The organism is Extibacter sp. GGCC_0201 (assembly GCF_017566055.1).
In the GTDB taxonomy this organism is placed as follows: domain Bacteria; phylum Bacillota; class Clostridia; order Lachnospirales; family Lachnospiraceae; genus Extibacter.
In genome coordinates, this window is the sequence record NZ_JABFCH010000003.1 from 115,343 (window position 1) to 173,013 (window position 57,671).

General features: G+C 48.6%; 50 protein-coding genes and 1 pseudogene (2 of these 51 running past the window's edge). 14 read left to right on the forward strand and 37 right to left on the reverse strand.

Annotation, left to right across the window (positions count from 1 at the left end; genetic code table 11):
• The 16 genes from HJV72_RS03080 to HJV72_RS03155 form a co-directional block, all read right to left on the reverse strand.
• Positions 1-1,687 carry the 5' portion of a 2-isopropylmalate synthase gene (locus HJV72_RS03080; protein ID WP_208068563.1) on the reverse strand. The gene continues 302 nt to the left of window position 1, outside the view, so the window shows 1,687 of its 1,989 coding nt (coding positions 1-1,687); its start codon is at positions 1,685-1,687; its stop codon lies beyond the left edge, outside the window.
• 189 nt (positions 1,688-1,876) lie between these two features.
• Positions 1,877-3,406, reverse strand: a complete 1,530-nt coding sequence (locus tag HJV72_RS03085; RefSeq protein ID WP_208068565.1) for a sodium:solute symporter family transporter — start codon at positions 3,404-3,406, stop codon at positions 1,877-1,879.
• A 220-nt stretch (positions 3,407-3,626) separates the two neighbouring features.
• Positions 3,627-4,103: a methylglyoxal synthase gene (locus tag HJV72_RS03090; protein WP_208068567.1), complete on the reverse strand. Its 477-nt coding sequence runs from the start codon at positions 4,101-4,103 to the stop codon at positions 3,627-3,629.
• 25 nt (positions 4,104-4,128) lie between these two features.
• Positions 4,129-5,697: a putative ABC exporter domain-containing protein gene (locus tag HJV72_RS03095; protein ID WP_208068568.1), complete on the reverse strand. Its 1,569-nt coding sequence runs from the start codon at positions 5,695-5,697 to the stop codon at positions 4,129-4,131.
• Positions 5,697-6,392, reverse strand: coding sequence for an ABC transporter ATP-binding protein (locus HJV72_RS03100; protein ID WP_208068569.1), 696 nt, complete (start codon positions 6,390-6,392; stop codon positions 5,697-5,699). The genes HJV72_RS03095 and HJV72_RS03100 overlap by 1 nt, the downstream gene beginning before the upstream one ends.
• Before the next feature lie 128 nt (positions 6,393-6,520).
• Entirely contained in the window at positions 6,521-7,321 is an 801-nt protein-coding gene (locus HJV72_RS03105) for an MBL fold metallo-hydrolase (RefSeq protein WP_208068571.1), read from the reverse strand.
• Positions 7,322-8,200, reverse strand: a complete 879-nt coding sequence (locus tag HJV72_RS03110; RefSeq protein WP_208068573.1) for an NAD(P)-dependent oxidoreductase — start codon at positions 8,198-8,200, stop codon at positions 7,322-7,324.
• Between the two features lie 52 nt (positions 8,201-8,252).
• A complete protein-coding gene (locus HJV72_RS03115; RefSeq protein ID WP_208068575.1) occupies positions 8,253-8,924 on the reverse strand; it encodes a UDP-N-acetylglucosamine pyrophosphorylase in 672 nt (223 codons plus the stop codon).
• A gap of 49 nt (positions 8,925-8,973) precedes the next feature.
• Positions 8,974-11,013 (reverse strand): DNA topoisomerase, encoded by a 2,040-nt coding sequence (locus HJV72_RS03120; protein WP_208068577.1) that lies wholly within the window; start codon positions 11,011-11,013, stop codon positions 8,974-8,976.
• A gap of 26 nt (positions 11,014-11,039) precedes the next feature.
• Positions 11,040-13,145 (reverse strand): polyphosphate kinase 1, encoded by a 2,106-nt coding sequence (ppk1, locus tag HJV72_RS03125; protein WP_208068579.1) that lies wholly within the window; start codon positions 13,143-13,145, stop codon positions 11,040-11,042.
• 708 nt (positions 13,146-13,853) lie between these two features.
• On the reverse strand, positions 13,854-14,939 hold the full coding sequence (gene asd / locus HJV72_RS03130) for an aspartate-semialdehyde dehydrogenase (RefSeq protein ID WP_208068581.1): 1,086 nt from the start codon (positions 14,937-14,939) through the stop codon (positions 13,854-13,856).
• Positions 14,940-15,026: 87 nt separating this feature from the next.
• The gene (gene argH / locus HJV72_RS03135; RefSeq protein WP_208068583.1) at positions 15,027-16,409 is read right to left on the reverse strand and encodes an argininosuccinate lyase; all 1,383 of its coding nucleotides are present in this window, start codon (positions 16,407-16,409) and stop codon (positions 15,027-15,029) included.
• 76 nt (positions 16,410-16,485) lie between these two features.
• Positions 16,486-17,094 carry an epoxyqueuosine reductase QueH gene (locus tag HJV72_RS03140; protein WP_208068585.1) on the reverse strand — a complete coding sequence of 203 codons (609 nt, stop codon included), beginning with the start codon at positions 17,092-17,094 and terminating at the stop codon, positions 16,486-16,488.
• A gap of 62 nt (positions 17,095-17,156) precedes the next feature.
• Positions 17,157-18,278 carry a sensor histidine kinase gene (locus tag HJV72_RS03145; RefSeq protein ID WP_208068587.1) on the reverse strand — a complete coding sequence of 374 codons (1,122 nt, stop codon included), beginning with the start codon at positions 18,276-18,278 and terminating at the stop codon, positions 17,157-17,159.
• A gap of 2 nt (positions 18,279-18,280) precedes the next feature.
• A complete protein-coding gene (locus HJV72_RS03150; RefSeq protein WP_208068589.1) occupies positions 18,281-18,928 on the reverse strand; it encodes a response regulator transcription factor in 648 nt (215 codons plus the stop codon).
• A 22-nt stretch (positions 18,929-18,950) separates the two neighbouring features.
• A complete protein-coding gene (locus HJV72_RS03155) occupies positions 18,951-19,562 on the reverse strand; it encodes a hypothetical protein (RefSeq protein ID WP_208068590.1) in 612 nt (203 codons plus the stop codon).
• A 149-nt stretch (positions 19,563-19,711) separates the two neighbouring features.
• Between HJV72_RS03155 and HJV72_RS03160 the strand changes: the two genes are divergently transcribed.
• Positions 19,712-20,479, forward strand: a complete 768-nt coding sequence (locus HJV72_RS03160) for an ABC transporter ATP-binding protein (protein ID WP_049727871.1) — start codon at positions 19,712-19,714, stop codon at positions 20,477-20,479.
• Entirely contained in the window at positions 20,472-21,191 is a 720-nt protein-coding gene (locus HJV72_RS03165) for an ABC transporter permease (RefSeq protein WP_208068591.1), read from the forward strand. Before HJV72_RS03160 ends, HJV72_RS03165 begins: the two co-directional genes overlap by 8 nt.
• A gap of 152 nt (positions 21,192-21,343) precedes the next feature.
• Here HJV72_RS03165 and HJV72_RS03170 read toward each other — a convergent pair whose 3' ends face one another.
• The 6 genes from HJV72_RS03170 to HJV72_RS03195 form a co-directional block, all read right to left on the reverse strand.
• Positions 21,344-22,411, reverse strand: a complete 1,068-nt coding sequence (locus HJV72_RS03170) for a hypothetical protein (protein WP_208068592.1) — start codon at positions 22,409-22,411, stop codon at positions 21,344-21,346.
• A 109-nt stretch (positions 22,412-22,520) separates the two neighbouring features.
• A complete protein-coding gene (locus tag HJV72_RS03175) occupies positions 22,521-22,778 on the reverse strand; it encodes a hypothetical protein (RefSeq protein WP_208068593.1) in 258 nt (85 codons plus the stop codon).
• A gap of 23 nt (positions 22,779-22,801) precedes the next feature.
• The gene (locus HJV72_RS03180; protein ID WP_208068594.1) at positions 22,802-23,074 is read right to left on the reverse strand and encodes an HPr family phosphocarrier protein; all 273 of its coding nucleotides are present in this window, start codon (positions 23,072-23,074) and stop codon (positions 22,802-22,804) included.
• Between the two features lie 24 nt (positions 23,075-23,098).
• Positions 23,099-24,820, reverse strand: coding sequence for a phosphoenolpyruvate--protein phosphotransferase (gene ptsP / locus HJV72_RS03185; RefSeq protein ID WP_208068595.1), 1,722 nt, complete (start codon positions 24,818-24,820; stop codon positions 23,099-23,101).
• Between the two features lie 25 nt (positions 24,821-24,845).
• Entirely contained in the window at positions 24,846-26,000 is a 1,155-nt protein-coding gene (locus tag HJV72_RS03190; protein ID WP_208068596.1) for an iron-containing alcohol dehydrogenase, read from the reverse strand.
• A gap of 15 nt (positions 26,001-26,015) precedes the next feature.
• Positions 26,016-28,019, reverse strand: coding sequence for a BglG family transcription antiterminator (locus tag HJV72_RS03195; RefSeq protein ID WP_208068597.1), 2,004 nt, complete (start codon positions 28,017-28,019; stop codon positions 26,016-26,018).
• A gap of 229 nt (positions 28,020-28,248) precedes the next feature.
• On the opposite strand from HJV72_RS03195, the gene HJV72_RS03200 reads away from it, so the two are divergent.
• From HJV72_RS03200 to HJV72_RS03230, 7 genes are all read left to right on the forward strand, one after another.
• Positions 28,249-28,701 carry a PTS sugar transporter subunit IIA gene (locus tag HJV72_RS03200; protein ID WP_208068599.1) on the forward strand — a complete coding sequence of 151 codons (453 nt, stop codon included), beginning with the start codon at positions 28,249-28,251 and terminating at the stop codon, positions 28,699-28,701.
• A gap of 66 nt (positions 28,702-28,767) precedes the next feature.
• Complete coding sequence (locus HJV72_RS03205; RefSeq protein WP_117771782.1) at positions 28,768-29,133, forward strand: PTS fructose transporter subunit IIB; 366 nt, start codon at positions 28,768-28,770, stop codon at positions 29,131-29,133.
• 20 nt (positions 29,134-29,153) lie between these two features.
• The gene (locus tag HJV72_RS03210) at positions 29,154-30,551 is read left to right on the forward strand and encodes a PTS galactitol transporter subunit IIC (RefSeq protein ID WP_208068600.1); all 1,398 of its coding nucleotides are present in this window, start codon (positions 29,154-29,156) and stop codon (positions 30,549-30,551) included.
• Between the two features lie 2 nt (positions 30,552-30,553).
• Positions 30,554-31,612, forward strand: coding sequence for a 2-hydroxyacid dehydrogenase (locus HJV72_RS03215; RefSeq protein WP_208068603.1), 1,059 nt, complete (start codon positions 30,554-30,556; stop codon positions 31,610-31,612).
• Positions 31,613-31,644: 32 nt separating this feature from the next.
• Positions 31,645-32,298 carry an L-fuculose-phosphate aldolase gene (locus tag HJV72_RS03220; RefSeq protein ID WP_208068605.1) on the forward strand — a complete coding sequence of 218 codons (654 nt, stop codon included), beginning with the start codon at positions 31,645-31,647 and terminating at the stop codon, positions 32,296-32,298.
• On the forward strand, positions 32,299-33,324 hold the full coding sequence (locus tag HJV72_RS03225) for a zinc-binding dehydrogenase (RefSeq protein WP_208068607.1): 1,026 nt from the start codon (positions 32,299-32,301) through the stop codon (positions 33,322-33,324).
• 28 nt (positions 33,325-33,352) lie between these two features.
• Positions 33,353-33,646 (forward strand): hypothetical protein, encoded by a 294-nt coding sequence (locus HJV72_RS03230; RefSeq protein WP_208068609.1) that lies wholly within the window; start codon positions 33,353-33,355, stop codon positions 33,644-33,646.
• Positions 33,647-33,712: 66 nt separating this feature from the next.
• On the opposite strand, the gene HJV72_RS03235 is transcribed toward HJV72_RS03230, so the two are convergent.
• From HJV72_RS03235 to HJV72_RS03250, 4 genes are all read right to left on the reverse strand, one after another.
• Positions 33,713-35,515 (reverse strand): recombinase family protein, encoded by a 1,803-nt coding sequence (locus HJV72_RS03235; protein WP_208068611.1) that lies wholly within the window; start codon positions 35,513-35,515, stop codon positions 33,713-33,715.
• On the reverse strand, positions 35,512-35,679 hold the full coding sequence (locus tag HJV72_RS03240) for a hypothetical protein (RefSeq protein WP_208068612.1): 168 nt from the start codon (positions 35,677-35,679) through the stop codon (positions 35,512-35,514). The genes HJV72_RS03235 and HJV72_RS03240 overlap by 4 nt, the downstream gene beginning before the upstream one ends.
• Before the next feature lie 68 nt (positions 35,680-35,747).
• Positions 35,748-36,743 (reverse strand): DUF4003 family protein, encoded by a 996-nt coding sequence (locus HJV72_RS03245; protein WP_208068614.1) that lies wholly within the window; start codon positions 36,741-36,743, stop codon positions 35,748-35,750.
• Positions 36,744-36,805: 62 nt separating this feature from the next.
• Positions 36,806-38,089: a sensor histidine kinase gene (locus HJV72_RS03250; RefSeq protein WP_208068616.1), complete on the reverse strand. Its 1,284-nt coding sequence runs from the start codon at positions 38,087-38,089 to the stop codon at positions 36,806-36,808.
• A gap of 127 nt (positions 38,090-38,216) precedes the next feature.
• Here HJV72_RS03250 and HJV72_RS20285 point away from each other — a divergent pair.
• The 3 genes and pseudogenes from HJV72_RS20285 to HJV72_RS03260 form a co-directional block, all read left to right on the forward strand.
• Positions 38,217-38,330, forward strand: a pseudogene (locus HJV72_RS20285) (ABC transporter permease); the annotation flags it as partial.
• 173 nt (positions 38,331-38,503) lie between these two features.
• A complete protein-coding gene (locus HJV72_RS03255; protein ID WP_208068618.1) occupies positions 38,504-39,439 on the forward strand; it encodes a hypothetical protein in 936 nt (311 codons plus the stop codon).
• A 105-nt stretch (positions 39,440-39,544) separates the two neighbouring features.
• Entirely contained in the window at positions 39,545-39,916 is a 372-nt protein-coding gene (locus tag HJV72_RS03260; RefSeq protein ID WP_208068620.1) for a metal-dependent transcriptional regulator, read from the forward strand.
• A gap of 90 nt (positions 39,917-40,006) precedes the next feature.
• On the opposite strand, the gene HJV72_RS03265 is transcribed toward HJV72_RS03260, so the two are convergent.
• The 5 genes from HJV72_RS03265 to HJV72_RS03285 all read right to left on the reverse strand — a co-directional run bounded on the left by HJV72_RS03265 (position 40,007) and on the right by HJV72_RS03285 (position 47,476).
• Positions 40,007-41,638, reverse strand: a complete 1,632-nt coding sequence (locus tag HJV72_RS03265; RefSeq protein WP_208068621.1) for a Na/Pi cotransporter family protein — start codon at positions 41,636-41,638, stop codon at positions 40,007-40,009.
• On the reverse strand, positions 41,635-43,806 hold the full coding sequence (gene secD, locus HJV72_RS03270; protein ID WP_208068622.1) for a protein translocase subunit SecD: 2,172 nt from the start codon (positions 43,804-43,806) through the stop codon (positions 41,635-41,637). Before secD ends, HJV72_RS03265 begins: the two co-directional genes overlap by 4 nt.
• 50 nt (positions 43,807-43,856) lie before the next feature.
• Positions 43,857-44,285, reverse strand: coding sequence for a hypothetical protein (locus tag HJV72_RS03275; protein WP_208068623.1), 429 nt, complete (start codon positions 44,283-44,285; stop codon positions 43,857-43,859).
• Between the two features lie 139 nt (positions 44,286-44,424).
• Positions 44,425-46,155: an adenine deaminase C-terminal domain-containing protein gene (locus HJV72_RS03280; protein WP_208068624.1), complete on the reverse strand. Its 1,731-nt coding sequence runs from the start codon at positions 46,153-46,155 to the stop codon at positions 44,425-44,427.
• A gap of 16 nt (positions 46,156-46,171) precedes the next feature.
• A complete protein-coding gene (locus HJV72_RS03285; RefSeq protein ID WP_208068625.1) occupies positions 46,172-47,476 on the reverse strand; it encodes an NCS2 family permease in 1,305 nt (434 codons plus the stop codon).
• 137 nt (positions 47,477-47,613) lie between these two features.
• On the opposite strand from HJV72_RS03285, the gene HJV72_RS03290 reads away from it, so the two are divergent.
• Complete coding sequence (locus tag HJV72_RS03290; protein ID WP_208068626.1) at positions 47,614-48,594, forward strand: LysR family transcriptional regulator; 981 nt, start codon at positions 47,614-47,616, stop codon at positions 48,592-48,594.
• A 22-nt stretch (positions 48,595-48,616) separates the two neighbouring features.
• On the forward strand, positions 48,617-49,327 hold the full coding sequence (locus HJV72_RS03295; protein WP_208068627.1) for a FadR/GntR family transcriptional regulator: 711 nt from the start codon (positions 48,617-48,619) through the stop codon (positions 49,325-49,327).
• Positions 49,328-49,526: 199 nt separating this feature from the next.
• Here the strand turns inward: HJV72_RS03295 and HJV72_RS03300 are convergent, their stop codons facing one another.
• The 6 genes from HJV72_RS03300 to HJV72_RS03325 form a co-directional block, all read right to left on the reverse strand.
• Positions 49,527-50,567, reverse strand: a complete 1,041-nt coding sequence (locus tag HJV72_RS03300) for a DUF5692 family protein (protein ID WP_208068629.1) — start codon at positions 50,565-50,567, stop codon at positions 49,527-49,529.
• Between the two features lie 18 nt (positions 50,568-50,585).
• Complete coding sequence (locus HJV72_RS03305; protein WP_208068630.1) at positions 50,586-50,930, reverse strand: hydrogenase maturation nickel metallochaperone HypA; 345 nt, start codon at positions 50,928-50,930, stop codon at positions 50,586-50,588.
• Between the two features lie 6 nt (positions 50,931-50,936).
• Complete coding sequence (locus HJV72_RS03310; protein WP_208068631.1) at positions 50,937-53,639, reverse strand: FAD-dependent oxidoreductase; 2,703 nt, start codon at positions 53,637-53,639, stop codon at positions 50,937-50,939.
• 30 nt (positions 53,640-53,669) lie between these two features.
• Entirely contained in the window at positions 53,670-54,338 is a 669-nt protein-coding gene (gene hypB / locus HJV72_RS03315; RefSeq protein WP_208068632.1) for a hydrogenase nickel incorporation protein HypB, read from the reverse strand.
• Positions 54,339-54,636: 298 nt separating this feature from the next.
• Positions 54,637-56,202: an FGGY-family carbohydrate kinase gene (locus tag HJV72_RS03320; protein WP_208068633.1), complete on the reverse strand. Its 1,566-nt coding sequence runs from the start codon at positions 56,200-56,202 to the stop codon at positions 54,637-54,639.
• Positions 56,203-56,221: 19 nt separating this feature from the next.
• Positions 56,222-57,671, reverse strand: the 3' portion of a protein-coding gene (locus HJV72_RS03325; protein WP_208068634.1) for an FAD-binding oxidoreductase. It continues 290 nt past the right edge of the window; only the last 1,450 of its 1,740 coding nucleotides appear in the window; the start codon falls outside the window, past its right edge; its stop codon occupies positions 56,222-56,224.

The window sequence follows — 57,671 nt, forward strand, 5'->3', positions numbered from 1 at the left end:
TCCTGGCATCTTTGCACGTGTCAGAACTTCCTATAGCCTCTATCTTGTTGACAGCTACCGTCAGCGCTTCTATAGACGCACTGATGATATCCGCGTCGATGCCAACACCCCACAGGACCTTTCCGTTGCAGATAATGCCTACATATGCCACCGCCTTGGAGGATGACCCTTTCGTGAGAGAATGTTCCTCATAGAAAGTGAGTTCGTAGCTGATGTTAAAGTACTGTTTGATTGCATTGCTCACCGCATCCAGACGGCCATTTCCCATCGCAGTAATGACATGGGCCTCGCCGCCGTGGTTGATTGTCGTCTCTGCCGTGATTCCGTCTACCTGTTTAAAGTGGCACTCGTCTATGTGGAACACTGGTTTCGTATTCACATAGTTGTCGGAGAATATCTGGTATACCCAGTCCGGCGTCAGCTCTTTGTGCGCTTTGTCGGAGACATCTTTTACAAGATAACCGACCTCCTCCCTCATCTTCTCCGGGAGATTGATTCCGTAGCTCTGCTTCAATATATAGTTGACGCCGCCTTTTCCGGACTGGCTGTTGATCCTGATGACATCTGAATCATACCTTCTGCCAACATCCTGAGGATCGATTGGGAGATACGGTACGGTCCATTTGACGCTCTTTCCGTCATCCTTCCATGACATTCCTTTCGCGATTGCATCCTGATGGGATCCGGAAAATGCAGTAAATACAAGATCGCCTGCATAAGGCTGTCTCTCATACACATGCATTCTCGTAAGCTGTTCGTATTTCTCACGTATTTCTCCCATATTTGAAAAGTCAAGCCCAGGATCTACGCCATGGGAATACATGTTCATAGCCAGGGTAATGATATCCACGTTACCGGTACGTTCTCCATTGCCGAACAGTGTCCCTTCTATCCTGTCGGCTCCCGCCAGCATTCCCATTTCTGCTGTGGCCACTCCGCTGCCGCGGTCATTGTGGGGATGGAGGCACAGGATTACATTGTCCCGATAGTTCAGATGCTTATGCACGTATTCTAACTGGCAGGCGAATATATGCGGCATCGCGTTCTCTACCGTGGTTGGGATATTGATGATGGCTTTATTGTCTGCAGACGGCTTCCACACGTCCAGTACAGCATTACATACATCCACTGCATAATCCACTTCCGTCCCCGGGAAGCTCTCCGGGCTGTACTGGAAGGTAAAGTTCCCCTCGGTCTCATCGGCAAGTTCTTTCAGCAGCTTTGCCCCGTCTACGGCAATCTTCATAATCTGTTCTTTTGTCTTCTTGAAGACCTGCTCTCTCTGGGCCACGGATGTGGAGTTATACAGATGTATCACCGCATGTGGCGCACCTTTTACCGCTTCAAAGGTCTTTTTGATAATGTGTTCTCTCGCCTGGGTCAGTACCTGTACCGTTACATCTTCCGGTATCATGTCTTTCTCAATCAATGTCCGCATAAACTGATATTCCGTCTCCGAAGCGGCAGGGAATCCAACTTCTATCTCTTTAAAGCCTATATCCACCAGCATCTGAAAGAAATCCAGCTTTTCCTCAAGGCTCATAGGCTCGATAAGCGCCTGATTACCGTCTCTCAAATCTACACTGCACCAGATGGGAGGATGGTCGACATATTCCTTCTTCACCCAGTCGTATGTAACCTCCGGCGGCATAAAATACTGTCTTTCATACTTTTCAAAATTCTTCATTACACGCTCTCCTTCTACTTGTTCTATACATTGATAATTATCTGAAATATCATCTAATACCACATTCTTATCAGATAAATATAAATCAACTTTATTGTTCTTTTTTATACTTCTATATCCTAACATATGCATACGAAAAAGGAAAGTGACAAATATAATCACTTTCCTTGATTAATATTAATATGCTATCTAGTTTGCTTCGAGCGAACGTTTCTTGGTAATCGTGACTTTCTCTTCATAGCAGGTAAAGATATCGTCGACATGCTCCTTCTTAAGCTTAGGTGTCAATATGCTGACTACCGGAACTACTACAAGACCTGCAATCATGGCTACAGCCCCAGCATTGATCGGGGATGCTATATAGTGCAGGAACATGTTGGATACCGTGATACCTACTCCTGCCGCGAAGCTCGCCCATACAGCCGCTTTCGTGACGCCTCTCCAGTACAGGCCATACAGGAACGGAGCCAGGAACGCTCCTGCCAGCGCACCCCATGAGATTCCCATGAGCTGGGCGATAAAGGTCGGCGGATCAAGCGCAATCACAACCGAGACCGCGATAAAGAATACGATAAGAACCTGCATCGTCCTTACTTGCTTCCTTTCACTCATGTTCTTCATGACATTATCCTTCAGGAAGTCCAGCGTCAACGTAGAGCTTGATGTGAGCACGAGCGATGCCAATGTCGACATAGAAGCGGACAGCACGAGGACTACGACCACGCCTATGAGAATGTCCGGCAAAGTTGAAAGCATATAGGGAACGATACTGTCAAATACTACATTTCCAGCCTCATCATATATAGCACTGCCATCAAACAGCCTCCCGAACCCTCCGAGGAAATAACTTCCTCCGGCGACAACGCAGGCAAATAAGGTCGATATGACGGTCCCTGTATTGATGGCCTTCTCATCCTTGATTGCGTAAAACTTTCCGATCATCTGAGGAAGCCCCCATGTTCCAAGTGAAGTCAATATCACTACTCCCAGAAGATTTAACGGATCCGGTCCGAAAAATGATGTGAATGCACCTGGCTGTCCTAAGGTAACCGGTACGTCGCTCGGAATCTCCGCCATCTTGCGTATGGCCTCCAGGAATCCTCCCTGTCCGCTCAGGACTGCCGCAATGACCGCCACGATGCCAATCAGCATGATGATACCCTGGATAAAGTCATTGATTGCCGTCGCCATATATCCGCCAAGTATGACGTAGATACCGGTAAATACGGCCATGGCTATGACACAATATGTATATGGAATATTAAATGCCATGCCAAACAGCCGAGACAAGCCGTTATATATTGATGCCGTATATGGAACGAGGAAGATGAATACAATCGCGGACGCCGCTATCTTGAGCACTTTGCTGCTATACCTTTCACCGAAGAAATCCGGCATCGTCTTAGACTTCAGATGCTGGCTCATGACCTTCGTACGCCGCCCGAGTACGACCCACGCAAGCAGGCTGCCTATCAGCGCATTGCCGATTCCGATCCACGTAGAAGACAGCCCATATTTCCAGCCAAACTGCCCCGCATAACCTACAAATACAACTGCGGAAAAATATGAAGTACCATAAGCAAAGGCCGTGAGCCAGGGCCCCACCGAACGTCCTCCCAGTACAAACCCATCTACACTTGTCGCATGCTTCCTAGAATAAAGCCCTACAGCCACCATCACCGCAAAAAATACAATAAGCAGCGTCAACTTGATACCCATAATATTCTCCTCTTCTCTCATTTAGTCTTTCTTTCGCTTTAATCCGTTACGCTTTAAAGCATTAAAGCACTTAAGTCCTATGTAGGATATCATATAGCCCCGCCTTTGTCAATAGGGGACAGGTTAAAATGAATTGGGGACGGGGTTTTTCTAGAAAAACCCCGTCCCCAATTCATTTTAACCTGTCCCCTAGGAGTTCCCAAAAAAAGATGAAGTATTTCTACTTCATCTTTTCTACTCTGTCTTGTATTGTCTTGTTGAAATTTTCGACCTTCCGGCTGTATATTTCTGTCATATATTTTGAGTTCAGCATGAAGTCTGCGGTCGCAAGGTTGTTTGCTATCGGTATGTCGTACACTACCGCAATACGCAGCAGCGCTTTGACATCCGGATCATGAGGCTGTGCTTCCAGCGGATCCCATAAGAATATCATAAAGTCAATCTGGCCTTCTACAATCTTGGCGCCTATCTGCTGGTCTCCTCCGAGCGGACCGCTGTTATAGCCCTTCACGGGAAGCCCTGTGCGCTCCGATATCAATCTGGCCGTCGTCCCTGTACCGCACAGGAAATGGCTCTTAAGTACGTCTTTATTCTTATCGCACCAGTCCACCAGTTCTTTCTTCTTACCGTCATGTGCGACTAATGCTATGTGCTTCGCTTTACCAATCTCAAATGTCACGTAATTATCCTCTAACATATATTCTCCTTTCCGTCTGTTACGACTAGTCCCACTGCTCCATCGTCTCAAACCTTCCCACTGTAAGCAGTGCAATAAGGACTGTTACTATCATACTATAAATCAGCATAATAGGAAAGACAAAGTTAAAATGAATGAAAAATCCCATCAGCGCCGCCAGGCCAATGCCGACCCCCAATATACCGCCCTGGACAGCCATCGCAAAGATACTTTTCCCTGTATTGCCAAGCGTACTGCCTAGAATGCTCTCCCCGAGTATCTTGATATAGAGACGGTTCGCCTGAAGCACACAATAGATCAGGATACACATCACTATCTGGTACGCGGGTATCCCCCATACAATTCCAACAGGCACCGCCAGCACGATCCCGTCCACCAGAGACTTTATGTGCTCCATCGCAGTGGCATACCAGAGCTTGCGCATCGGTTTATCTGGTATGAGGAAAATATAAGGATTGGCAAGCTCCTTATTCCATTTCCCCAGATAACCAGTCGTGAGGAAAATCAGGTACGCCATAACGCCAAGCAGGGACAGCCCCGGTGGGATATGCTCTGGCGTATCTATCACAAAGACGCAGATGGCAGCCCCTATGATGCTGTACAGAGTCATCGCTCCGAATATAAAATACTTTTCCTTCTTATATTCCAGCAGCTGCCTGTAAAATATGGCCTTTGCCCCGGAACCGTGATAGCGCATTCCGGCCTTCTTGAACTTTTTCTTCTTGCCGATTGAGAGGACGACCTCTCCTTGTTTGCTGCGGCTCTTCATCTCCGCATAATCATCCGCGAACTTGGCCGCATCCTCATAATAAGCGCCGCTGCACTTCATCCTGAGCGCAACAGACAGCATTCCCGCACAGCTCAGGAAAAACAGGGCTGCTCCGATGACATTCACAGTTGCAGGGCCGATTACTATAAGTCTCACCGCGGCCACACACCATCCGGCTACCGGTACGAGCTGCAGCGCCGGGAGATTGAAGATATCCTCAGCCGCGGCTGCAGAAAACCCGTTCTTTTTAATAAACAGTATAATAATGACCGCGATAACACCGATAAGGACATAGATGCTCTTGCAGATGACCTTTACCAGAGGTTCGAAACGCTTCTCTTTCGCGTATAAGAAAATGATCAGGCTCGCTTCAAACACGGTTTCACATACGAACAGGACAAAAAACAACAATACCGCTCTCCCGACAGACAGATGGAAGATCGTAATACCCGCCAGCGCAATCACCACATCCATGATAAGGTTAATCACAAAATTCTTCACCGCGCCATATAAAAGAATCTTCTTGGGACTGATAGGTGCCGGAAAAATAAAATGCTGATGGCTCGGCTTAAAGATGACTCCCTTCAGCTTGGCATATGAGATGAAGTTAGAACAGATTGCCAGGTACACCCATGCCGTAAGGATATAGACCAGCCATTTTACGGAGTCGATTCCTCCGTTTCTTGCCAGTATCCCCCATCCGGCCAGCAATAGCACCACATAGGCGCCGCCAAGCACGATGTAGATGTATGTGACCGGCTTCTTAAGCGCTTTCTTCAGCCGGTTGGAAAACGTACGCTTCGTCAGATATAGTAAAGCATCCATCACCGGTTACCTCCCGTCAGCTCGAAGAACAGGTCATCCAGATCTTTTCCGCCCACTTCTTCCTTCGTATAGGAACCGATGATATGGCTCTTCTCCATCACGAACATGATATCCCACAAGTCTTCCACCATCTCAAGCATGTGGGTGCTGATCAGCACGGTCACTCCCTTTTCCTTGAGCTCCAGTACCATCTCTTTCAGCTCTTTTATCGCTTTTGGATCCAGTCCAACCATTGGTTCATCCAGCAGTATGACCTTCGGCTTGATGGCAAGCGCACAGCAGATGCTCACCTTCTGCATCATCCCCTTGGACAGTTCGTTGCCCAGCTTATCCTGCTTGTCTTCCATCTCAAAGCGGCAGAGTATCTCTTCTATCTCGTCGTCTGTAATCCCACTGTCGTATGCATGGCGGATATATTCAATATGCTCCCTGACCGTAAGCGCCTCAAACATGTTCGGTATCTCTGGCACATAGGCAAAACACTTCTTCGCGTCCATCGACTTCGCGGGAAGCCCCTGTATCTGTATCTCTCCCTGATAACGCAGCAGTCCCGCTATACTCTTGATGATGGTAGACTTCCCCGCCCCGTTTGGCCCAAGCAGAATCCCCACCCGGCCGTCCGGCACGAAAAAATTCACCTGGTCCACCGCCAGGACCTTGCTGTATGACTTGCTCAGATTCTGTATTGCCAACATAACTTTTCCCTCCTGATAAGCTCTTTCTCCTAACCATTTGTACTATTGATTTAATACAATAATACGTTAATAGTCACGTCATGTCAAGAAAAACAATCGCAATAAATGGAAACCGGGCAAAACGGATCCTACACTGTAAACACTTCTTTATCCTCAGGTACTAAGAGATTCCCTTGATAATACTGCTTCCCTTCCTCTGTGTATAATTTCTTTCTATCCGGCAGATGTGTCTCTTCCGTGTGATATAAAATGAGGTTTGGAATGCCAAGCCTCTCGGCCAGCTCACATGCTTCCTTTACCGTACTGTGATGCTTTTCATACGGACGGAAGATATCAGCCTCCCGGTAGAGGCAGAATGCCTCGTGCATCAGCCAGTCGCTGCCTTTTACATAGCGCTCTTCGCATGGATTGTACGGTTCATCTCCGCAGCACGTTATCTTTTGTCCTTCACGCGTCACCATGGAGAATCCGAACTGCCTTGCTTTCGTGGAACCGATGTCAAAAAATGTCACATCCTGTCCCGTTATCTTCCGGCTCTCTCCATCTTCGACTGTTATAATACGGATACGTCCGCCAATATGCTTCGTCACTTTCTTTTGAATCGTCAGGTCCGCAATCGTCCGGATTGTTCCGGCAAGTCCTTCGTGACAGTAGATCCTCAGCTCCCCCTCATATGCGCCCTGATTCATCTTCTGTCCTATCATCCGTATCAGCCAGATAAGGCCGAGGAGATGATCGATGTGCTCATGGGTGAGAAAGATATCATGGATATCCGCAAGTGGAATCCCCACCTCTTTCAATCTCTTCAGAATCTGGTTGCCTCCGCCTGCATCCACAAGGAAATGCCGGCTCCCGTCAGACAGTGCAAAGCACGTATTATAGCACTCCGTCACCGCAGCATTGCCGGTACCCAGTATCGTAAGCTCCATCTATTCCTCCCCGCAGCTCTCTTCGTAGTGCTTAATCAGAGCCTGTGTTCCGAGATTGCCATAGCCTTCGCTTTCCAGTTCCTCATAATTCGCCAATGCCTGGCTGAGCACTTCCAGGCTGAGCCCGCTTAGATTTGCCTCAGTCAGGGCAAGCTTCATGTCCTTGATAAAATGCTTCATGAAAAATCCGGGAGCATAGTCACCTTCCAGAATCTTCGGTCCAAATATATCCAGCTGCCTGCTTCCAGCGGCTCCGGTAGAGACAGACTTCAGCACCGTAGACAGGTCAAGTCCCTTTGCATTAGCGTAGGTCAGAGCCTCACACACGCCTGACAGCGTTCCAGCTATCATAATCTGATTCGCCATCTTACAGTGCTGTCCGCTTCCCGGCCCTCCCTGGTAATTGATATTGGTGCCCATCGCTTCAAAAAGAGGCATACAAGATTCATAATCTTCCTGTGTTCCGCCCACGAGAATGGACAATGTTCCTTCCCGGGCGCCTGTGTCCCCGCCGGTTACCGGTGCATCCAGCACATGGAAGCCCTTTGTGGTTCCTTTTTCATATATCTTTTCTGCAAGCATCGGGCTCGTTGTCGTCATGTCGATGAGATACGTGCCTTCATCTGCGCTGTCAAGTATATTTCCTTCTTCAAAATACACCTCTTCCACATCCGCTGGATAGCCGACAATCGTAATCACCGCGTCACAGCCTTTTACACAATCCCCGATAGATTCATGGAAAATGGCGCCCTCTTCGATAACATCCTCCACTTTCGCCTTCGCGCGCGCATAGATATGCAGTTCAAACCCCGCTTTCATCAAATTGCGCACCATAGATTTCCCCATGATTCCAACACCGATAAATCCTATCTTATTCATCGTTCCTGCCTCCTTTCGCATATCTCCCTGTGGGTATTCTTAGTTCCCGCTCTTAATCTTCCACTTTTTCTACCACTTCGCCCTGGCATTTGTAGATGCTTCCACCTGGCACATATCCCCTTACGGATGACAGTGGATAGATATTTGTATAGCTTCCTACCACGCTGCCCGGATTCAGGACTGTTCCACAGCCGACCTCGACTTCATCCCCAAGCATCGCGCCGAATTTCTTAAGCCCGGTCTCTATCTTTCCCTCAGGAGTCTTGATTACTACGAGCTTCTTGTCGGATTTGACATTGGACGTAATCGAACCTGCTCCCATATGGGATTTGTATCCAAGCACAGAATCGCCGACATAATTATAGTGAGGCACCTGCACTTTGTTAAACAAGATCACGTTCTTCAGTTCCGTGGAATTACCGACGACCGCACCTTCTCCGACTATGGCATTCCCGCGGATAAATGCACAATGTCTTACTTCCGCATTCTTTCCTATGATTGCCGGACCGTTGATATAGGCAGACGCAAATACTTTCGCAGACTTTGCAATCCATATATTGTCCCCGGCTTTATCATACTCGTCTGCCGGCAGGGACTCGCCAAGCTTCACGATAAATTCGCCTATCTTCGGAAGAACTTCCCACGGATAGGTAATTCCGTTAAATATATCCTTTGCTATCGTCTCTTCAAGCGTATACATTTCTTTTACTGTCAATTCCTTCATATGATTCTCCTTTTCCGCCGGTCTGGTGCCGGCCTTAATGATTTATAGTTTATTTTGTGTCAGCCTTCTCTTTTCCCTTTTCCTTCTTATAAAAACGGGCTGCCTTATCATAGAACGTGCGCAGCTGGTACTGATTGTTCAATCCCTTGACCCCGTTCGTACGGCTTACGATGAAGTGGTCCAGCTTCGTCATATATTCATCCGGCGTAATCTCCCCGTCCGCCACATATGTAAGCCCCTTTTCCCAGCTTGCGGTAAGCTCGGGGTTCAAAAGGGATTTGATCGACTGGTCTACCACATCATATATCATCTCTCCCTGCAGGGTCGGCGTCACAATCTGAGTCTTCTTGTTCAGGGCAAGGTATTTGTTGCCTATGAGCTTCTTTAATATCTCTCCCCTTGTTGCACTTGTTCCGATACCGCTTCCTTTTATCTGGGCGCGCAGTTCTTCATCTTCGATGAGCTGCCCGGCATTTTCCATCGCCAGGATGAGGGATCCTGAATTATAACGTTTTGGCGGCGATGTCTTGCCTTCTTTGATATCCAGCGATCTTACCGCGAGCACCATACCCTTTTTCAGCCCCATTATCTTCTCGAAGAAGCTGTTGTCCGTCTCCTGTGCGTTCTCTCCGTCTGGCCCGTCCTCCGACTCCTTGCTGCTCTTATTCTGGCCCGGAATCCCGGCCACCTTCAGGTACCCCTCCTCAGCCAGCACTTTGAAGTTGGAGAAAAAGCGTTCTTCCTTTATCTTTGTAACGACAGACACCTTCTGATAGACCGCAGGCGGATAAAAGATGCTCAGGAACCGCTTCACGATGACATCATACACCTTCTTAGACACGGCACTGAGACCGTTCAGCGCCCCCAGACCCTGGCCTGTCGGTATGACAGCATAGTGGTCCGTAATCTGCTTGTCGTTCACGTATCTCGTCTTGGCAAGCCCCTTATGGCTTCCGTAGGAGACGATTTCTCCGAGGTAAGCAACCGCCGGCTCATACTTCATCAGCCCGTTCAGGTTCTTATGTATTTCCTTCGCCACCGCAGTGGACAATACGCGTGCATCCGTACGGGGATAAGTGACCAGCTTCTTCTCATACATCTCCTGCACAATCCGCAGCGTCTCGTCCGGACTAATCTTAAAGCGCTTGGAACATTCATTTTGAAGTTCTGCCAGATTGAACAGCAACGGCGGGTTCTTCTTCTCTTTTTTCTTTTCTATAGATACAATATTACACTGAATGGGAGCCGGTTCACTCAGGCCTTCGATCAGTATCCTCGCATCTTCCTCGTTCAAAAAACCGTTTTCCTTGTAAAGCTTCGGCGATTCAAACCATGCAGAACCTTTGACCGCGCGCCACTCTCCTTCAAATGACTGACCGGCGTCTCCAATCGTACTGATGACACGGTAAAACGGCGTCTCCACAAATTCCCGGATCTCCCGTTCCCGCCGTACGACCATACCGAGCACGCACGTCATGACACGCCCAACAGAAATCACAGAATACTTCGTGTGAAGATAATTGGATATGCTGTTTCCATACTTCAGTGTGAGAAGCCTGGAAAAGTTGATTCCCATCAGATAATCCTCTTTTGCCCGCAGATAAGCAGAGGCAGAGAGGTTGTCATATTCTTTCAGGTCTCTGGCCTCATGGATTCCTCTTAGAATCTCTTCTTCGGTCTGGGAATCAATCCATACTCTGCGGCGTTCTTTTCCATGGACATCGGCCTGCTGCTCCACAAGACGGTAGATATATTCTCCTTCCCGTCCCGAGTCGGTACATACGTAGATTGTATCCACATCTTCCCTGTTCAGCAGCCCGGCCACGATCTTGTACTGCTTTTCTACCGACGGTATGACTTCATATTTAAATTGTTCCGGTATAAAAGGCAGAGTCTGAAGGCTCCACCTCTTATACTTCTCGTCATAGCTCTCCGGATAGCTCATGGTCACCAGATGTCCGACGCACCAGGTCACGATAGAGTCCTCCGACTCCAGATAACCGTCTTTTCTTTTTGTTGTTAGCTTCAGTGCTTTGGCAAATTCCTGTGCCACACTGGGTTTCTCAGCAATATAAAGTGATTTCCCCATATGATATATCTGTACTCCTTCGTTGTCTACTTTCCAAATAGATGTCTTATCTTGTCAAGAAAAGTCTTCGGCTTTTCCGGCGCCTTCCGCTTTGCGTTCAACGCCTCCTGCATAAATAATGCCTGGGAATCTGTACGCGTTTCTGCCTGTTCTTTCTTCCCATAATTACCGTCTGGCTTAAGCACCCTCGCTTTCACGTTATCCGTCAGCATAATCTTCAGATAATGATTGATCTGGCGCCTGATGTCCTCATCCAGCACAGGACATGCCACTTCCACCCTTTTCTCCGTATTCCTAGTCATCATGTCCGCAGAACCGATATATATCTTCTGGTCTGCCCCTGTCCCGAAGCTGAAGATGCGGGGATGCTCCAGATAGCGGCCGACGATGCTCGTAACCGTTACATTTTCCGTATAATCTTTGACTCCTGGTAATATACAACATATTCCCCGTACAATCAAGTCTGTTTTTACACCGGCACGTGACGCTTCCGACACCTTTTCAATAAAGTCGACATCCGTCAGAGAATTCATCTTCATGACAATGCGGCCGCCGGCGCCTTTGCGGATTTCTTCATCCATCAGGTAAAGCACCCTCTGCTTTAAGCTTGTCGGAGCCACGATAAGCCTGTTGTACATTCCGTCCAGATTGCTGATAGACATATTCTTGAAAAATTCAGATGCGTCCCTGCCAATCTCACCGTTTGCTGTCATAAGCGACAGGTCCGTATACATGGCTGCCGTCTTCTCATTATAATTCCCTGTTCCAATCTGGGTGATATATTGGATTTCATTCCGGTTCCTGTATGTGATGAGGCATACCTTGGAATGTACCTTATATCCGTCGAAACCATATATGACACGGCAGCCTGCTTCTTCCAGCCGCTCCGACCAGTCAATGTTGTTCTGTTCATCGAACCTCGCCCTCAGTTCGATAAGGACGGTCACTTCTTTTCCATTTTCCGCCGCGGCACACAGGTACTCCACCAGACGCGCCTTCTTAGCCAGCCGGTATATCGTTATCTTAATCGTCAGTACATTCGGATCTGTGGAGGCTTCCTTAATCAGCCTGAGAAATGGGTTCATGCTTTCATACGGATAGTACAGCAGCATGTCCTTCTTCCTTATCTGCTGCTTCATCGGACTGCCCTCCTGCACATGCGCAGAATTCTGGGGCGTGAAGGCCGGATATACGAGGGAGCGCTTCATCGCCTCCGGCAGATTGCCGCTGATAGCGAACATATAGGCGAGCTTCACCGGCATCTTTGTCCGGAATATCTGATTCGGCTGTATGGCAAACTTTTCGCAGAAATACCGTTCCATCTCCTCGCTCAGCTTCTCTGCCACCTCCAGCCTTACAACAGCCATCCTGCGCCGCTTGTGCAGCGTCTCCTTCATCAGGTAGCGGAAATCGTCATTCACCTCAAGCGCCTCGTCATCCGGCGCTATGTCGGCATTCCTTGTGACGCAGATATAATTCTTGTCGGTCACCTCGTACTGATCGAACACCAGATCCAGGTATTCCATGATTACCTTTTCCATACGGATATAACGAATATCATGACCCGGCAGATACAGTATGTCTGACACGAACTGGGGCACTGGTACGATACCCTGCATCGTCTTATCCTTGTATTTCAGATTAGCCGTCACATATATCTCCTTATTCAGAAGATGGGGAAACGGATGGTTCGCATCTACAATCTGCGGAGACAGGATTGGCAGAATCTGCTCCTTAAAATACTTCTTCACATACTTCTTCTCGGACTGCTCCAGCTCTCTAAAGTCAAGGCCGCAGACGCCATAGGGGCTCAGCTGCTTCTTGATTTCCGCATATGTCTTATCCCGCTCCTTGTAAAGCGGTGCCACAGCCTCGAAGATTCTCTCCAGCTGTTCCCCCGGCGTCATGCCGGAGCGGCTGTCAATCGTGTTGAAATCTGTCTGGACCATATCGAAGAGGCTGCCCACTCGTATCATGAAGAACTCATCCAGATTGCTCGTAAAGATAGCCACGAATTTCATCCGTTCCAGCAACGGCACAGTCGGATCCTGTGCCTCCTCCAGTACCCTCTTGTTAAACTTCAGCCAAGACAGTTCTCTGTTCTGTGTGTAGTTTAGAATATCATTTTCCATACTTATAACCTCATCCTTCTTTCGTATTCCTGAAATGTAATCAGTCTATGCACCCAGGCATTATTTTCAGAATACCAGATCAGAGTCGCTGCCTCTATCACGTATGTGTTAAATGCACGTAAAATCTCTTTACATTTTATCACTTATCGTATGCAAAATAAAGCCTCATTTGAAGCAGCTGGAAGTTTTGTAAGCCAGACGCCGATGGGGAGGTATGGGGCATCTGCTTTACTGTCACAGGCGAGGGGCGGCTGTGAGGCGCTGCCGGCTGAAGGAAGTGCTTTGGCTGTGTCAGCATAGTGATAAAGGGCGAAGCAAGTTGAAAACCTTGGTTGGTAATAATATAATGAAGAAGAGCCGGAATCAGGTACGGGGATGTTATATGAGATAACATCCCCTGCCTGGTTCCGGCTCTTCTTACAGCAACAGCTGAAACAGCCAGCGGCCATCCTCTGGCCAGTAACGTCACACAGCCGCCCTCGCCCTTGTTAAGTGAAGTAGATAGCTGGCGGGAAGCCGGGTGGGAGATGCGCAGGTGTAAGCGGAAGAGGCGGAGAATCCTTTCCGGAGCCCTTATCCTATGGGATGTAAGCCGCTATCGGCGCGCATTCCGGAGGGTTAGGGATACGTGAAATAGTCGCAGCCTCGGACGCATCGTAGCAGATGCCACCCGGCTCCCCGCCTGCAGCCACTTCACTAGCCCCACATTTACTTGTGCGTGATAAATCCTTTTGCCGTCAGTGTCTCGGCACATAATACCGCTCCGCCTGCCGCGCCTCTCACCGTATTGTGGGACAGGCCGATGAACTTATAGTCATAGATGGTATCTTCTCTCAGACGGCCGATAGATACGCCCATTCCATTTTCATAATCCACATCCAGCGTAACCTGCGGACGGTTGTCATCCGACAGATACTTTATAAACTGCTTCGGAGCGCTCGGAAGTCCGGCTTCCTGCGGAAAGCCCCGGAAGCCTTCCAGCTTCTCGATAAGCTGCTCCTTCGTCGGCTTCTTCTCAAAATTGATGAACACCGCAGCCGTATGTCCGTTAAGCACAGGCACACGCACGCACTGGCAGGATATCTCAGGCAGTTCGGCCTTGACGATTGCTCCATGTTCCACTCTGCCGAGCACACGCAGCGGCTCCTGTTCACTCTTTTCTTCCTCTCCTCCGATGTAGGGGATAATATTTTCCACCATCTCAGGCCAGTCCTTGAATGTCTTTCCTGCGCCTGAGATTGCCTGATATGTCGTCACGACTACTTCTTTAGGTCCGAACTCTTTCCATGCGGCGAGACATGGCGTATAGCTCTGGATAGAGCAGTTCGGTTTCACCGCGATGAAGCCGCAGGTAGTGCCAAGACGCTCCTTCTGCGCCTCGATGACTTCAAAGTGTTCCGAGTTGATCTCCGGAACCACCATCGGGACATCCGGCGTCCAGCGGTGCGCGCTGTTGTTGGATACGACAGGAGTCTCGGTTCTGGCATATGCTTCCTCGATGGCTTTGATCTCATCCTTCGTCATGTCGACCGCGCTGAATACGAAATCGACAGATTCCGCCACCTTATCTACCTCGTTTACATTGGCAACGACCAGTCCCTTGACCGCTTCCGGCATTGGTGTCGCCATCTTCCAGCGGCCTCCCACGGCCTCCTCATATGTCTTTCCCGCCGACCTTGGGCTTGCAGCCACCGTCGCCACTTCAAACCACGGGTGGTTCTCAAGCAGAGAGATGAAACGCTGTCCGACCATGCCCGTTGCTCCTAAAATACCTGCTCTCAGTTTCTTTTCCATAATAATCTTCTCCTTTTCACCGCACGGCAGGGGCAGACCCCTGCGGACGGGGCCCGGCCCCTGTGCCTGATATGTTTTGATAATGTTCTAATATTCTTCCATATATTTTCTGTAATAGGCAATCGTCTCTTCCATCGCGTGCCTTCCCGGCGCTCCGGTCGTAACCCGTTTGTTCACGCATGTCTCAAGGCTGATGGCCTCATAGATGTCCTCTTCAAATACTTCCGATATCTCCTTGTACCCTTCGAGTGGAAGTTCATCCAGCGAGATTCCCTTTTCTATGCATGCCAGAACGAGCTGCCCTACGATACCGTGGGCATCCCGGAACGGTACCCCGTGGTTCACGAGGTAGTCCGCCGCGTCGGTGGCATTCGTAAAGCCGTTCTTCGCACTCTTCTCCATCCGGTCTTTCCTGAATTCCGTCGTCCTTATCATGCCGGCAAAAAGCACAAGGCATCCCTTTGTCGTATCGATGGCGTCAAATACCCACTCCTTATCCTCCTGCATATCTTTATTATATGCAAGCGGAATCCCTTTCATCGTTGCAAGCATGGCATTCAGCGCGCCATACACTCTACCCGTCTTGCCGCGGACAAGTTCCGCGATGTCCGGATTCTTCTTCTGCGGCATGATGCTGCTCCCGGTGCTGTATGCGTCATCAATCTCCACAAACTGGTACTCGTTGGAATTCCATATGATTACTTCTTCTGAAAAGCGGCTCAGATGCATCATAATCGTTGAAAGCGCCGACAGCAGCTCTATCAGGTAGTCCCGGTCAGATACGCCGTCCATGCTGTTGAGCGTCGGACCTCCGTCAAAGCCGAGCAGCCTCGCCGTATATTCCCTGTCAAGCGGATAGGTCGTACCAGCCAGCGCACCAGAGCCGAGGGGACAGGTGTTCATCCTTTTGTAGATATCCTGCAGCCTCTCGTGGTCTCTTCTGAACATTTCGAAATACGCACCCATATGATGGGCCAGCGTTATCGGCTGCGCTTTTTGAAGATGTGTAAATCCCGGCATATATGTATCGATGTTGTCTTCCATGATAGAAAGTATTGCCTGCAGCAGCCCCTCCACCAGGTTGTCGAGCAGATGCACTTCATCCCTCGTGTATAGCTTCATATCCAGCGCAACCTGGTCGTTTCTGCTCCGGCCGGTGTGAAGCTTCTTTCCTGGATCGCCTATCCGGTCGATAAGCGTCGCTTCTACAAAGCTGTGGATGTCTTCATACTTGTCGGATATCTCAAGACGTCCGCACTCCACGTCGTCCAGGATGTCTTCCAGCCCCTGGATAATCTGGTCCTTCTCGTAATCTGTCAGGATTCCCTGCCTTGCAAGCATCATCACATGCGCGATGCTTCCTTTTATGTCCTGGGCGTAGAATCTTTTATCAAATGAAATTGATGCGTTGAAACTGTATACAATCTGGTCTGTCTCCTTGGTGAAGCGACCGCCCCATAACTGTGCCATATGGTTTTCTTCCTTTCATGTAGAATCATTGTAAAAGATTTTATCATATTTCTGTGTAAAATCAAACGGAAATGCATTATTTTGCACGTTTAATTGAAAATTCACATCCACAGTAATCCTGCCTGTACAGTCCGAACTCCTTTGACAGCTCTATGGACCTCTTGTACCCGTTCTTTTTCTTGAAATCCGACTGCAGATATCTGACCCCGAATTCGTTTTCAAGCCTTACTCCGATTTCATTCAGCCTGTCCGCATTCTTCAGCGGGCTTATGCTGAGCGTCGTGGTAAAATACTCAAAACCTCCCTTGACTGCCAGCTCCGCCGCTTCCCTGAGCCTAAGCTCATAGCACTTCAGGCACCGTTCCCCGCCTTCCTTCAGATGTTCCATCCCGGCAGCCATCTCATAGAACCTCTCTCTGTCATAATGACCCGCGATAAATGAAACCGGATATCTCGTCTTCATCTCTCCAATCAGCGTCTGCTGTTCCAGAATCCGTTTCGTATACTCGCTTTCCGGGTAGATATTTGGATTGTAATAGAATACGGTGATGTCGAAGCAGTCACTCAGATATTCCAGCACATAGCTGCTGCACGGCGCACAGCAGCTGTGAAGCAATAGCCTCGGTACTTTGTTTTCACTTTTCAGCCTTTCCATCAGTTTGTCGAGCTCTTTCTGGTAATTCATCCGTCTGTTTCCCCTTGCACATTATCTTTGCCCGGCATCATACCCCGGGATTACTGTATTTATTAAGTATATGGCATTTCAGCGGAAGGCGCAAGCCTCCTTTTTGTACTCCCCCATATGAGCTTTGCGGCTGTACCCGTCTTCTCTGATATATCATACTTCAGTTTCCATCTGTGGATTCCGGCGATATCCTGGCAGATGGCAAGGCCATAGCCATGCGGCTTTAACCCGGCCTCTTCCCTCGTCCGGAATGAAGCTCCATTGAAGACGCAGAGCCCTTCTTCGTCTGCCGTGACCTTCACATGTCCGCCGGCATTCACTGCATTGGAAATCATATTCTCCAGCAGGCAGCGCACAAGTGTCGGTTCACCGTTTATCTTCCGTATGCTTACATCTAATTCAATACCGGCATAAGCCCGCCTTATTTCCTCCAGCATATCTGGAATATCTATCGGGACAAAGGAGAGCTCCCCTTCCTTGACATTACCCATAATCAGCAGCTTATCCACCACATCCTTCATGCTGCGTGCACTGCTTACAATCTGCTGTGCCGCGAAGAACCGGTCTTCTTCCGTTATATTGCCCATCATCATATACTGTGCATATCCCTGTATGCCTGTCAGCGGAGTTCTCAGTTCATGTGCAATCTGGTTCACCGGACGGAATATCCGCTTCATCGTAGCATAAAGCATGATTCCGATAACGGAAGATATAAGTATTCCAGCTGCAGCCGCACCATAGAGCTTTCTGTTTTGAAGCTCGTAAAAGGACTGTATGTTTTCCAGATAAGTTATCTTCAGCAGCCGGCTGCCGCTCAGAACTTCGTCATGGATATAGAGATGCTTCATGCCCCCATATGTCAGGATTCCAATCCGGCCCTCCGGTATATCTTCCAGCGCAATCTTATCTGCCAGTACGATATCCCCGAAGTGCACTTCGAGCAATATTCCCGCCTTTCCATATCTTTCCGCTATGTAGCCGACATCCGTCCCCATATGTCCCCCATCCAGCTCTTGTATGGACTGCATGGCATATGCGATCCCCTGCTCGCTGTCGATAGCCCGTTCCGTCAGATAGCCCAGATCATTTCTGAAAGAGATCGAAACCACCGCAAACAGGCATGTGTATACTACTATGACAAATAAGGTAAACGTCACGAGAAAGTTTTTCTTCCAGATCTGCATTGTCATATCTCCAATCTGTACCCATATTTAAATACGGTCTTGATCTGATCTTCCAGCCCCAGCTTCTGGCGGAGGCGGCGAATATGCACGTCGACAGTGCGGTCGTCTCCATAATAATCCATTCCCCATGCCAGATCTAATATCCGGCTTCTGGAAAGGGCGATATTGCAATTTTCAAGCAGCACCTTCAACAGAGCGTATTCCCTGTGCGTCAGCTCTACCGGCTCTCCGTCCCTCCTGACAGAAGCGCGGCAGATATCGACCTCCGTGCTTCCAAGCTTATACAGAGTCTGTTCCCTGTGCTCCCTGCGGAGAACGACCTGAACACGGGCAGACAGTTCATCCAGGGCAAAGGGCTTTACGATATAATCTTCAGCACCCGCCATCAGCCCTTTCACTCTGTCTGGAATCTCATCTCGTGCCGTGACACAGATGACAGGGATATCCCCCGCCTTTTCCATCACCTCGAACCCGTCCATATCCGGAAGGCTCAAATCCAGCAGCATGAGCGCCGGCCGCTTCTCCTCCACGGCTCTAAGGGCCTCACGGCCAGTATATGCCGGAAGCCCTGTATGTCCCATCATTCTCAATGTCCTCTGAATAAGTTCATTGATTCTTTTATCATCTTCTACTATCAATATCTCTGCCATCTCTTTTTACGTCCTTTGCACCTCAGTCTTTCGGATGGTCGGAGGTCTCATAGGCGAGCGCACCTATTTCTTCCAGCTGTTCTGCGGTCAGATCTGATATGACTGCCTGATCCGGATCGATATCATATTTGCCGCATATCTCTTCTATTATGTCTCTTCCCCCTCCGAAAGCATAGATCTCATCGATATATATTTCCAGCGACATTGTCGCATCCGAATAGCCATTGTCTTCCTCTATTGCCTTCTTATCCTCATTCTCTTCCAGCAGCGGATTGGCCCCCATGTCTTTTAACAGGATGAGGACTTCTTCATAATTGCGCATTTCTGCCGTAACATCTTTCATCGTTACCGTCTCATAGTCCAATCCGAATTTGCGGCACACTTCCTGGCCTATGTCCGCATAACTGTCATTCAATACATCTTTGTATAATGTGCCGTCCTCCCACGGTACATTCATCTTGGGGGCGTCCTGCTCCCCGGAGCCTCTTTCCGCCTCCTTTTCTGCTGCCTTTACTACGTCCTTTTCGGTCCTGGCTCTGGAATATGCAATTCCTGCCCCCAGACATGCCGTCAGGCATACGACCAGGCCGGCGGCCATCAAAGCTATCCTGTGCTTTTTCCATAACTGTCTCATATCATCTGCCCCTTCCTTTGATTTATGATGACTTGTCTCACCTCTACAATCCCATCATAACGGGGACTTGTTGCAGACTTATTACGTAGGCACCCTTTTCACATTTTCACATAAACTAACTATATATCATCCAGGCTTAGGAGGTTTCCATGGATCAAATATTAGAGCTTCGGCATATCCACTACGCCTATCACAACATGGAAGGTGAAACCCCTGCCCTTATCGACATTTCATTTTCCATGAATAAGGGAGAGTTTGTGGCGATTGTCGGACCATCCGGCTGCGGCAAATCCACCTTATTATCCATTATATCAGGACTGATAGAGCCGGAAAAGGGACTGATTAAAATCAACGGTAAATACTTAAGAGAAAGTACCACCAACATCGGCTATATGCTTCAGCATGACCAGCTCTTTGAATGGCGCACAATCTACAACAACGTGATACTCGGACTGGAAGTCCAGCATATGCTGTCGGCAAGAAGCAAAGAAAAAGCCCATGAACTGCTGGACACTTATGGGCTGAAGCAGTTTGAGAACGCCAAGCCGTCAGAATTGTCCGGCGGCATGCGTCAGAGGGCGGCTCTTGTACGCACGCTCATCCTGGAGCCTGATATCTTACTACTGGATGAACCGTTTTCAGCTCTTGATTATCAGACCCGCTTAAATGTCGGGGACGACATCGGACAGATTATCCGAAGAGAAAAAAAGACCGCGATACTGGTAACGCACGACCTTTCAGAGGCCATCTCGCTGGCTGACAGGGTAATCATCCTGACCGACCGGCCTGCAACGATTCTGCAGACGCTGCCTCTGAAATTTGATTTAGAAAAGGACACTCCGCTGAACCGGAGAAATGCCCCTGAATTCAAGACATATTTTAACTTAATATGGAAGGAGTTGAACACGAATGAGTGAATTGTCCGCCGGTCAGCGGCACTTCCTTTCCCAACAGAAGCGGCATAGACGAATCGTCAGCGTATCCCGTGTCCTCATACTACTTAGTTTCCTTTTTATATGGGAATTTACAGCAAATGTAGGCATCATCGATTCTTTTATCTTCAGCAGCCCATCCAAGATAGCGCTCTGCTTCTGGGGAATGCTCATAGATAAAAGTATCTTTCTTCACATAGGAGTCACCCTGTATGAAACCATCTTAAGTTTCATCCTCGTAATTGCCATCAGTATTCTGATGGCAGTTGCACTTTGGTTCAGCCCAAAGCTGTCAGAGATACTGGACCCTTACCTGGTCGTCCTGAACAGCCTGCCAAAGTCAGCGCTGGCTCCTCTCCTGATCGTATGGCTCGGAGCCAATACTACCACGATAATCGTGGCCGGAATGTCGGTTGCGATCTTCGGCAGCATACTGAACCTGTACACGAGCTTTACAACCGTAGACCCTGAGAAGATAAAGCTCATATATACGCTGCACGGTTCCAAGTATCATGCACTTACGAAGGTAGTCATACCAAGCTCGATACCTGCCATAATCAGTACGATGAAGGTCAATATAGGGCTCTGTCTCGTAGGGGTGATTATCGGGGAGTTCCTGGCCGCAAGAAACGGTCTTGGATACCTGATTATATATGCAAGCCAGACATTCATCCGTGTGGGGGAAATGATAGTTTGAAAAGCCTTGAGATACAACCTCTGCCATCCATCTCATCACAAACTCATGTAAGCTTATATTCTATCATCTCATACACCAGTCTGCTCCCCTACATAATCTCCGTCAATTCTATCAATAACATAATCATTCAATTGCCCTTTGGGTATTTCTGATTACGCAATCATTCTTCCCCTGCTAAGTACCTGCTCCCACTGTTCATCCGTTAAAAATATGGGGCATTTCATGTTATCAAGCCTGCTCATATCTATATTTAATTCTCTCTGTGCCTGTATTGCCGCATCAAACAGCAACATATCTTCCTCTACTGTCTGTGACAATACCATTGGATTATCACAAAAAGCGTGGTCGTGGTCAAATAACGGACAGTACCCTATGATTTTTCCGCTTTCATTGTCCATAAAAAATCCCCAGTTCTGCTCATGCCTGTCATTATTATTTAAAATATAATCTGCTATCTGCATTTGCAGATATGCCGTCCGGTCTATCTTTACTGCTTCTTCATATGGGTTCAAATCATATGCTTCACAGAAAACTTTAAATTCTTCAAATGTAACCATGGCAATATCTTCTGAAGTAAATAACTTGGAATTTACAATCGACTCCCCAACTCCGGCAATCCACTGTTTTCTCCCGGCAGGCAAGTATGAATCTATCTCCTCATCCACAGACACCTGATAAGGAATATGCCTTATATCAAGTGCATCTAATATTCTATCTGCCGGTATTTCATACTTACCTATTTTATGGAGATACAAACCGTCACTCTGTCTAATCCAGCCTTTTGCACTGGCCCCCAATGTAGTAAGTTCTGGTGTATGAATATCTTTCTTCACCTCCATAGTCACCGGATAATGCGTACTTCTGCCGGACAGAGAAATTTCTGTAATAAATAAGGACAGGGGATTTTGAAACAAATTGACCTCATTCCAAGTCTTAACATCTTCCTCTTGCCGTATCCAGTAAGAATCTGTCAGTGTCAACCCCCGGCAGGCCTTGCAGACTGCATATCGGTTACTCTGTGATAACCTCAGGCTGTTTAGAATTTCTTTCGCATAGCTTCTCCCAATTGAAAGTGTCCGATTGGAAGCCCATTCAATAAAATCTGCCAGCGTAATATTCTGTTTTCTAAGCGCAAACGGCAGTAGGTCAAAATCTAAGACTTTACATACACCACTGTCATTCACTTCCAGTAAAGGCTTATCTTTCATCAATAACTGCATCTGCATCCTCCTACGGCTATATTAGTATCTATTTATTATACCATGACTATGCATAAAGAAAAAGTGAGGAAGTTTTATTTTCTTTCTCACTTTTCAAGTAGTTTTATTCCTATTTTTCATTCAGGCTTTCACCGCAGTGTATACATATATCCGGGCGAAGCGTGACCGGAATAAATCTATGGCACCTTGGGCACTTGTGAAAGCGCACTGCCACTGACACGGCTGCAATTCCAGAAAGTATTGCGCATACTGACAGTGCAGTCACCGCCATCTGCGGAAGGCTGGTAAAGAATTTACACATTCCGCCACATATCATTGTCAGACCGGCCAGCACCGCTGCGGTTCGCCGGCATGTTTTCATCGTCATTTGTACCGCTCCTCTCAATAACATCATTCACCAAACCCAGATTCTATCAATGCAGCCAAGGATTCCACTGCCTGTTCCTCATCTTCTCCTTCCGCCGTAATCTCTGCCTCCGTACCCTTTGCCAGGCCCAGAGCCAGCACAGTTAGAATTGATTTGGCATTAGCCGGTTTTTCATCGGCAGTCAGATTTTTGATCTTAATCTTGGAAGTAAATCTCTTTGCCGTTGCCACGAAGTCGGACGCAGGACGTGCGTGAAGTCCTGTCGGATTGACAATTTTAATCGTTTTCTTATACATATCAGCACCCTCTCCATCTTTGAATTATTTGTCCCGTTTCCCTGCAATTTCTGCTTTCATGAAAGAGACAATCTGCTCTGTACTATCCATCTCCAGGACACAATCTTTTATCGCACATAATTCTTCTGCCGAGAAACAGGACATCGCCTGCTTAACTGCGGTAATCCGGGACATGCCCATGCTCAGCTTCCTGATTCCCATGCCGGCAAATATAGGCGCATACACCGGATCCCCGCCCATTTCACCACAGACGCTTACCGTTTTGCCCTGCTCTGTAAATATCTGGTTTACATAATCAATAAGCCGCAGCACAGCGGGAATGCCCGCATTATAATACTTTATAACCTGTGCATTCTGGCGGTCTGCCGCTGTAAGATACTGGAGCAGGTCATTCGTTCCGATACTGGCAAAGTCGACCTGTCTGGCCGCCTCTTCTGCCAGCAAGGCAATCGCCGGAATTTCAATCATAATACCAACCTTTGTCCCATCGTCAAACGGAAGACGGTCTTTTTCAAGTGACCGCTTTGCGGCTTCAAAAGCCGTGAGGGCAGAACGTATATCGCCTATGCTTCCAATCATCGGAAACATGACCCACAGGTCACCGTAAACCGACGCACGCAGAGCCGCACGCAGCTGTGTTATAAACAGTTCTTCATGCTCCAGGCAGAAACGCAGTGCCCGGTTCCCGAGAAAAGGGTTTTCTTCTTTCGGAAGCTCTAAGTAAGGCAGAACCTTATCACCTCCGATATCCAATGTACGGAGTACGACTGTCTTGCCGCGGGCTTTTTCAAGAATATGCCGATACGCCTCGTATTGTTCCTCCTCGGTCGGCATATGGCCGGAATCCATATATATAAATTCGGTGCGGAACAGGCCGATATAATCTACATACGGAAGCAGGCTCTCCTCTTCTTCCAGCGCGCCTATATTGATACCCGTCTTGACAGATACATGGTCGCTGGTCTGGCAGGGCCTTACAAGGAATTGCTTCGAAACCTCTTTCTCTTTCATGTATTCATTTTTTAGATGAGCGGCTTCAAGAAGCTCTTCCTGAGTCGGGGCATAGATAACTTCGCCAGACAGTGCATTTATAATAATCTCACCTCCGTCCTGGAAGCATTCCAAGGCATCCGTCACACCAGATACTGCAGGTATTCCGTAACTTCGTGCAATTATCGCCGTGTGGGATGTAACTCCGCCGATTTCTGTAATGATTCCCTTTACATGTTCCCGGTCGATTACCGCTGTGTCAGACGGCAGCAGCTCATAGGCTACTACTATCGTATCCGGCGGAAGTTCTGCAAGGTTTCTCTCAGGAACCCCGGCCACTAGCCGTAGCAATCTATTTTTTACATCCTCAAGGTCTGCCGTCCTGGCACTAATAAGAGGATCTTTTGCTTTTGACAGCAGGGTAATGAACTGTGAAAATGATGACTCAATTGCCCAGTCGAGGGAATAGCACTCTTCTATTGCATTACTGATACTTTCTTGCAGCTCTTCATCTTCCAGCATCTCCTGGTGTGCCGCAAATATCTTGGCTTTTCCAGGGTCCGTCGTCTGTAGTTTATGCTCCATCTGAAGCAGCTCCTGCATCGCCGTACGTCTCAGTCGTTGAAACTTTTCCAGATTCTGACCTGCCTCTGATTTAGAAACAGACTGCCGCGTTATATGTATTTCGGCAGGTAGATATCTATAAATCCGGCCGTTTGCTATTCCTTCTGAAATACCATTTCCTTGATATGTCATCACGCACTCCTCCTTTCTCACCAAACTAAAATGCAGATGTTAAAATACCGATAATATCTGACCGTACAGGACATACCGGATTCGTATCGCAGCACGCATCTTTAAGCGCTTTTTCGGCAACCGCTTCAAAGTCCTCTTCCCTTACGCCCAGTTTATGTAACGGTATATCTGTACTAATCTTTCTCGATAATTGTTCGACTTCAGAGATGAAAGCGTCCGCACTTCCTCTGGCAGACTGAACCTTCTCTTTTAACGGTGCGATAGCTGTATGCAGTTCTGCATACCGCCCGGCACATCCACGTTTATTAAAACGCATGACATGAGGAAGCAGAATCGCATTCAAAAGACCGTGGGGAAGATTATACAGGCCACCTAATGCATGGGCTGTGGCATGGACGAGACCTACACCCCCATTGCCGAAAGCCATGCCTGCCATATACTGCCCGTATACCATGTCATCGCGGGCATCCAGATTATCCGGATCTGCTACCGCCGCCGGCAGACTGCGGAAGATATACTGAACCGCAATGCGTGCCAGTTCGTCTGTCAACTTGAAGGAAGCTTTCGAAACATAGCATTCTATGGCATGAGTCAGGGCATCCATACCGGTTGCCGCAGTCAATTCCCTTGGAAGCGTAAGCATCAGCTCCGGATCATCAATGGCAACATTGGCCAGCGCATGCACTCCTTCAAAAATAAGCTTTGTATTTGTCTTCGTGTCCGTCAGCAGGAAACAGTTCGTAATCTCGCTCCCTGTGCCGGCAGTTGTATTGACCGTGATAACGGGTGCCCCTTGGTTTGGAAACCGGTCCACGCCGGCATACTGTTCTATAGGAGCAGGATTGGCTGCCAATACTGCCACTGCCTTGGCACAATCGTGTGCAGACCCTCCTCCAAGGCTGATTATGCCTCCACACTCTGTCCCAGCATAAAGGGAATGGGCCTCATATACACTTTCCAAGGTAGGGTTTGGCTGAACCTTGTCATAGATAACGAGATCAATCTGCCGTTCATCCAGCAGGCAACGGATACGGGATGTCACCTCCGTGGATGCAAGATACGAATCCGTAACCAAGAGGAAACGCCTGGCTAATCTGGAAGCCTGTTCTCCTATTTCGTTCAGGCTGCCCGCCCCTAAGACAGAGACGCGGGGCAGGTAAAAAAATGAAGTTGCTGACATTGTAAAATCCTCCTTTTATCCATTCATTTCTGATAGTATTGCAATTATTTCTTCCGCCGTCTGGGCATACAGCATACGATTGCGTAAATCATCCTGGCGGAGAATACTTATAATTGCAGAAACAGCATTGACTTGTGTATTAACGTCGGTAATGCCGATCATGACAATCAGCCTTACCGGATCGTTCTTTTCGTGCTGGAAACAGACAGGGTTTTCTGTCCTGTATATACTCAGGCAAAATTGCCGTACTCCGTCAGCCGGCGCAGCATGTGCAAGCGCAATCCCCGGATAGAACACAAAGTATGGTCCGTTCATTTCAACAGAACGTATGATGGCATCTACATATCCAGGATAGATCTCCTGATTCTTCAGCAAAGGGATTGCAGCTATTTCCAGGGCTTCATGCCAATTAGCGCATGGTACGTCAAGGATAATATGATCCCGTTTCAAAAGCCTTGCGAACGGTATATTCAATACCGGTTTCCGTAAAACAGTCCCTTCTTTTGCATCTGTCAGCCTTTTTTGTCTGTGTACCGACGCCAGAGCTTTTTGGACGGCGATAATATCATCGTCTTCTAAATTTGGGGAAACGGTTACCCAATTGACATGGTCCATCTTTAGAGGCACCATACTGATAAGCAGATCAAAGTCTTTTCTGTTCATAATATCCTGAAGCTTGTGCGTTGCCGTAATGTCTGATATCTCTATATTAAAGGTCTGCAAAAGCCGGTTGGCCAGATAGTTCCCAGTACCGATGCCGACATGGCACAAGACAACCACACGTGGCGTGGATACTTTTCTTGTCTGATTTTCCAGCTCCGCTACTACATATAGCAGAATGTAATACAAGTCCGTCTCCGTACAGTGACGGCCGATACTACTTTCGATAATTCCTATATGGTCTTTTACAGCCTTATAGTGCTCGGGATAGTTATGAATGATTTTTTCATCAATCACCGTGTCTTTCTCTAATGCATTATTGCGTACGCTCCAGATATGCCTCGTCAGAGATATCGCAAAATTCTGGTTGTTTGAAAAGCTGCATTGTAAATCATTTTCTATTTCTTGTAAGAACTGCCACACCTCCATATAAAAATACAAGTCAACGGAATGTTCAAACTTCTGCAGCAGATCAAAGTGGCAAGTATGCAGCCGCCATGCCAGATAAAGGACTTCGTTGTCGCTATAGGCAATTCCAAGAGAATGGTCCGCTTCTGAAAGCATAAAGCGGGCAATATCGCCTACTGACACATTCATCAGCCGGATATCGAATTTAAGGGATGTACCAATCTCTTTTCCCAATCTCAATCTTTTACATAACAAGGCAAAAGTAAATACTGTCTGCTTATAGAATGTATCTGCAATTGTAATGCCGTATTTCCTCTCTGCCTCCTGCACGATAGCCGACACATCCGGAAGCAGCTCTGTCAAGTCCAGAATCAAATCAAACAAATAGCCAGATGTCCCTGCTTCCTTTTCAAAAGGATTCCAGTTCTTCAGATAAGGAAAGCACGTATTTAAGATGATTTCCTGCCGCTTTGGCTCTTCTATCTGCAGACGGTAGCCTCGGTTCGTACTCTGCTCAAATGCCACATGGTACTGTTTGAAATATAATTTGACCTTCTCGATATCATTCAAGATGGTAGCCCGGCTGACAAACAGCGTGTCGCATAGCTCCATAACTGTGACCGGATGTTCTGCATCAAGCAGTATTAAGACAATGGAAAGAATCCTGTCATCGGGAGAAAGATGGTATTCGTAGAAATTGCTGGTGTTAATGCGTGACAGGATCTGCCGCGTCTCATTTTCCATACCTGTATACGTAATTCCAGTGGAAGTGCGTTCTATAATCTCTTTTATACCCAGTCCGGCAGCAATATCTTCTAATGCAATACAATAATTCCTGATGGAACGTATACTTACGCCCAGCAGGGCAGATAATTCATTATAGCTCCTGCTGCGGTTGGGGCTGTTGATGATTTCGTGAAAGAACTCGCTTTGCTTTTTATTAATTCCCATATCGCTTCACTCCTTTCCATTCAGGATTTAGTGAATATGCTGAATAAAATCTCATTTTGTATATAGCATTTGACAAAATAATTATATTATCCTTTGCATTTTCCGGGAAGTCTAACTTCTTTCCAAAATATTGAACAAACCTGGACGTTTAAACAGCGCCATATTCTGCTATAATTACCAGCAACAAGGACTGCTCTTGTGCAAATCATTGGAAAGGAGGGACAACAAGATGATACATAAGGAATTCATATTTACAGAGTTAGAAGGAAGTACAAAAGAACAGGTTATTACTCAATTGGCTGACCGATTACTGGCCGCCGGATATGTGAAGGATACTTACAGGAATGCAGTTTTAGATCGTGAAAAAGAATACCCGACAGGACTCTCTCTCGGCGAATACTGCATCGCAATCCCACACACATTTGCAGCACATGTGAATCAGCCTGCCATAGCAGTGGCAAAGTTAAAAAATCCTGTTTCTTTTGCGGAAATGGGGTCGACGGATACAGATCTGGACGTCTCATTGGTTATGATGATGGCAATCTCCAATCCTGAAGAGCAGGTCGGCCTGCTGAAGAAGATATTACGCCTGTTTTCTGATGAAGATATCCTGAAAGCGTTGATGGCAAGCAGTACATCCTCTGAGCTGTATGAATTGCTGCGCCACATTGACGAGCCATGATAAGTTATATTTACAGAGTCAGGCAATCAAATGAAGCAAACGAAGAATGAGAAAGGAGGGATCAGGATGCTGTTTAAGAAGAAAAACAAGCATTCTGCACCAAACGAGGCAGAAGCACAACTTAGAGGTAAAGGCAAGACAATCCGTGTATTATCTGTATGCGGTTCCGGAACCGTCAGTTCAACTATGATAGCGGTAAAGATGCAGGAGCGTTTTGAAGCACTGGGCTATCGCTTTGAAGCCACTGAGGTAAACCCCGGCGGCGTCAAAATGGCTCTTATGTCCGGACAATATGATTTTATAGCATACACAAGTCCGGTGGACGATGATGTCGACATACCCAAAATCAATGCGGTCAGCTTCATGACCGGGTTTGCAGAGGAGGAATTTATGGAGGAAGCTCTTAAAGTCCTGGATGAACTTGGAAAATGAGAAAAAGGAGGAAATGAAAGATGTTAGAAACTCTATCGAACATATTTGATACTTTTGGTGCATCCGTGTCGGTACCGGTAATTATCTTTATCATTGCGATTGTTATGAAAGCAAAGCCGAACAAAGCATTTCGTTCGGCTTTGCTGGCAGGCGTGGCGCTGACCGGGTTCAGCCTGATGATCAATGCGTATATGCCGACAATCAGTGGAATCGTAGATAAGATGGTAGATAATACAGGGGTTAATCTGCCGGTATTGGACGTAGGCTGGCAGGCGTGTGCCCTTGTTGCTTATTCCACTAAAATCGGTATGGCCTTTTTAATTGTCGCGATTATCCTTCAGATTATTTTATTTATCACGAAATGGACAGACATTTTTATGCCGTCTGACTTGTGGAATACATATTCCTTTATGTTATGGGGCTCTACGCTATATATGGCTACTAAAAATGCTTGGTTATCCATGGGACTTATGATATTGATGAACCTCTATATACTGCTGTTTGCAGAAGTGCTGGCGCCGTGCTTTTCGACCTATTATAATTATCCCGGCTGTGCCCTGACCGCTCCCCACCACGCAGAAGGTGTGCCGTTCTATATCCTTGTAAACTGGATTATGAATAAGCTCGGATTAAATAAAGTCAACATGAATCTAAGTGCAGTCCAGAAGAAATTGGGCTTATTTGGCGAACCGATGGTCCTCGGATTATTTATCGGCTTTATTCTTGGCTTTATCGGGAATATTCATGAACTGGGCACCCTTGCCACCTGGGGCGAGATTACTACGGCTGCAATCAGCACCGCTGCAGTTATGGCTATCTTCCCCAAAATAGCTTCCCTCTTTGCCGCGGCATTTACACTCTTGACCGAGTCCACGAAAGGGACCGCCAAAAAGCATGGTAAAGGGCGGACCTGGTATCTGGCTGTAAATGATGCCACCGGATATGGTGAACCGGCTACTATCATGGTCGGTACATTGATGATACCGATTATGCTCGTATTGGCTTTCGCGTTGCCCGGCAACCGCGCACTCATTATGGTGGACCTGATTGCAATGCCATACTGCATGATACCGATGATCAGCATATCCAAAGGAAACATGCTGAAGACATTGATTGGAACTATTCTTTACTTCTCGCTGGCACTCTATGTATGGGGCTGGATGGCCGACCTTTATACTGCCGTAGCTGTTGAGGCAGGCTTCACACTGACAAGCGCGACCATGCTCATTACCTGCACATGCTTCATGCCACTTCTGGCCCTGCTGTTTGCAGCATTCCTGTCACAGAATGTATTCATAATCGCGTTGACAGTGATTGTGTATTTTGTCCTTTATATCTTATACAAGAAGAACAAAGATGCCGTTACCCGCTATATGCTTACATGTAACGACGTAAAGCCGGCGGAAGGAGTGGTATGACGATGGAAAATCAGGACTCTTTCATCCGCCGCGTTGTCGTGGTCGGAGATGCATATGTATCTCCGGCCGTACTTCAGGAGGCGGCAAAGACGCTGCCCTTTTCTGATATGGAGATCATTCCCTTTCTGTGGGGAACCGGCGATAAAGAAGAATTTGCCGAAATGCAGACAAAGCTGGAACACGGCGGTCCTGATGCCGTTCCGTATCCGGAAGGGCTTCAGGACGCTATGAAGACTGCTGATCTATTGATGGTTCATTTTTGTCCGGTTCCGGAAAAGCTGGTTCTTAACGCAAGATGCCTGAAATTAGTCGGCGTATGCCGTGGCGGATATGAAAATATTGACGCATCTGCACTCAGAAGGCATGGCGTCCCATTGATCCATATCATCCGTAATGCAGAAGCTGTCGCTGAATTTACATTGGGGATGATGCTGGCTGAGACACGGAACATTGCCAGAAGCCATCAAAAAATATGCAACGGCCAGTGGACATCTGACTTCTATAATTCCGGTTTTACTTCCACGCTGAAACATATGACCGTGGGCATCATCGGTCTTGGAAATATCGGTGCGCTGCTCGCCAAGAAGCTGCACGCACTTGGCGTAAAGCTGCTCGGTTACGATGCATTTCTGCCGGAGGATGCAATCCGGCAGCTGCCTGTAGCTTTCGTGGACTCCATGGAGGATGTGTTCAGGCAGGCGGATATTGTGTCACTGCATTTAAGGCTTACTTCTGAAAACAGAGGCATCATCGGATATGAATTGATGAGCCTTATGAAGCCTACCGCATATCTGGTCAACGCATCGCGTGCAGGACTGATTGACGAATCCGCTTTGATTCATGTACTGGCAAACCATAAAATCGCCGGTGCGGCACTGGATGTATTCCAGCATGAGCCTCTAAGTGCGGGGCATCCATATCTGAGTCTGGACAATATAACACTGACCCCGCATATTGCCGGAGACACCGTGGATTCAATAGCAAACTCTCCTTTCCCGCTCGTTCAGGCTATCACGGAATACTTGGAAACGGGTAACTTAAGAAATGTATGCAATTCATAATAACCTTTTTATAATGACAGGAGGAATCAGCTATGTTAATGGAACGAGAAAGAACAGAGATTACAGCGTATCTCAAAATGTTAATCACACATGGACTCACCAAAGGGACGGGGGGAAATATCAGCGTGTATAATCAGGCGCTTAAATACATGGCGGTCAGCCCAAGCGGCATGGATTATTTCAAGCTGTCTCCTGAGGATATCGTTGTCATGGATTTGGATGGAAACATAATAGACGGTAACAGAAAGCCTTCCAGCGAATATGAAATGCACAGTATCTTCTACCGTGAAAGAGACGACATCTTATCCGTCGTACATGCCCATAGTCCTTATGCCAGCGTCCTTGCATGCCTGAACTGGAGTATCGAGCCTTGTACCTATCTCATCGGTTCTGCGGGAAAAGATGTGCGCTGCACAAAGTACGAAACCTTTGGTTCTCCTGAACTGGCAGCAAGCGCCCTTAAGGGGATGGAAGGCAGATATGCCGTATTGCTTGGAAATCACGGCCTCCTGGCAGGCGGCACAGATCTGGCCACTGCATTTGATACAGCCGAGGAAATTGAATTCTGTGCGGAAATCTATTATAAATGCAAAGCGGCCGGTAATCCGGTATTGCTCAGCGATAACCAGATGGATATCGTATTGGAAAAATTTAAGACCTATGGTGTGCAGCCGGAGGTGGACTAAATGAAAAAAGTAATGTTCTACGGGCCAGAAGATATCCGTATGGAAGAATGCCCGGTGCCTGAGCCTGGCTTTGGAGAAATCGTCGTTCAGAACAAGGTGGCCCTGACGTGTGGTACAGATGTCAAGACATATATGCGCGGGTATCCGGGCGATATCCCACCCTATGGATTTGGCCATGAAGCATCCGGGGTCGTGTACGCCGTAGGCAAAGGGGTGGCAAACGTGTCTGTCGGCGACCGCGTTGTATGTCATAATTCGGCCCCTTGCCAGACATGCTTTTATTGCAAAAAGGGAATCCATACCATGTGTGATGATATGCTTTATAATATGGGTGCCTTCTCGCAGTATCAGCTCATTCCTAAGAGAATCGTCGATCAGAATACGTTTATCCTGCCTGATACGATGTCTCATGAATTAGCCGCTCTGATGGAGCCTTTATCTTGTGTTCTATTCGGCACAGAACGTGTAGGCGTGCAATTGGGAGATACCGTTGTCGTGAACGGAGCCGGTCCCATCGGATTAATGTACATTGCCCTGCTTGTCAGTAAAGGAGCACGGGTCATTGCAACCGACCTCTCAGAGGTACGTCTTAAGATGGCGGAAAAGCTGGGGGCCTTTGAGACTGTAGATGCCTCCAAAGCAGATGCGGCAGCAAAAGTAAGATCCCTGACACCTGGGGGACGGGGCTGTGATATCGCCATCGAGGCGACTGGTTATCCAAACGTGTGGGAAAGTAATATACGGATGGCCCGCAAAGGCGGAACCGTTCTTCTGTTTGGAGGGACTAAAGCAGGTACAAAATTGATTGCAGATGCAAATCTCATCCACTACTCGCAATTAACGATAATAGGACTGTACCACACCTCCCCCCAGTATACTATGGCGGCATTCGAGCTTCTGAAGAATAACGTCATCAAAACCGGCGATTTTATCTCCGAAAGCTACACTCTGGACGAGATTGAAACTGCAATTCTGGAACATGCAAAAGGACAGTGCATCAAGAATAAAATCATGCTTGATGCATAACTACAGACAACGACTGGAGGACAATACGATGGCTGCTCTGCTGTGTGCATTCGGTGTATGCTTTATATTAAAAGGATTATTCATGTGTGCGGGAAGGATGGTGCCAAAGAACGTTATCCTCAGGCTGCAGGATAACAGAAGGCAATTAAAGGGATGGTGCCAGGGCACAGGAACCGTGCATATACTATGGGGTATATGCGCGGTCCTGATCTGGTGTGCGGACAGATTCAATCATTATGCACTGTACATTATGATTGCCGTGATAGCCTGTGCAGTCATAAGCATGGTTATATCCTTCTGGACAACAGTAAAGTTTTCATGATTTTAGTCCCACAAGATAAGAACCGGTGGACCTGATCTTACATAAGTCCACCGGATTAAAGACGCTTTATGTCCCTACCTCACGTTCACATACTGCCCATTGCCCACGTCCGCCTCTGCCGTCAAAATAAATCCTGCCCTGCTGTCGTAATTTTTTAATTCGGTAGTTCACTGTAGTAAGGCTGACATGTTCCATTTCTGCTATCTCCTTTGCCGTAACAGAAGGGTTTTCTCTCATATATGCTACTATTCTCTCCCGTTCGGACTCCTTCCTGGATGCATATGCGAACTCCATGTCCAACGGTATCTCTAACATCTCCTCATGATAGAATCGTATCTTCAGCCTATCCTCATACACTTCTATGCATTCTATACTGTCAAGCATTTCCGACAGGACCACCCTGTGAAGCAGATCTCCCTTCAGCCTTTCTTCTATTTTACGTATTCTTTCCTGGTTCCCGGTATGCACGGGCTCTGTCCAACGGCAGGCCTTCAGTTCCTCTCTCAGATTGTGCAGCCTTTCTTCAAATTCTGTCTTCTTTCTCTTATAATCTTCATCGGATATAATTCCATCCAGCAGTTTATCTACAAGCTTATGGTTCAGATTCTCCTGCCTTTGTATCCTTTTTTTCAGCTCTTTGGCTTTCCCGGCCGGTTCTCTTTGAATGAACACTTTTTCTAATACTGATATCGCCTTATCACATATCTGCGGGTAATCGATTCCATAATTATTATAGTACGCCTCACAGGCAGCTTCCAGAAGGACCAGCAGCTTCTGCTCTTCCAAATGTATATTGTCACAGCCCGCCCCATCTATTATCGGCGCTTTACGTGTTCCCCGCCCATCTTTTACGTTGTCTTTTCTTCCGAATCGTAGATAATTCCGGCATTTCCATTCAATTATCTTCTCCTGATTCTTGAATCGCTTTCTTATGGTTCTGTAATAGGTGCCTCCACACAGGCCGCAATGAATCTTCCCCGACAGGTGGAACTTTCCTTCAGCCGGTTTCGCACGAGGGGCTTTCGTGCGATATCTTGCCGCTCTCTCATCCATCGCCTCATTAGCTGATTGCCAGGTATCTTCACTGACAATGGCAGGAACAGCGCATTTATGGACGATCCATTCTTCCTCCGGCATTCTAAGCTCCTGCTTTAGCTGAAAATCAAAGTGACGTTTATTTTGAACCACCGTTCCACACCGTATCGGATTCCGGATAATTCTTCTGACAGTCTCCTCTTGAAAAAGCTGCCCCTTTCTGTCCCGGTATCCCTCATCCGCCAGAACAGCCGCGATTCTACCACATCCCATGGACTGGCATAGATGAAACATCAGTTGTATTACTTTTGCCTCTTCTTCCACGATGACAATCGACTTATCCGGCAGCTTTTCATATCCATAAGTGCCCGGCGGCAGAATAAAAGACTCCCCACGTTTCTGCCTGTTCCTGTGTGCATTATTTATTTTCTTCGACAGGTCCTTGCTGTATTCTTCCGCCAGAATCGCTTTGATTCCGGTTATCAAAGCATCGTCTGTCGTATAGAATTTTCGTTCCATATACATGTACAGCTTTTTGCCATTCGTCACGAGTCGGTCGATAAATAGATACCAGTCTTTCGTATTACGCATCAGACGGTCCTGGCTCTTAATCAGGACGACATCGAACCTGTCTGTCTGCAGGTCTTCGTACAGCCGCTGATATTCCTTTCTCTTTTCCGCTGTCGTCCCGCTCTTTGATTCGATATACTCGTCAACGAGCATCCAGCCATTTGCTTTCACACTTTCTTTTGCCTCGGCCACCTGCTTTTTCAGTGCCTCCTGCTGGCTCTCCTCTTCCGTGCTGCATCGGCAGTATATTACGGTCCTGATCATTCTTCGGCTTCCTTTTGGAATACCGCTTTCCCTCTCAGCTCTTCCTCAAGGCTTATCAGATGTTCCTCCGCCAGCAGGCGCAGTATCCTGCACATAATGCTTTCTTCCTTCATCACTTTTGCATTATCTCTTACAGTAAGCTTCTCCGGCATATTTTCACCCACACATATTATGGTTTCTTCCATATATGGATATGGGTATTCTGTTTATTATATTCCATTGCCTGAAGAGGTTAATCTGCGGAACCTGAACTTGCCGCTGCGGCAGATGATGCCGCAACAGCAGCACACATCGCTGCCTGCTGTGCTGCAATCAGCGAAATGGTACTGCCGATTGCTGCCGATGTCATCACCGGACTGCCCTCCTGTTCTATATAGTAGCTGGCCAGCAGCATCCCCGCATACATGAGCCGCTGCTTCTTCCCGGTTCCCCATACTCCGAAGCCTTTCTGTCCTGACAGGAAACCGTCAATTTCTGCCAGTTCCTCAATCAGGACGTCCAGTTCCAATGGCAGCAATCCCAGCACACCCAAGGTAGGCAATTCATAGCTTGTTCCGTATTTATGCCCCTTCCTTTTCAGGCCTCTGTACAATTCTATCGTTCTTTCGCATTTTTCCCGCGCAGATCCTTCTCCCAGCGCCAGTACGTGGCTCAGAGACTGCACCGCATTCCCCGAAAAAAAATCAGCTTTTAATATCTCATAGCACTTTTCCGACTCCTCTGCTATCTGTTCATCTGTAAGTTCAGATAATGCCAGCAGTGCGGCAAACACACTGTCCTCACCGGATGTCAGAAAGGGGTGTTCTGCCTTCATCAAATCATAAATATGTCGTGTACGTCCGGCAATCTCTTCATATACGCCAGGCTCGGCTATATCTGCAATAATCATGGATGCCAGGGGCAGATACGATGAGGTGAAGAAAAGACGCTTCAGAGCGTTATATACGTAAAGAGACTTTTGAAGCTTCCCTTCCGGGTTCCCGTCTACCGCCAACATAGAAATCATGGCAAGCTTGACCGTCCCCCTGAAATTAGAAAAGATTCCAGTCTGCTCTCTCAAAATATCTCTACAGCGTCTCATCTGTTCCACATCTGCCAACTGGCCTTTGTCCGTAAAGATGGCTGCGCAGACTGGATATATATAAGCGCTGTCCCATGCGAACGCACCCTTAATCGTGTCTCTGTTCACAATGAATTTTTCACATAATGACGCTAATTCTTGTTTCATATTTTTCTTCCTCCCTGAATCCATATTTTATTACAAAGCTAATTGGTCATATTCCGCATGAACTAAAGAATCATCCTCATCCGGAACCACCCGTCCCTGGCGTCAAAGTCCAGATATCCCTTGCAGCGCTGCACGAAGCTTTCCATACTCCGGGTTCCATATCCATGCCCTTCCCGGGCGGCGGTTGGCATACCTTTGCTGTCAAATACTACCGTGCCGGCATATGTATTGGCAATTTCCAGAAGATACTGGGCCCCTTCGCATCTTCCGTTCACACGGATAATCCTCTTTTGTCCGTCAGTCATATGCATACAGGCATTATAAGCATTCTCAATCGCATTGGACAGCATGACAGAGAATTCCGTGATATCGGCAGCTTTGTCCGGCACGCTCTCCAGATACACATCCAGTTCAATCTCCTCATCCTTTGCCCGCTCGGAAAAGAAAGACAAGGTGGCATCAATAATCGGATCCCCGGAATATACCTTCAGCTCTCCGCTGCCATCATAGCTGTCCAGACTCCTGCTCATAGATTCCAGAACCTGGTTTAGCGAATCCCAGTCATGACTTTCGACGCACGTATGGATAACATGCATATAATGACGTATATCATGCCTGTACATCTTCAACTGTCCATCCATGGCACTGAGTGTGTCCGCATGATTTTTCAGGGAAGAAACCTGCACTTTAAGCAGCTGATAGTTCCCTTCCATCCGGTAGTGGTCTTTTAATTTCCTGAAGAACATATAGAATGCAACATATACGCAGAATACAGACAGGCACATCAGAATAGCCTGTGGCTGTAGCTCCGGATGCCGGTAAAGCGGCCCGGGTACCATGATGATAAGTGCAAAGGTAAAGCTCAAAGATAAGGGTATAATCGTAAACCACCACCATTCACGCTTTATTTCCTGAATCACCTCTAAAAACGGCCTTCTGAAAACCTTATATAATAATACGCCAATTACAAGAAAAACGGTGGTTTTAATACATAAGTGGATAATATCCGTGTAGTAGAATACACAGTCGCTGATCGTATCGCTGATGAATATAAACAGACAGGCACTGAAAAAAATGAATATAAGCCGTCCGTCCAGATATTTGTATACGATAAGATAGAATAAGCCGCAGGATATGATGTTGATTATAGATATCAATGCTCTTCCTTCTACTGTCACACCCATCCGCCAGAAAATCAAAATATCAGCCAGTAATAAGCATAATACAAACAGCGGGGCTGATAATCTCATCGTCTTCTTAGAAAATCTCCATTCATCGGTAAGTATTATCATATAGATCAGCCCAAACGGCGCCGATATCATACTGTCAAGCGCATTGATTATCATCTTGTCCCTTCTCCCTCTTCCTTCTCCTTTGCTGTTGCAATTATTCTATCACAGATTTCAAGCCACAACAACGCAAGGATTGATTCAGACTCTATCCCATGGTATTCAAACTTTCAGAATCCCCATCCGGCTCTTTAAGCTCGACTGGCTCCTGATGTCTATCGTACTGCTCTGTATCATGGCAATGGGGTTGTATTCGCTGATAAATCTTATAGAAAGAATCTATCTAAAGCGGGTATGACTTTGTTGTATAGATCTGCACCCTTTGGTCAGTCACAAAAGCAGCCGCGTAATTAACGCAGCTGCCTACATATTCCAGTCTGTCACCATCTGTTTTTTATTCCTTCAAATCGTCTTTCTGTTGTTTCCCCTTTTGCGCAGGTGTATAATATAAAAAAGCAAGGAGGTGTAGATATGTATGCGCCTATGGAAAAAAAGCAAGTGAAAAAAGCTACATCTATTCTACAAAATAAAACGATTCAGATGCTGCGAGGTGTCTATCGTGACGATGTTTGTAAAGTAGCTGATGACCATCCCGTAAAAACGGGGCCTGTCGTCCGTCTGCTGGCATTCATGGATGGCCGGGAGGTAGAGTACAATCTGGATACTTCCGGAAAAGCAGTCATAGATGAGGAATGGATTCTCCAAACCATCCACGACACAGTACATGAGGGACTCGACATCTTGAAAGAAACGTCCACCACCGTTGAAGACAAAAAAACAATCCTTTCGGCTTTTCAAATGATGGAGTATTTATCGCTAAATCAGCATCTTTCTAAGGAAGTTGGCAGATTCAGTACGCACGGCGTGACGAATATGCGTAATACTGACGGACAAGTAAAAGAAAGCATGCGTAAAAACGCAAGAGAACTAACTGAGATATTCTATTATTTCATCGGCTCTACCAGGCAACATACAGAAGATCTGACCGATACCATCATTCTATACAGAGCAGTTCGCATGGAATTAAAAAGCGGACAGGAAAAACATATGGAGATACTTCCAAGTTCTACATCCTGGAGCCTTGACTTCTGCAAAGGATGGGCGGGAAATGATAAGGAACAGTATATTATTTTTGAAATCACTGTCCCTTTAAGCTTTCCACTATTATTTTCCTCCTTCCCGGACCACGACTCCAAATATCGCTTTTCCAGTCATATCAACCAAGGGCAGAGCGAGGTCCTGCTTGCCCCAAGCCAGCTGAGATTTACCGGCCCAAGCCGCAAGGACGACGGATATACGATACAGCCCTGCAGCGCAGCCAGCTTATCTTTAGATGATGCGTTGCAATTGATAGGTCCAGTGCCGTCTGCTATACCGGACGAAGAGGAGATGGAGGAAGATGACTGACTCTATTACGTTCCACTTCACGTAAGCCCGTATATATTTGCAATCCGGTTTTACTCTTGCTATAATTGTTACATCATCACAATACATCAAGAAAGCAGGAGCATTATGAAAATACAAGAATCTGCAGAAAACTATCTCGAGACGATACTGATGCTGCAGCAGCAAAAGGCTGATGTTCGTTCTATCGACATTGTTAATGCACTCGGTTTTTCCAAACCGAGCATAAGTGTTGCCATGAAGAACCTACGTAACAACGGATATATATCGATGGAATCCGACGGTCATATTACGCTGACGCCATCTGGAAGGGAAATTGCCGAAAAGGTATACGAGCGCCATACTTTCCTGTCAACCTGGCTTGCCGACCTGGGTGTCGCTCCCGATATCGCAGCAGAGGATGCATGCAGGATTGAACACGTCATCAGCGCAGAAAGCTTTGCCGCAATCAAGAGGCATGTAAGAGGCACATCCGGATAATATGCTGTCTCCAGATTCAGATCTGCCAATAAAATGAGCCTGTCCATCATTCTTCACGGGGACAGGCTTATTTTATTTGTATCTACAATTTCAGTTCATCATCTCATCATATAATTCTGCTATATTGAGCGCATGGTCGCCGATTCTTTCAAAGTCCGTCAGCATTTCAGAAAACAGAAGGCCTGCTTCTGCCATACAGTCTCCATTCTTCATCCGCTTCATCTGCTTTTTCAGATAGCTCTGCTGCATATCGTCTATCTTCTGCTCATTCTGCGCTGTTTTCTCCAGCATCTCCCTGCCGGAAGATTCCCCTGTAAATTCTAGTATATCAAGCGTTTCCAGGCTCACCTGCTTCATCTGACGTATATCTTCCAGCGCATGGCCTGAAAAGGAAAGTCCCCATTTCTTCATGTCTTTCGCATATCCTGCAATGTTTACTGCGTGGTCTCCAATACGTTCTATATTGCTGATTATCACATAATAGGCATTGATACGTTTTGAATCCTGTTCGCTCATCTCAACTGTCATAAGCCGTCCGATATAACGTGAAATCTCTGTATTCAGATAGTTGATGTACTCTTCTGCCGCCTCAATCTTTTCTATCGCCATATTCCCGCCGTAAAGCGCAGCATCAAAACTTGCCGCGGCATTATTTCTGGCCATGGCAAGCATCCTGGCCACTTCTTTTCTAATCTCTGACAGTGCCGCCGCCGCATGTCCTACCGGATATGACGGTTCGAAGGGAGATAGATATTCCAGATGTCTGATGGCTTCCGTCTCTTCCTTTCTATCCGGCAGTATACGCACCGCCGTCCTTGCCATAAGGCTGCCAAATGGCAGGAGCAGAAGTGTCGTGACTATATTAAATGTCGTATGTATATTGGCTATCTGCTGGACCTGGTTGCCTGGCGCCGTAGCTTCCATCCAGGACACAAACGGTGTAACCATGCAGACAAAAGTAAACACTGCAGTCCCTAACATATTGAACATCAGATGAATAATCGTAGTCCTCTTTGCATTTGTTTTTGTCCCAATCGAGGCAAGCACCGCCGTTATGCACGTCCCGATATTCTGTCCAAACAGGATGTATACTGCGCTGGATAGCGGTATCATGCCGGTTCCCGCCAGCGCCTGGAGAATACCGACAGAGGCTGACGAAGACTGGATGACAGCTGTGAATATGGTGCCGATCAGTATGCCAAGGAGCGGATTGCTGAAGGTTGTCATAAAATGGATGAATGCTTCCGAGTCCTGAAGCGGCTCCATCGCCTTCCCCATCATGTCCATTCCTATGAACAGCACTCCCAGCCCAGCAAATATCTCGCTTATATGGCATATCTGCTTGTTTTTTACAAATAAGATACAGGCGACACCGGCAAATGCGATGAGCGGAGCAACTGTGCCTATATCAAGAGCAATGAGCTGCCCGGTAATCGTCGTACCGATATTTGCGCCCATAATGACCCAGACTGCCTGGTTCAGGCTCATCAGGCCCGAATTAACGAATCCGACGACCATGACCGTGGTTGCTGACGAAGACTGGATGACGGCTGTTATTCCCGCCCCCACTAGCACACCCTTGATTCTGTTGGCAGTCAGTTTCTCCAGAATCGCCTTCATCTTATTACCCGCTGCTGTCTCAAGGCCAGTGCTCATCATCTGCATTCCATACAGAAACAGGGCCAGCCCCCCAAGCAACGTCAAGATATCTGTTCCTCTCACCTTTCCGCTCTCCTTTCCCTGAACTCCTTCCACGTTACCCACAACGGTCCGGCTATACATACGGAAGAATAACATCCGCTGATGACGCCGGCCAGAAGTGGCAATGCAAACATCTTGATGGATCCGATATTATAGATATATGAAAATGCAAGGACCACCGCCGCGCAGAGGGCAGTCGTGAACGCCGTCTTTAAAGACCTGCCAATCGTCTCTGTGATGCTTCGGTCCACGAGCCGGCACAGGCTCTCCTTTTCTCTTCCCGGATGTGCTAGATTCTCCCGTATCCTGTCATAAAGGACTATGGTATCATTGATGGAATATCCTATGATAGTCAATGTAACTGCTACAAATGCATCGTTCAGAGGTATCTTTCCGACCTCAAACACGAAGAATACGATAACTACATCGTGCAACAGGGCAATAACAGCCGTAATACCGGCCGATAGTCCCGAGAGTGCCGAAAAACGGATCCAGATATAGATGACGATGAACAGCGAGGACAGACCAATTGCAATGGCGGAATTCCTAAGCGCCTTGGCCCCTATGTACGGCTCGACCACCGATGTCTCTGACAGTGTATATTCTGCTTCTTTATCCTTGTTAAGTGCTTTAAGCACCTTTTCCTGTTCATCCGGAGCGATTCCCTGATTTCCTGCCAATGTCAGGATAAGCTTCTTCTGCCCTGACAATGGATCTTCCGATATCTGTGTACTGACAGGGCGGTCCAGTATGCCTTCTGCCGCCGCCCCGGCTTGCGCCGTGTCAGCTTCGCCCGTATACGTATAGCGCAGAATCGCTCCGCCGGTGAACTGGGTATCAAGCCTGATGCCGTTTGCACCGCTTGCAGCAATACCTGCCAGCAGCACCGCAGCCGTGAACAGATAGATTTTCCTGCGTCCTGATGCGAGACGGAGCATCTTCGGTTCTTTTTTTCTTCGGAACATGTTCTCTCTGTGAAGCATGTCATACCGTACTACGGACGTGAGCATGAAACGGGACATCCATACCCCCGCCAGAAGGTTTATGAGAACCCCTGTAAATAGGGTATAGCCGAAACTCAGCATCGTGCCTGAACCAAACAACATCAGTATCAGGGCCACCGCAGCCGTCGTTATATTGCCGTCCAGCACGGAGGAGAAGGCATTCTTATATCCGTTCTGCACAGCATGGCGCACGCTTGTCCCCCGCTTCAGTTCTTCCTGAATCCGTTCGCTGATAATAATATTGGCGTCAACCGCCATGCCAACAGACAGGATAAGACCTGCAATTCCAGGCAGCGTCAATGTATACTGCGGCAGAGACAGTGCCAGTATCTGGAGCGACATCTGGAAGATAAGCGTCAGACAGCTGACGGCTCCGGGCAGTCGGTAGCTATATATCATAAATATGCAGATCAATACAAATGCGGTGGCAGCCGCTGCCACCATCGCCTGCAGCGCGTAGCTTCCAAGGCTCGGACTAATCGTATTATAATTTGAAGTCTCCATGGAAAAAGGCAATGCTCCCGCGTTGATCTTCTCAGACAGCGCTCTGGCTGCATCTATGGATTCCATACCGTTTATTACCGCTTCACCACCGGTAATCTGCTGCTGTACGACAGGCGCAGATATCAGGGTATCGTCCATATAGATCTGAAGCTGTTGGCCTTTAAGGTTTCCTGTGGCTTCCGCAAATTCTTCTGTCCCTTTGCTGTCGAAGGAAAGCTGTACTTCATAATCTCCTGTCTCGGTATTTTTGACAGGCTGGCTTTTCTTAACGTTCTGCCCCTCTATGAGAACGTTCCCATCCGGGTCTCTGAACGTAAGCTTTGCCGTCTCTCCAAGTTCTGATATGGCGGCTTCCGGGTTGAACTCTTTTTCGTCCGACTTCCACGGAAACCGTACGATGATATGGCCTTCCTTTTTGTCGACCGTAACTTCCCGGTCCGTTATATTCCTGGCATCCAGCCGGCTTTCGATGACATTTCTCGCGGCTTCCATCTGTGACACGGACGGCGTGCCCTTCATTCCGACAGGCTCGAACACCGCCTCCACGCCTCCTTTGATGTCTATCCCAAGCCGCATATCTCCTACGCCTTTCAGGTCGTCTCCGCAGCCAAAAAAGGCAAACAAAACAAAGGCTGCAATGATTGCCAATGCCACCCAGATATGATTCTTTTTATTTTTCAATGTACTGTTACCTCCAATATTTCTAACCGTCAGTTATGTCCGGCTGATTCTTATCTTGCGGCAACAGCACGTTTTTTACCATCGCACTTATGGATTAGTCTGATATGACTAAGGTACACATCTGCAAGCGACATGCAGAGTATCAGAAATGAAATAAGACTGCTTCTGAAGCTTCTTCTAAAAGCAGCAATGGACATACATATGAATAATCCGGACAGCAGAAAGGCAGCGGCACCTTTCCTTCCTTTTGACACAGCAGAGCTGGTTTTTTCCAGCACGTTTTCCTTCATGCCTGCTTTGACCTGCTCTGACCGGGGCATGTCGACGAAATGCTCCCTCTCTGTCATGGCCTCCAGCGTACTGGAACTTTTGTCCAGAGCTGCCGCCTCCTGCTGTCCCGTCTGTTTCAAGGCAAAAAGCAGCCCTATGAAAAACAACGTAAAAAGGGAGAATTGAATGAACCTTTTCTTCTTGTCCATAGGGCTGCCTCCTGCTAAATTTATAATGCAGATTTTAACATGCCTTGAGGCATCCGTCAATAGGCCTGGCCTGCCAAAATATCAGCCACCTCCGCAACTTTCATCCAATTCCCTTGAGGTCGCTGTACTAAACTTACCTCTATAGGACAAGCGGTACGATTTTGCCTTTTACTACATCCACAAGGCCGCAGTCTGTCAGCTTTAGCGCGGGGCTTACCGGCAGGCCAAGCGTACACAGCGACATAATCGGGTTATAATGCCGGTATCCGAGAGAAATCAGGCTTTTCCTGACCTTTCCAAGCATCCTGCCAATCTCATCCGCCGGCTCTTCTGACAGGATACCTGCAACCGGAAGGGAAAGCTCCGCAGCAATCCCGCCATCCTCTGCCGTACAGATGCCGCCTTTAAGCTCTGTCAGCCGCCGTGCCGCCACAAGCATATCGTCCACGTTGCTGCCGATTACAAACAGGTTGTGATGGTCGTGGTAATAAGTTGTAGCTGCAGCCCCTCTGCTGATACAGTCGCCTGTGACAAACCCATAGCCGATATTGCCGTTAATCCCGTGTCTTTCGAACACTACAGCCAGCATACATCCGCTGTCCTCCCACCGGAGGCGTCCGTCCTCCACCGGCATCACAACACGTACCTCTTTCGTCTGCGTACATCCGTCCTGTACCTGGATGACACGCACTTCTGCCTCGTTCCCTGCAATCCCCTCCGCCGGTATGAACTTCCTGGCGGTAAGTTCTGGCAGATGCAGGCTGTCATAGAATGCCGGCGGAAAGGCGTACGTATCCTTCTGCTTCTTTTGTGCCCCTTTCTGATAGATCTCTCTTCCATCCTTGAATACACGTTCAGGCTGGAAGTTGCCGCACTCTGCTGCTTTCAGAAGCTGAAAGTCCGCTTTTCTGCCTGGCGCGATTGCCCCTCTGTCTCTTAAGTTCATACGCCGTGCCGGAGTGTAGGATGCGCAGTATATGGCCTCCTCCAGAGGAAATCCCATTGCTACCGCTGTCTGCACGACATGATTCAGCTGTCCGTACTCCATGAGCTCATCCGCCATCGTATCATCGGTCACAAAGCTTACATGCTCATAAAGCCTGTTTTCCATAATATAATCCAGCACATCCTGCCGCAGCATCTTCTCCTGTATCTCGACGAACATCCCATTGGCAAAACGGTCTCTAAGCTCCGCCAGCGTGTGTTCCGTATGGTCTCCGTCAATGCCTCTGTACAGGAACTTCGCCAGGTCAAGCCCGGTGAGGGACGGACAGTGCCCTTCTATCACTGCCTGCGGGTCTTCTTCCCTCAGATAATCAAGATACTTTGTAATCTCCAGTTCATCTCCGCGTATAATCTGGCGGTAATTCATGACTTCCCCGACACACACGACGCCGTCTTCGTCCATCAGATGCTTCATCTCTTCAAATCCGATGACTCCTCCTGTCGTCTCAAGACTGCTGTTCGTGGACGGCACGCTGCTTGGAATTCCATAATAGATATCTATCGGCGCGTCCTTGGCGCCGTTAATCATCTCATGGATGCCTGAGACGCCGACTACATTGGCAATTTCATGAGGCTCGGATACCAAGGTCGTCACCCCGCACTCGGCCGCCCGTTCTCCGAACGATACCGGCGTCATCATGGAACTCTCTATGTGCATATGGATATCGACGAAGCCCGGCAGCATCCGGTAACCACTCCCGTCCAGCACACGCTCGGCCTCAAGGCCATGCTGCTCAGCCTTCTGCGTCTCCCTGCATACATAGTAAATCCTGCCTTTTAACACATATACATCCGCCACTTCAAACAGCTTCAGATATGAATTGTAAACTTCTGCATTTTTAACGAGCAAATCTACCTTCTCCATAACATCCCCTCTTTATCTACAATATGGAATAGAAGTACAAAAGACATACTGCCACAAGTATCCACATGGCCGGCCGTACTTCTTTGATCTTGCCGGACGCGATCTTCATGATAAGATATGAAGGCAGCGCGGCGCAGATGCCGTTAGCGATATTGTTTCCGAATATTGTAAATGCGATACAGACAAAGGCCGGAAAGGCTTCTGTCAGATCGTCATACTTGATGTTCCTCATAGCGCCAAGCATGTTGATGCCGATATAGATAAGCACCGGTGCGGTAGCCGCTGAAGGTATCATAAGCGCGACAGGTGCCAGGAGAAGCGCAAGCCCGAACAGGATTGACGTAAATATAACCGTCAGCCCGGTCTTGCCTCCTGCTTCCACACCTGCCGAAGACTCAAGGTACGTCGTCATGCTCGGCATGCCAAATAGTGCCCCGAAGCTTGTTGCGATTGCATCCACCTTAAAACATCTGTCTATTCCCGGAAGATTGCCGTCCTCATCGAGGTACCCGGCTTTTGCCCCTACGCCGAGCACCGTCCCGAAGGTAGAAAAGAAATCGGGCACAAACAATGCAATCAAAAACGGAATATATGCAAAATTCAGCGCTCCCATAAAATCAATATTCATAAACTGTCCGCCGATACCTGCCGGCATCGTCAGCAGGCTCTCCGGCATCTTCGTAACCCCGAACGGAATTCCCACGATAGTGGTTGCCGCGATGGCAAGTATCATATCTCCCTGGATCTTCCTGGACTTCAGTATAAGGAGGATGATAAAGCCGATGACCGCGACAATCACCTCCGGTGATTTCAAATCGCCGAACCCAAGGCTTTTTTTAGCTTCATTGGCAATGATAAGGCCGCAGCTCTTTGCGCCGAGCAGCGCAATGAAAAGACCGATACCAGCGCTGACCGCATGTTTCAGGCTGACAGGTATGACCCTCACGACCGCTTCCCTGAGTCCCAGGAATGATATGGCAATGAACAGCACACCGCTCCAGAAGATGACTCCAGCCGTCAAAGACGGCGCTATCCCATCATTTGCCATCATTGCCGTCACTATCCCCACGCTGCCAAGCCCTGGTGCCAGTGCGAACGGACGGTTCGTGTACAGCGCCATCGCGCACGTCGTAAGGATGACGAGCAGTATCAGCACCGTGAACATCACATGCTTGTCAAGCCCTGCCGATTCCAGCATGTTCGGAACGGTTGCAAGCACATAGGCCATCGTCACAAATGTGGTGATTCCTGCCAGAAGCTCTGTCTTTATATTGGTGTGAAATTCAGATAATTTAAATTGTTTTTCCAGCCACTGTCTCATAAAGTTACTCTCCTATTTTCCTCATTGTATTTTCTTGCTTCTTTTGCTCTTTCATTGTATGATAACCATAATTGATTGTCTAATTCATCTTAGCCATAGGCACCATTCCAAATGAGAATACTTCCGGAGATATTGTTATGAATATTCATGAACTGAATTACGTTATCTGCATTGCAAAACATCAAAATATAACAAAAGCCGCCCAGGAGCTCTTCATTTCCCAGCCGACGCTGAGCAAGCACCTGAAGAAAATGGAACGTGACCTGGGCCTGAAGCTGTTCAACCGGATAGACAACTGCTATATCCCCACCTATGCCGGCAGACGCTATATGGAGTATGCTTCCAAGGTGCTCGCGCTGACGCAGGATTGGGAGAAGGAGCTTCTAGACCTGCTCTCGCTTAAGGACGGGGAACTGACGGTCGCTTTCCCGCTCATGCGCAGTTCCTGTATGCTTCCTTTTATCCTGCCCGCCTTTCACAGGCTGCACCCTCATGTTAAGGTGCACTTTCTAGAAGAGACCCATGCGATACAGGAGCGGCTGCTGGAAGACAGCAAGATTGATTTTGCTGTGTTCAGCGAAGAAACGATACATCCGAAACTGGACTGTGAGACGCTGGGCAGAGAAGAGATACTGCTCGTCGTCTCCCAGAAGCATTCGATGGCAAAAGGGCTTCCTGATTATCAGGATGCGCGGGGATATTACCCTACCGTGGACTGGGAAATGCTGAAAGACGAGACATTTATCCTCAATTCGCCGGAACAGAATACCGGCGCAGTTACGGCCCGGCTTCTAAAGGAGCACTATGTAAACCCGTCCGTCTCCTTTTACACCCGCAATACGCAGGCAGCCCTCCTGCTCGTCCAGCACAATGAAGGACTCTGCTTCGCACCGGAGACTTATGTCCGCAGCACGGCCTTCGATCTGCCGCCGGTCTGTTTTTCTCTTGGAGATGAGAGGGCCTTTACCTCAACGGTTGCCGCATACCGGAAGGGTGCATATCTGCCCATCTATGCCAGAGACTTTATCAGAAGCGCCCGCGATTACTTCGTCACTTTCACAAAATGCGGCAGGCATCCCCACCGGTATAGGCCGGAATCGGATTACAGGCAGCCATAAGACGGACAAGGAGGATATAAATATGGAATTTCAGAAAATCAGTTCTCCCTCACTTAGGGAGCTTTTTGTCGACCAGCTTGAACACATGATTTTATCCGGTAAATTGAAAATCGGAGAGAAACTGCCGCCGGAGCGCCAGCTGGCAGAAATGATGCAGGTGAGCCGCGCTGTCGTCAACAGCGGGCTGTCTGAATTGGAAAAGAAGGGATTTCTTATCGTAAAGCCAAGAAGCGGGACATATGTCGCCGACTACCGCAGAAAAGGGACCCTTGACACCTTGATGTCTATCATGAAGTACAACGGCGGACGGATACGCAATGAAGAGATCCGTTCTATCTTTGAAGTTCGCATCGCCCTTGATACATTGGCTGCCCAACTCTGTATCGACCGTATCAGCGATGAAGAAGTGGAAGTCCTCCGTGAGAAGGTAGAGCTCATCCGTGACGCACAGAGCAGCAAGGATGCCATCCAGGCGGCTTTTGAATTCCAGCATGAATTCGCCCTGGCATCCAAGAATACGCTGCTCCCCCTTATATTCCAGTCGTTCCGGGCCCCCATCTTCACGATGTGGGAGCGCTATCTGGATCTGTATGGCATACAGTCCCTCTATGAAAGCAACTACACGATGTGGACGTATATCAGCAACCGCGATACGAAAGGTGCCATCGAATGGATCAATTATTCCATCGGGGAATGTATCAGCGGAAGCCGGGAGATATATTACGATGTCTAGTAATGTAGACGCCGGTGGGGAGGGGGATGGCAGATGCTCCGCCTCTTCCGCTTACACCTGCGCATCTGCCATCCCCCTCTCCACCGGCTATCCACTTTACCGGCAAGGGCGGGTGCGTCTTGTGCAACGTTGATGGATGACGTAAGACCGCCCGCTTCTCCGTACACTGCCAAGACACACTTAACTTCCTCAACAGATTTCACTTCTCAGCCCTTGCAATTGCAAGCTGGTAATCTTTCTGGTCCGTAAATATCTCGTTCTTATATGGGTTCTTCTTCTGCTGCTTCGACCGCCTGATTATCACTGACAGGCAGATTACATTTGCCCCGAAGGCAAGCAGCGCCACCACCCCCTGCATGACAGGATTGGCAGACGCCGGCCTCGTTGCGGCGTCCATGAACCCATCCGCATATAAGACCGGAATCGTCGCAAAACGGCTCGTATCCTGGAACATGGGGAACACCTGCGCGAACATGCACCAGAGTGCAAGGGTATTCGCCCTGTTCTGGATCCATCCGCCCTTGTTCCACAATGCATTGGCAAACGTAGGTGCCAGCAGGAGTGCCAGGCCGCAGTACCATGCGTGAGTGGGGAGATTGTTGTAAGTATATTCAAAGTTCCAGAGGTCATAGGCAATAATAAAGCACCATGTCATGTCCGGCCACAGCATATCTTTCCGGTCTTTGGATGCATAGATTCCCCACCACCCCGTCATGCATAAGATGTTGAGTATCCCTGCTATTCCATTAACCCAGTTCCACCATCCGCCGTACAGCCATACATTTTCTGAAGACAGCCACCATCGGTCTCCATATTCCGCGAGCGCCATGGCACCTTTGATGCCAGATTCAAAATCACTGGCTACCGCTATCAGGATATTGACCGCTACAATGATGAATGGAAATACCTTGAACCAATCTGCTTTGCCAAATTTCCATTTATATTTGATCATCATGAATCCGATACAGCCGGCCGTAGCCGCATAGAGCTTCGCATAGTGGAACCAGCTGTTCATATGTACGTAGGTGGGGTTATTGAGCGCCCATTCCGCGCCATTTGCCGCACCGATATAGATTGCGATAAAGTATATCGTAAGGGCCGCCGGTATCACCATCAGACAGAAGATTCCGCCTTTCTTCGTCCGTCTTGCCAGCTCATTTACAAGCACCAGCCCTGCAAATACGAGAAGCCAGCCGAGCAGCTGCCAGCCCGCGTTATCACCATATATCTGAAATAACATAAGTATCCTCCCTCATTTCTAACAAGCTTCTATTTCCTTGATGTTACATTCGTTCCCCGCCACGAGATATGTATTTCCTCCCGCACAGTACGGGCAGGTCTTTCCATGCATTATCGTGCCATAGGTCTTTCCACAGTCCTCACAGAAGGTCACCGCCGGTATCTCAAGAGTGGTCAGTTCTGCCCCCCTCAGAAGGTCGGACTTATCAGCCGCCCATTTCCAGCAGTCTTCCAGATAAGAATCAACCACCCCTGAGACTTCACCGATTTCCAGCGTAACGCTGGCGACTTTCGTAAGCCGGTTCTCTTTTCCTACCGCTTCCAGACTGTCAATGATATGAAATACGATTCCAAGCTCATGCATACCGGCCTATTCCTTTCTGCCGAACTTGATTTTAAGCCCCCGCTTCAACGCATAAGGCAGGATTGCCTTGAACTTATCCTCGGAACGGTACATGTTGCTGCAGCCTGGATGTTCCCTGAACAGATGGATCGCATCAAATCCGCACTTCGTGGTGCACACCCCGCATCCGATACATTTGTTCTCATCCACGATGGAAGCCCCGCATCCAAGACAGCGGGCCGTCTCGATTCGGACCTGCTCTTCTGTAAATGTCTTCCTGTTGTCACGGAAGGACCTGCGCCGGTCTATGCTGCCATCCGATTCCGGAATCTGCCGGGAGGAATTGTCATAAGCCTCAAGTTCTATATTCTCTTTGTCCAGCTCAATAAACTGGCGGCGGTTCCGCCCTATCGTAAGGCTGCTGTGGGGCTGTACGTACCGGTGGATGGATACCGCCCCTTCCTTGCCAGCAGCGATGGCATCGATAGCAAATTTCGGCCCTGTATATACATCTCCCCCGACAAATATATCCGGCTCTGATGTCTGATATGTAAGCGCATCCGCCACAGCGCCGTTTCCTCTGCCAAGTTCTACACCAGAGCCGTCCAGCAGGTTCCCCCACAGGATGCTCTGGCCGATGCTCAGGCAGACGTGCTCGCACGGCACCGTGACCGTCTCTTCCTCATCATAGACAGGTGCAAACCTGCTCTCTTCATCAAATACGGACAGGCATTTCTTAAATACGATACCTCTGACCTTTCCGTCCTCGGTAAGAATCTCCTTCGGTCCCCATCCACAGTGGATGGATATATCCTCTTCCGCGGCCTCTTCTATCTCTTCCGCGGAAGCAGGCATATTATCACGCCCTTCCAGGCAATACATGGATACTTCAGACGAGCCGTATCTTACTGCCGTCCGCGCCACATCGACAGCCACGTTGCCGCCTCCGACCACGACTGTCCGGCCTTCTGTCTCATGTGCCCCGTCTCTTCCTGCCGTGCGCAGAAAATCTACCGCTGTCGTCACGCCGTCCGCCGTCTCTCCCGGTATACCCGCCATCCTGCCTCCCTGGCAGCCGATGGCGATATAGAATGCCCGATAGCCTTCGGAACGCAGCTCATCCAAGGTGACATCTTTTCCTACCTCCACACCGCATCGGATTTCCACGCCCATCTGGCGGATGACGTCTATCTCCGCGTCTACCACGTCCTTTTCAAGCTTGAAGGACGGAATGCCATATACCAGCATGCCTCCGGGCTTTTCACTCTTCTCAAACACCACCGGCCGGTACCCCTTCTCGGCCAGATAAAAAGCACAGCTCAGGCCCGCAGGTCCCGCGCCGATGACCGCGATCTTCTCATCAAAAAGCCGCCCGGTCGTAGGTGGTATCACCGGGGGGATATAGCGGGCATCCGCGTCCAGATCCTGACGGGCAATGAACTTCTTCACTTCATCAATCGCCACGGCCTGGTCCACCGTCCCCCTGGTACATGCATCCTCGCACCTGCGGTTGCAGACGTGTCCGCACACTGCCGGGAACGGGTTCTCCTTCTTAATCAGAGCAAGCGCCTCCGTGTATTTACCCTGTGCCGCCTTCTTCAGATACCCCTGAACGGCGATGTGGGCCGGGCAGGCCGTCTTGCACGGCGCGGTACCCGTATCGTAACAGTTGATCCGGTTGTTGTCCCGGTATTCTTCATCCCATTTATCCGGTCCCCAGCTCGTACGGTCCGGCAGTTCATGTTTCGGATAAGTGACAGGGCCTTCCTTCGTACACAGCTTCTGCCCGAGCTTTACCGCTCCTGCCGGACAGTATTCCACGCACCGTCCGCAGGCGACACAGTCTTCTGCCGTTACTCTCGCCACGTAAGCAGAACGGGACATGTTCGGAGTGTTGAACAGCTGGGAGGTCCGAAGCGCATAACAGACATTGACATTGCAGTTGCAGATGGCAAATATCTTGTTCCTGCCGTCTATGTTCGTTATCTGATGGACAAACCCGTTGTCCTCGGCGCGCTGCAAGATATCCAAGACTTCCTCATATGTAACGTACCTTCCACCCTTGTTCGTCTCCACCACATAGTCCGCCATATCTCCTACCGCGATACACCAGTCCTGGGGATCGTCCGCACAGCCTTCGTCATATGTCTTCCTGGACATTCTGCACGAACATGGGCTTGCAGCATATTTTCCGTCATATTTACGCAGCCAGTGGGAAATGTGCTCGATATCCACGGATTCATTTTCCATCTCAATCGCTTTCTCCACAGGTATGACGTGCATGCCTATCCCCGCGCCGCCCTGAGGCACCATGGGCGTGACCTTCTCAAGCGGAAGCCTGGACATCCGCTCGAAGAATCTGCCAAGTTCCGGGTGGGCTTCCAGCTGTTCCTTGTTCATGTTGGTAAATTCAGCGCTTCCGGGTACGAACATGGGCAGCACATACTGCTTTTCCCGCTTCGGGTTCTCCCAGTTGTATTCCAGGATTCCTACCCGGCTCATCTCATCCAGCAGCTCCTGAAGCACTTGCTCTTCTTTTCCTGTGGCCGCAAGAAGCTGTTCAAATGTCATCGGCTTACGCACCTTCATCTTCAATGCCACTTCCGCCATCTCATCCGATACGACACAGGCAAGCCCCCAGTATTCCGGGTCTTCCACCGTCACCTTATGGCCGATCCGGTCCGTGATCTTCTGCCCAAGTTGTAATATCAGCTCTCTCTGTTCTGCCATTCCCTCTCTCCTTTCTCTACTGTCATACTCTTATCTTCTCCATTCCTCCACCTGCACACGAAGCCAGTCCGTCCAGGCGTCTATCCCTTCGCCGGTACGCGCACAGACCGGAATGATCCGGGCATTCGGATTACGCATAAGTATGTTCCGTCTGCATGTATCCATGTCAAAGTCAAAATAAGGCAGCACGTCAATCTTATTAATCAGGACCACGTCACAGATAGAGAACATGAGCGGATACTTAAGCGGCTTATCGTCCCCTTCCGGCACGCTCAATATCATGACATTTTTTGCCGCGCCAGTGTCAAATTCTGCCGGACAGACAAGATTCCCTACGTTTTCAAGTATCGCCAGGTCTATATCGCCCGTTCGAAGCCCCCCTAATCCCTGGGCCGTCATGCCGGCATCAAGATGGCACATGCCGCCGGTGTGGAGCTGAATGGTCTTGACGCCAAGCTCTGCCATGGCTCTCGCATCCACATCTGAATCTATATCTGCCTCCATCACGCCGATACGCATCTCATCCCTGAGCTGTTCCACCGTCCTTGCCAGAGTTGTCGTCTTGCCTGCACCGGGAGAAGACATAAGATTCAGGAGAAACACTTTCTTTTCCTTCAGCTCCTTTCTCAGCTCATCCGCACGTTTGTCATTGTCTGCAAAAACACTCTGCTTAATCTCAAGCACCCTGAATTTTTCCATCTTCCTCATCTCCATTTGGTTATACCAGTTATCGTTATTTTTCTATCATTGTAATTTGATTATAATATTTTAAACAATATATGTCAATTTAAAGCGATTTTTTCGTGCATTATACACTAATTCAAACTTCATTATTGGTCATTATTTTTTCGCCAATTGATTTGGTATCTGGTTTAACCAATTCCAATCAAATTATCCTGTCAGGAGGGTATCCTCTATCCGCGTAGCCGGAACCAGAAGAGGTGCATATATCCGGGACAAAGCACTTGGTCCCGGGCATATGCACCCCTTTATGATATTACCTGTCTGCATGTTTCCTGCCGTATATCTCATTCAGCTTCGTGTAAAGAGGGGACAGCTTTCCGTAGATATTCCGGAATATGTCCGCGTACAGCTCTTCATACATCTCATGCTGCCCCATATCCGGCTCAAACACGTCTTTTACGTGCACCATGCTCTGTACTGCCTGTTCATAGCTTTTGAACACTCCCATTCCTACGAATGCGGCCATGGCACTTCCGATTCCGGTCACCTCGTATGTCTGCGTGCGGATGACCGGAATGCCGAACATGTCTGCGGTAATCTGGCAGATTTCACTGCTTCTGGAACCGCCTCCTCCAAGCCGCACTTCCTGGAACCTATGTCCCGAGCGCCTCTCCATCAGCCGCATACCCTCCATCAGTGCAAAGTTGATTCCCTCGATAATGGCACGGTAGATATGTATTCTCGTGTGCTGGTCACAGAAGCCTATGATGGCCCCTCTTGCTGCGGGCATCGTTACATTCGGCGTAAAATATGGCTGGAACAGCAGGCCGTCACAGCCTGCGGGTATGTCCTGGAGCCGCTCGTTCAGCAGCTCTTCCGCAGGTATCCCGAGTTCGGCTGCCTGTTTTACTTCCTTTTCGGCAAATTCTTTTTTGAACCACGATATGAGCCAGTACCCTCTGTAGATCTCTATCTCAGGTGTATAGCAGCCCGGAAGAATCGAGATATAAGGAGGGATGAAGCGCTCCGGCTCCAGATAGCGGTCCATCGTATACGTTATGGTTGCCGTGGTCCCGAACCCGACCGCCGCCTTCTCTTTTGTCACGCATCCAAGTCCGAGTATCTCGCATGCCTTGTCGGAACCGGTAGCCAGCACCGGTAATCCCTCCGCAAGCCCCGTATCCTCCGCCGCCCGCCTTGTGATTCTGCCGAGCTCCCGGCCACTCTCGACGACATCACAGAGCTTGCTCTGCGGAACATCAAAGACCGGCCGCGTCAGTGCCCCCTTCTTCTGCCAGGAACGGCTCTGCGCGTCCACAGGAAGATGGCCCACGAGGCTGGCCGCCGCGTCAGCCATGTTCCCGGTCAGCTTGAATGTGAGATAGCCGCCAAGAAGCAGGTACTTGTATGTGCGCCTCCATATATCCGGCTCGTTCTGCATGATCCAGTTACAGTGTGATTTCGTATACTGCAGATTGGCCGTCTCTTCCATGCCTATTGCTTTCAGCATAATACGGGTAACCTGCGACATGGCAGGCCGGCCCCCGGCCCTGCGCTTATCCAGCCATACGATTGCAGGGCGGAGCGGCGTTCCATCCTCGTCCACGCAGACCGTCGTGTCCCGGATGGTCGTTATCGTCACAGCCTCGATACGCTCCCACAGTTCTCTGCAGCGTTCTTTTAATTGAAGCGATGCCCTGCATATCTGTTCATAATAGTAGTCCGCCCGCTGCTCGGCAAATCCCGGCTCATCAGAATAATACGGAGGCTCATGCTTCTCCTGCGCCTTAGCCAGAATGTCCCCGCTGCTGTCAATCAGCATGGCCCTGGAACTCTGGGTGCCCACATCAAAGGTAAGTACGATATGTTCCTGCTTCATCAAGATCCCCCCTCCTGCCTCAGCGGATATCATCCCGCAAAAACCGCTTTTCCTCCTCCGGCAGATCAAGGCCAAGCGTGCCGCCGGGATTCATGACATTATCCGGATCGAAATATTCTTTCAGCGCTTTCACTGCCCCGTATTCCGTTCTCCCGAGCTGCCCTTCCAGCCACGGCGCGAACATCTTCCCTATGCCGTGATGGTGGCTCATGGCCGCTCCCGACTTCTGGATGGCATCCAGTATCGTGCTGTGGTACGCCTTGAATCTGTCTGCATCGTCCATCCTCGTGATAAAGATAAAGTACAGGTTGGCCCCTTGCGGGTAGCAGTGTGACATATGTGTCGTCACTATCGTATTCGGAAGCGCATGGCAGACCTTCCTCACTTCCCTGTGGACCTTTGCCATGTTCGACCAGTTGACGGTACATTCCAGCGTATCGGTCATGATTCCAAAATCCAGAAGCGTATCTCTGAGATAGGGGTCATTGAACCGTCCCTTCTCCCAGCTCTTCGTCACATAAGACGTCAGGCTCATTCCCCCGTATTTTCTGGCGATGCGTCTGATATTGTCAGCCACATTCTTCGAGAATCCTTTCTCTCCGTCTGTGAATCCAAGGAACAGGCATCGTTTCATGTCCTCGTATCCACGTACATTGAGAAGGTTCCACAGCGGCGTGTCATCCACATTATAAAGGCGCAGCATCAGGTTCGTCTCCTCCGGGTCCGACAGACGGAATACCGAAGAGAAGCCTGCCTCGCACTGCATCATCTCACGGGCCGCTTCCCGGGCCGTCTTCCAGTTTTTAAATATATAGGAAAAGCGTTCCCGATTCTCGGGCATGTAGCGGAATACCTTGAGCGTCACTTCCGTCAGGACACCGAACGCTCCTTCGCTTCCCATCATGATCTGGTTCAGGTTCGGGCCCGTCGCCTCCCTCGGATAGCAGCTTGTCTGTACCGTTCCGACAGGTGTTGCATACTTCTGCCCCATGACGATATCGGTAATACAGCCGTAATAGGTGCTGTTCTGTCCTGCGCCCCTCGTCACGACCCATCCCCCGACGCTGCTGTATTCAAATGACTGAGGGAAATGGCCACACGTGTAACGGCGTCTGGCACCGAATAATTCGGGAGCGCGGTTCAGCGCCTTCTCAAGCTTCGGGCCAGACATGCCGCTCTGCACGGTAATCGTCTGATCCTTCTCATTGAAGGAGATGACTTTCTGGAACCGTTTTCTCATATCGAGGGACACCCCTCCCTTCACCGGCTCCACTCCGCGGGTAACGCTGCTCCCGCCTCCATAGACATAGAGGGGAATCTTGTGGGCGGAGCAATAGGCCACGATTTCTTCCACCTGTTTCGTCGTGCTCGGATATACGACCACATCCGGCAGACAGTCCACCCGCCTGCCGCGAAGCCGCAGGGCGTCGTATCCGGTCTTGCCGTAAGCTACTGCCAGCCGGGGATAA

Bases quoted from the DNA above. Each gene is read 5' to 3' on its own strand.
- HJV72_RS03085 (WP_208068565.1), bottom strand. From the start codon at position 3,406: ATGGGTATCAAGTTGACGCTGCTTATTGTATTTTTTGCGGTGATGGTG.
- HJV72_RS03090 (WP_208068567.1), bottom strand. From the start codon at position 4,103: ATGTTAGAGGATAATTACGTGACATTTGAGATTGGTAAAGCGAAGCAC.
- HJV72_RS03095 (WP_208068568.1), bottom strand. From the start codon at position 5,697: ATGGATGCTTTACTATATCTGACGAAGCGTACGTTTTCCAACCGGCTG.
- HJV72_RS03100 (WP_208068569.1), bottom strand. From the start codon at position 6,392: ATGTTGGCAATACAGAATCTGAGCAAGTCATACAGCAAGGTCCTGGCG.
- HJV72_RS03105 (WP_208068571.1), bottom strand. From the start codon at position 7,321: ATGGAGCTTACGATACTGGGTACCGGCAATGCTGCGGTGACGGAGTGC.
- HJV72_RS03110 (WP_208068573.1), bottom strand. From the start codon at position 8,200: ATGAATAAGATAGGATTTATCGGTGTTGGAATCATGGGGAAATCTATG.
- HJV72_RS03115 (WP_208068575.1), bottom strand. From the start codon at position 8,924: ATGAAGGAATTGACAGTAAAAGAAATGTATACGCTTGAAGAGACGATA.
- HJV72_RS03120 (WP_208068577.1), bottom strand. From the start codon at position 11,013: ATGGGGAAATCACTTTATATTGCTGAGAAACCCAGTGTGGCACAGGAA.
- ppk1 (WP_208068579.1), bottom strand. From the start codon at position 13,145: ATGGAAAATGATATTCTAAACTACACACAGAACAGAGAACTGTCTTGG.
- asd (WP_208068581.1), bottom strand. From the start codon at position 14,939: ATGGAAAAGAAACTGAGAGCAGGTATTTTAGGAGCAACGGGCATGGTC.
- argH (WP_208068583.1), bottom strand. From the start codon at position 16,409: ATGGCACAGTTATGGGGCGGTCGCTTCACCAAGGAGACAGACCAGATT.
- HJV72_RS03140 (WP_208068585.1), bottom strand. From the start codon at position 17,094: ATGAATTACCAGAAAGAGCTCGACAAACTGATGGAAAGGCTGAAAAGT.
- HJV72_RS03145 (WP_208068587.1), bottom strand. From the start codon at position 18,278: ATGCAGATCTGGAAGAAAAACTTTCTCGTGACGTTTACCTTATTTGTC.
- HJV72_RS03150 (WP_208068589.1), bottom strand. From the start codon at position 18,928: ATGGCAGAGATATTGATAGTAGAAGATGATAAAAGAATCAATGAACTT.
- HJV72_RS03155 (WP_208068590.1), bottom strand. From the start codon at position 19,562: ATGAGACAGTTATGGAAAAAGCACAGGATAGCTTTGATGGCCGCCGGC.
- HJV72_RS03160 (WP_049727871.1), top strand. From the start codon at position 19,712: ATGGATCAAATATTAGAGCTTCGGCATATCCACTACGCCTATCACAAC.
- HJV72_RS03165 (WP_208068591.1), top strand. From the start codon at position 20,472: ATGAGTGAATTGTCCGCCGGTCAGCGGCACTTCCTTTCCCAACAGAAG.
- HJV72_RS03170 (WP_208068592.1), bottom strand. From the start codon at position 22,411: ATGCAGTTATTGATGAAAGATAAGCCTTTACTGGAAGTGAATGACAGT.
- HJV72_RS03175 (WP_208068593.1), bottom strand. From the start codon at position 22,778: ATGACGATGAAAACATGCCGGCGAACCGCAGCGGTGCTGGCCGGTCTG.
- HJV72_RS03180 (WP_208068594.1), bottom strand. From the start codon at position 23,074: ATGTATAAGAAAACGATTAAAATTGTCAATCCGACAGGACTTCACGCA.
- ptsP (WP_208068595.1), bottom strand. From the start codon at position 24,820: ATGACATATCAAGGAAATGGTATTTCAGAAGGAATAGCAAACGGCCGG.
- HJV72_RS03190 (WP_208068596.1), bottom strand. From the start codon at position 26,000: ATGTCAGCAACTTCATTTTTTTACCTGCCCCGCGTCTCTGTCTTAGGG.
- HJV72_RS03195 (WP_208068597.1), bottom strand. From the start codon at position 28,019: ATGGGAATTAATAAAAAGCAAAGCGAGTTCTTTCACGAAATCATCAAC.
- HJV72_RS03200 (WP_208068599.1), top strand. From the start codon at position 28,249: ATGATACATAAGGAATTCATATTTACAGAGTTAGAAGGAAGTACAAAA.
- HJV72_RS03205 (WP_117771782.1), top strand. From the start codon at position 28,768: ATGCTGTTTAAGAAGAAAAACAAGCATTCTGCACCAAACGAGGCAGAA.
- HJV72_RS03210 (WP_208068600.1), top strand. From the start codon at position 29,154: ATGTTAGAAACTCTATCGAACATATTTGATACTTTTGGTGCATCCGTG.
- HJV72_RS03215 (WP_208068603.1), top strand. From the start codon at position 30,554: ATGGAAAATCAGGACTCTTTCATCCGCCGCGTTGTCGTGGTCGGAGAT.
- HJV72_RS03220 (WP_208068605.1), top strand. From the start codon at position 31,645: ATGTTAATGGAACGAGAAAGAACAGAGATTACAGCGTATCTCAAAATG.
- HJV72_RS03225 (WP_208068607.1), top strand. From the start codon at position 32,299: ATGAAAAAAGTAATGTTCTACGGGCCAGAAGATATCCGTATGGAAGAA.
- HJV72_RS03230 (WP_208068609.1), top strand. From the start codon at position 33,353: ATGGCTGCTCTGCTGTGTGCATTCGGTGTATGCTTTATATTAAAAGGA.
- HJV72_RS03235 (WP_208068611.1), bottom strand. From the start codon at position 35,515: ATGATCAGGACCGTAATATACTGCCGATGCAGCACGGAAGAGGAGAGC.
- HJV72_RS03245 (WP_208068614.1), bottom strand. From the start codon at position 36,743: ATGAAACAAGAATTAGCGTCATTATGTGAAAAATTCATTGTGAACAGA.
- HJV72_RS03250 (WP_208068616.1), bottom strand. From the start codon at position 38,089: ATGATAATCAATGCGCTTGACAGTATGATATCGGCGCCGTTTGGGCTG.
- HJV72_RS03255 (WP_208068618.1), top strand. From the start codon at position 38,504: ATGTATGCGCCTATGGAAAAAAAGCAAGTGAAAAAAGCTACATCTATT.
- HJV72_RS03260 (WP_208068620.1), top strand. From the start codon at position 39,545: ATGAAAATACAAGAATCTGCAGAAAACTATCTCGAGACGATACTGATG.
- HJV72_RS03275 (WP_208068623.1), bottom strand. From the start codon at position 44,285: ATGGACAAGAAGAAAAGGTTCATTCAATTCTCCCTTTTTACGTTGTTT.
- HJV72_RS03280 (WP_208068624.1), bottom strand. From the start codon at position 46,155: ATGGAGAAGGTAGATTTGCTCGTTAAAAATGCAGAAGTTTACAATTCA.
- HJV72_RS03285 (WP_208068625.1), bottom strand. From the start codon at position 47,476: ATGAGACAGTGGCTGGAAAAACAATTTAAATTATCTGAATTTCACACC.
- HJV72_RS03290 (WP_208068626.1), top strand. From the start codon at position 47,614: ATGAATATTCATGAACTGAATTACGTTATCTGCATTGCAAAACATCAA.
- HJV72_RS03295 (WP_208068627.1), top strand. From the start codon at position 48,617: ATGGAATTTCAGAAAATCAGTTCTCCCTCACTTAGGGAGCTTTTTGTC.
- HJV72_RS03300 (WP_208068629.1), bottom strand. From the start codon at position 50,567: ATGTTATTTCAGATATATGGTGATAACGCGGGCTGGCAGCTGCTCGGC.
- HJV72_RS03305 (WP_208068630.1), bottom strand. From the start codon at position 50,930: ATGCATGAGCTTGGAATCGTATTTCATATCATTGACAGTCTGGAAGCG.
- HJV72_RS03310 (WP_208068631.1), bottom strand. From the start codon at position 53,639: ATGGCAGAACAGAGAGAGCTGATATTACAACTTGGGCAGAAGATCACG.
- hypB (WP_208068632.1), bottom strand. From the start codon at position 54,338: ATGGAAAAATTCAGGGTGCTTGAGATTAAGCAGAGTGTTTTTGCAGAC.
- HJV72_RS03320 (WP_208068633.1), bottom strand. From the start codon at position 56,202: ATGAAGCAGGAACATATCGTACTTACCTTTGATGTGGGCACCCAGAGT.